The 57,671-nt window shown below is 63.8% G+C and carries 47 protein-coding genes, 1 tRNA gene and 3 pseudogenes (2 of these 51 running past the window's edge); 24 read left to right on the top strand and 27 right to left on the bottom strand.

Going from position 1 to position 57,671, the window contains the following annotated elements:
• Nucleotides 1-753: the 5' portion of an MOSC domain-containing protein gene (locus QIY50_19165; GenBank protein WGV19465.1), read on the bottom strand. 51 nt of this gene lie to the left of the window's left edge; the window shows 753 of its 804 coding nt (coding positions 1-753); the start codon lies at nt 751-753; its stop codon lies off the left edge, out of view.
• Nucleotides 754-809: 56 nt separating this feature from the next.
• Nucleotides 810-1,748 (bottom strand): chemotaxis protein CheV, encoded by a 939-nt coding sequence (locus tag QIY50_19160; GenBank protein WGV19464.1) that lies wholly within the window; start codon nt 1,746-1,748, stop codon nt 810-812.
• A gap of 351 nt (nt 1,749-2,099) precedes the next feature.
• On the opposite strand from QIY50_19160, the gene QIY50_19155 reads away from it, so the two are divergent.
• From QIY50_19155 to QIY50_19145, 3 genes are all read left to right on the top strand, one after another.
• Nucleotides 2,100-2,609: a histidine kinase gene (locus QIY50_19155; GenBank protein WGV19463.1), complete on the top strand. Its 510-nt coding sequence runs from the start codon at nt 2,100-2,102 to the stop codon at nt 2,607-2,609.
• Nucleotides 2,610-2,955: 346 nt separating this feature from the next.
• Entirely contained in the window at nt 2,956-3,852 is an 897-nt protein-coding gene (locus QIY50_19150; GenBank protein WGV19462.1) for a sensor histidine kinase, read from the top strand.
• Complete coding sequence (locus QIY50_19145) at nt 3,842-4,501, top strand: response regulator transcription factor (GenBank protein ID WGV19461.1); 660 nt, start codon at nt 3,842-3,844, stop codon at nt 4,499-4,501. The genes QIY50_19150 and QIY50_19145 overlap by 11 nt, the downstream gene beginning before the upstream one ends.
• Here QIY50_19145 and yegS read toward each other — a convergent pair.
• On the bottom strand, nt 4,485-5,372 hold the full coding sequence (yegS, locus tag QIY50_19140; protein WGV19460.1) for a lipid kinase YegS: 888 nt from the start codon (nt 5,370-5,372) through the stop codon (nt 4,485-4,487). The genes QIY50_19145 and yegS overlap by 17 nt on opposite strands.
• A gap of 389 nt (nt 5,373-5,761) precedes the next feature.
• Between yegS and QIY50_19135 the strand changes: the two genes are divergently transcribed.
• Entirely contained in the window at nt 5,762-6,988 is a 1,227-nt protein-coding gene (locus QIY50_19135) for a glycosyltransferase family 4 protein (protein WGV19459.1), read from the top strand.
• 9 nt (nt 6,989-6,997) lie between these two features.
• Here the strand turns inward: QIY50_19135 and QIY50_19130 are convergent, their stop codons facing one another.
• Nucleotides 6,998-8,185 carry a molybdopterin molybdotransferase MoeA gene (locus tag QIY50_19130; GenBank protein WGV23092.1) on the bottom strand — a complete coding sequence of 396 codons (1,188 nt, stop codon included), beginning with the start codon at nt 8,183-8,185 and terminating at the stop codon, nt 6,998-7,000.
• A gap of 22 nt (nt 8,186-8,207) precedes the next feature.
• Complete coding sequence (moaB, locus tag QIY50_19125) at nt 8,208-8,747, bottom strand: molybdenum cofactor biosynthesis protein B (protein WGV19458.1); 540 nt, start codon at nt 8,745-8,747, stop codon at nt 8,208-8,210.
• 188 nt (nt 8,748-8,935) lie between these two features.
• On the opposite strand from moaB, the gene QIY50_19120 reads away from it, so the two are divergent.
• Both QIY50_19120 and QIY50_19115 read left to right on the top strand, forming a co-directional pair.
• Entirely contained in the window at nt 8,936-9,157 is a 222-nt protein-coding gene (locus QIY50_19120) for a YgdI/YgdR family lipoprotein (GenBank protein WGV19457.1), read from the top strand.
• Between the two features lie 80 nt (nt 9,158-9,237).
• A tRNA-Pro gene (locus tag QIY50_19115) sits at nt 9,238-9,314 on the top strand.
• A gap of 58 nt (nt 9,315-9,372) precedes the next feature.
• Here QIY50_19115 and mqo read toward each other — a convergent pair.
• From mqo to QIY50_19100, 3 genes and pseudogenes are all read right to left on the bottom strand, one after another.
• Entirely contained in the window at nt 9,373-10,947 is a 1,575-nt protein-coding gene (gene mqo, locus QIY50_19110) for a malate dehydrogenase (quinone) (GenBank protein ID WGV19456.1), read from the bottom strand.
• 315 nt (nt 10,948-11,262) lie between these two features.
• Nucleotides 11,263-12,880 (bottom strand): annotated as a pseudogene (locus QIY50_19105) (methyl-accepting chemotaxis protein).
• A gap of 191 nt (nt 12,881-13,071) precedes the next feature.
• A complete protein-coding gene (locus QIY50_19100; GenBank protein WGV19455.1) occupies nt 13,072-14,835 on the bottom strand; it encodes an ABC transporter transmembrane domain-containing protein in 1,764 nt (587 codons plus the stop codon).
• Between the two features lie 213 nt (nt 14,836-15,048).
• Between QIY50_19100 and QIY50_19095 the strand changes: the two genes are divergently transcribed.
• Nucleotides 15,049-15,222, top strand: a complete 174-nt coding sequence (locus QIY50_19095) for a hypothetical protein (protein WGV19454.1) — start codon at nt 15,049-15,051, stop codon at nt 15,220-15,222.
• A 188-nt stretch (nt 15,223-15,410) separates the two neighbouring features.
• On the opposite strand, the gene pdxB is transcribed toward QIY50_19095, so the two are convergent.
• From pdxB to rlmM, 3 genes and pseudogenes are all read right to left on the bottom strand, one after another.
• Nucleotides 15,411-16,553 (bottom strand): 4-phosphoerythronate dehydrogenase PdxB, encoded by a 1,143-nt coding sequence (pdxB, locus tag QIY50_19090; GenBank protein ID WGV19453.1) that lies wholly within the window; start codon nt 16,551-16,553, stop codon nt 15,411-15,413.
• A 60-nt stretch (nt 16,554-16,613) separates the two neighbouring features.
• Nucleotides 16,614-16,856: a sulfurtransferase TusA gene (tusA, locus tag QIY50_19085; GenBank protein ID WGV19452.1), complete on the bottom strand. Its 243-nt coding sequence runs from the start codon at nt 16,854-16,856 to the stop codon at nt 16,614-16,616.
• A gap of 834 nt (nt 16,857-17,690) precedes the next feature.
• A pseudogene (gene rlmM / locus QIY50_19080) lies at nt 17,691-18,756 on the bottom strand (23S rRNA (cytidine(2498)-2'-O)-methyltransferase RlmM).
• A gap of 216 nt (nt 18,757-18,972) precedes the next feature.
• On the opposite strand from rlmM, the gene acnA reads away from it, so the two are divergent.
• The 3 genes and pseudogenes from acnA to QIY50_19065 all read left to right on the top strand — a co-directional run bounded on the left by acnA (nt 18,973) and on the right by QIY50_19065 (nt 24,413).
• Nucleotides 18,973-21,714 (top strand): aconitate hydratase AcnA, encoded by a 2,742-nt coding sequence (gene acnA, locus QIY50_19075; GenBank protein WGV19451.1) that lies wholly within the window; start codon nt 18,973-18,975, stop codon nt 21,712-21,714.
• A gap of 157 nt (nt 21,715-21,871) precedes the next feature.
• A pseudogene (locus tag QIY50_19070) lies at nt 21,872-22,649 on the top strand (CPBP family intramembrane metalloprotease).
• 198 nt (nt 22,650-22,847) lie between these two features.
• Complete coding sequence (locus QIY50_19065) at nt 22,848-24,413, top strand: PAS domain-containing methyl-accepting chemotaxis protein (GenBank protein ID WGV19450.1); 1,566 nt, start codon at nt 22,848-22,850, stop codon at nt 24,411-24,413.
• A 193-nt stretch (nt 24,414-24,606) separates the two neighbouring features.
• On the opposite strand, the gene QIY50_19060 is transcribed toward QIY50_19065, so the two are convergent.
• The 5 genes from QIY50_19060 to QIY50_19040 all read right to left on the bottom strand — a co-directional run bounded on the left by QIY50_19060 (nt 24,607) and on the right by QIY50_19040 (nt 27,955).
• Nucleotides 24,607-25,491 carry a pseudouridine synthase gene (locus tag QIY50_19060; GenBank protein WGV19449.1) on the bottom strand — a complete coding sequence of 295 codons (885 nt, stop codon included), beginning with the start codon at nt 25,489-25,491 and terminating at the stop codon, nt 24,607-24,609.
• Between the two features lie 51 nt (nt 25,492-25,542).
• On the bottom strand, nt 25,543-25,851 hold the full coding sequence (locus QIY50_19055) for a transcriptional regulator (GenBank protein WGV19448.1): 309 nt from the start codon (nt 25,849-25,851) through the stop codon (nt 25,543-25,545).
• 65 nt (nt 25,852-25,916) lie between these two features.
• Complete coding sequence (locus QIY50_19050) at nt 25,917-26,348, bottom strand: D-Ala-D-Ala carboxypeptidase family metallohydrolase (GenBank protein WGV19447.1); 432 nt, start codon at nt 26,346-26,348, stop codon at nt 25,917-25,919.
• A gap of 87 nt (nt 26,349-26,435) precedes the next feature.
• Nucleotides 26,436-26,675, bottom strand: a complete 240-nt coding sequence (locus QIY50_19045; GenBank protein WGV19446.1) for a glutaredoxin family protein — start codon at nt 26,673-26,675, stop codon at nt 26,436-26,438.
• Between the two features lie 71 nt (nt 26,676-26,746).
• Nucleotides 26,747-27,955 carry an ammonium transporter gene (locus QIY50_19040; protein WGV19445.1) on the bottom strand — a complete coding sequence of 403 codons (1,209 nt, stop codon included), beginning with the start codon at nt 27,953-27,955 and terminating at the stop codon, nt 26,747-26,749.
• A gap of 313 nt (nt 27,956-28,268) precedes the next feature.
• Here QIY50_19040 and QIY50_19035 point away from each other — a divergent pair, with 313 nt between their 5' ends.
• The 8 genes from QIY50_19035 (at nt 28,269) to dacB (ending at nt 37,465) form a co-directional block, all read left to right on the top strand.
• The gene (locus tag QIY50_19035; GenBank protein WGV19444.1) at nt 28,269-28,583 is read left to right on the top strand and encodes a YqjD family protein; all 315 of its coding nucleotides are present in this window, start codon (nt 28,269-28,271) and stop codon (nt 28,581-28,583) included.
• A 9-nt stretch (nt 28,584-28,592) separates the two neighbouring features.
• Entirely contained in the window at nt 28,593-28,967 is a 375-nt protein-coding gene (locus QIY50_19030) for a phage holin family protein (protein ID WGV19443.1), read from the top strand.
• The gene (locus QIY50_19025) at nt 28,964-29,293 is read left to right on the top strand and encodes a hypothetical protein (GenBank protein ID WGV19442.1); all 330 of its coding nucleotides are present in this window, start codon (nt 28,964-28,966) and stop codon (nt 29,291-29,293) included. Before QIY50_19030 ends, QIY50_19025 begins: the two co-directional genes overlap by 4 nt.
• A gap of 270 nt (nt 29,294-29,563) precedes the next feature.
• Complete coding sequence (locus QIY50_19020) at nt 29,564-30,895, top strand: deoxyguanosinetriphosphate triphosphohydrolase (protein ID WGV19441.1); 1,332 nt, start codon at nt 29,564-29,566, stop codon at nt 30,893-30,895.
• Between the two features lie 283 nt (nt 30,896-31,178).
• Nucleotides 31,179-31,796 (top strand): response regulator transcription factor, encoded by a 618-nt coding sequence (locus tag QIY50_19015; protein WGV19440.1) that lies wholly within the window; start codon nt 31,179-31,181, stop codon nt 31,794-31,796.
• 8 nt (nt 31,797-31,804) lie between these two features.
• Entirely contained in the window at nt 31,805-35,437 is a 3,633-nt protein-coding gene (locus tag QIY50_19010; protein ID WGV19439.1) for a transporter substrate-binding domain-containing protein, read from the top strand.
• 41 nt (nt 35,438-35,478) lie between these two features.
• A complete protein-coding gene (locus QIY50_19005; GenBank protein ID WGV19438.1) occupies nt 35,479-35,823 on the top strand; it encodes a YggL family protein in 345 nt (114 codons plus the stop codon).
• A 184-nt stretch (nt 35,824-36,007) separates the two neighbouring features.
• Nucleotides 36,008-37,465, top strand: a complete 1,458-nt coding sequence (gene dacB, locus QIY50_19000; GenBank protein WGV19437.1) for a D-alanyl-D-alanine carboxypeptidase/D-alanyl-D-alanine-endopeptidase — start codon at nt 36,008-36,010, stop codon at nt 37,463-37,465.
• 136 nt (nt 37,466-37,601) lie between these two features.
• On the opposite strand, the gene QIY50_18995 is transcribed toward dacB, so the two are convergent.
• Nucleotides 37,602-39,986, bottom strand: a complete 2,385-nt coding sequence (locus QIY50_18995) for a diguanylate cyclase (GenBank protein WGV19436.1) — start codon at nt 39,984-39,986, stop codon at nt 37,602-37,604.
• A 94-nt stretch (nt 39,987-40,080) separates the two neighbouring features.
• Nucleotides 40,081-42,273 carry a bifunctional 23S rRNA (guanine(2069)-N(7))-methyltransferase RlmK/23S rRNA (guanine(2445)-N(2))-methyltransferase RlmL gene (gene rlmKL / locus QIY50_18990; GenBank protein ID WGV19435.1) on the bottom strand — a complete coding sequence of 731 codons (2,193 nt, stop codon included), beginning with the start codon at nt 42,271-42,273 and terminating at the stop codon, nt 40,081-40,083.
• 560 nt (nt 42,274-42,833) lie between these two features.
• On the opposite strand from rlmKL, the gene QIY50_18985 reads away from it, so the two are divergent.
• Entirely contained in the window at nt 42,834-43,049 is a 216-nt protein-coding gene (locus QIY50_18985) for a ribosome modulation factor (protein ID WGV19434.1), read from the top strand.
• 212 nt (nt 43,050-43,261) lie between these two features.
• On the opposite strand, the gene QIY50_18980 is transcribed toward QIY50_18985, so the two are convergent.
• A complete protein-coding gene (locus tag QIY50_18980) occupies nt 43,262-44,284 on the bottom strand; it encodes a quinone-dependent dihydroorotate dehydrogenase (protein ID WGV19433.1) in 1,023 nt (340 codons plus the stop codon).
• A gap of 279 nt (nt 44,285-44,563) precedes the next feature.
• On the opposite strand from QIY50_18980, the gene QIY50_18975 reads away from it, so the two are divergent.
• The 5 genes from QIY50_18975 to cobA all read left to right on the top strand — a co-directional run bounded on the left by QIY50_18975 (nt 44,564) and on the right by cobA (nt 50,242).
• The gene (locus QIY50_18975) at nt 44,564-45,778 is read left to right on the top strand and encodes a CmpA/NrtA family ABC transporter substrate-binding protein (GenBank protein WGV19432.1); all 1,215 of its coding nucleotides are present in this window, start codon (nt 44,564-44,566) and stop codon (nt 45,776-45,778) included.
• 12 nt (nt 45,779-45,790) lie between these two features.
• Nucleotides 45,791-46,366: an ANTAR domain-containing protein gene (locus QIY50_18970; protein WGV19431.1), complete on the top strand. Its 576-nt coding sequence runs from the start codon at nt 45,791-45,793 to the stop codon at nt 46,364-46,366.
• Nucleotides 46,367-46,582: 216 nt separating this feature from the next.
• Complete coding sequence (locus QIY50_18965) at nt 46,583-47,794, top strand: nitrate/nitrite transporter (protein WGV19430.1); 1,212 nt, start codon at nt 46,583-46,585, stop codon at nt 47,792-47,794.
• A 9-nt stretch (nt 47,795-47,803) separates the two neighbouring features.
• A complete protein-coding gene (locus QIY50_18960) occupies nt 47,804-49,474 on the top strand; it encodes a bifunctional protein-serine/threonine kinase/phosphatase (GenBank protein WGV19429.1) in 1,671 nt (556 codons plus the stop codon).
• Between the two features lie 27 nt (nt 49,475-49,501).
• Nucleotides 49,502-50,242 (top strand): uroporphyrinogen-III C-methyltransferase, encoded by a 741-nt coding sequence (gene cobA / locus QIY50_18955; protein WGV19428.1) that lies wholly within the window; start codon nt 49,502-49,504, stop codon nt 50,240-50,242.
• Nucleotides 50,243-50,362: 120 nt separating this feature from the next.
• Here the strand turns inward: cobA and QIY50_18950 are convergent, their stop codons facing one another.
• From QIY50_18950 to ppsA, 8 genes are all read right to left on the bottom strand, one after another.
• A complete protein-coding gene (locus tag QIY50_18950) occupies nt 50,363-51,400 on the bottom strand; it encodes an OmpA family protein (GenBank protein WGV19427.1) in 1,038 nt (345 codons plus the stop codon).
• Between the two features lie 111 nt (nt 51,401-51,511).
• Nucleotides 51,512-52,078 (bottom strand): RNA polymerase sigma factor SigX, encoded by a 567-nt coding sequence (gene sigX / locus QIY50_18945; GenBank protein WGV19426.1) that lies wholly within the window; start codon nt 52,076-52,078, stop codon nt 51,512-51,514.
• A 112-nt stretch (nt 52,079-52,190) separates the two neighbouring features.
• Nucleotides 52,191-53,015 carry a mechanosensitive ion channel gene (locus QIY50_18940; GenBank protein ID WGV19425.1) on the bottom strand — a complete coding sequence of 275 codons (825 nt, stop codon included), beginning with the start codon at nt 53,013-53,015 and terminating at the stop codon, nt 52,191-52,193.
• A 2-nt stretch (nt 53,016-53,017) separates the two neighbouring features.
• Nucleotides 53,018-53,290, bottom strand: a complete 273-nt coding sequence (locus QIY50_18935; GenBank protein ID WGV19424.1) for a CrfX protein — start codon at nt 53,288-53,290, stop codon at nt 53,018-53,020.
• A gap of 204 nt (nt 53,291-53,494) precedes the next feature.
• Nucleotides 53,495-54,490 (bottom strand): zinc transporter ZntB, encoded by a 996-nt coding sequence (locus tag QIY50_18930; GenBank protein ID WGV19423.1) that lies wholly within the window; start codon nt 54,488-54,490, stop codon nt 53,495-53,497.
• 27 nt (nt 54,491-54,517) lie between these two features.
• Entirely contained in the window at nt 54,518-55,009 is a 492-nt protein-coding gene (gene rraA / locus QIY50_18925) for a ribonuclease E activity regulator RraA (protein ID WGV19422.1), read from the bottom strand.
• A 221-nt stretch (nt 55,010-55,230) separates the two neighbouring features.
• Complete coding sequence (locus QIY50_18920) at nt 55,231-56,223, bottom strand: alpha/beta fold hydrolase (protein ID WGV19421.1); 993 nt, start codon at nt 56,221-56,223, stop codon at nt 55,231-55,233.
• Between the two features lie 102 nt (nt 56,224-56,325).
• Nucleotides 56,326-57,671 carry the 3' portion of a phosphoenolpyruvate synthase gene (ppsA, locus tag QIY50_18915; GenBank protein WGV19420.1) on the bottom strand. The gene runs 1,030 nt beyond the window's last position, so 1,346 of the gene's 2,376 nt are visible here — the last part of the coding sequence; the start codon falls outside the window, past its right edge; its stop codon occupies nt 56,326-56,328.

The raw sequence follows: 57,671 nt of genomic DNA, 5'->3' as shown, positions 1-57,671 counted from the left end.
CACCGCCAGGTTCTGCCCGAAAAGCACATCCCCCTCTCTTTCGCGGAAGGTCCTCAGTGTGGCCATCGGCTCACGGTCCTCGCTGCGCTCGCCGGTAGCCGGGTCGATGGTCGTAAAGATGCAGCGCACACTGGGCTTGAGCACGCGAAACTCCAGGCTGCCGATACGAATCCGCTTCCAGCCATCTTCGGCAAACGGTTCCGCGCCCTGCACCACCAGGTTGGGCCGAAAACGCAGCATCTCCATGGGCCGACCAACACGCCGGTTGAGCTCGTCCAGCGAACCCTGGCCGATCAGCAGCAAGGGGAAACCGTCGGGGAACGCCGCACGGTCACTGTTCAGGCCATAGCCATTGGGCAGATAACGCGCGCGCTGCTCCGGGCAATGCACCAGCCGCACGGCCTTGCCCAGCAACTCGCTCAGCCAGGCCGCCGCCGCATCCCCCGCATCCGGCACACGCAGGGTATCGCGCCAGATGGTCACGCCACGCAGGGCGTCATCGGCAGGTGGCACAGGAACCTGCAAGGGTGCCTGCCCTGGCGCTTCCAGCAGCAACTGGCCGCTATCATCAGCGCTTGCCTTGATCTGGCCTAGCTGAGGCCAGGCGCGCTGGGTCAGGAAGCGTCCGTTGTCTTCCTCCACCACCATCCAGCGCCGGTCGCCCTGCAACCCCAGCAACCCCACCGCTGAAGCCTGCAGGCGTTGCCCCTGCCCCGACTTCACCGGGTACCGATACAGCTCACTGAGAAACATCCCTGCCGCCTCGCGTCATGCCAAAACGCCAAGCTTATACCCGACAGGAGCCGGGATCACGCAGTGGCGGCGTCCAGCAACAGGCGTTGCTTGACCACATCGACCAGGCGATCGGGCTGGAACTTGGACAGGAAGTTGTCGCAGCCCACCTTCTTTACCATCGACTCGTTGAAACTGCCCGACAGCGAAGTGTGCAGCACCACGTAAAGCTGGCGCAAACGGGCATCGTCACGGATCTCGGTAGTCAACCGGTAGCCGTCCATTTCCGGCATCTCGGCGTCGGTGAATACCATCAGCAATTTCTCGCATACGTTCTCACCTGCGTCGGCCCAGCCCTTGAGCATGCGCAACGCCTTCAAGCCATCACTGGCCACGTGCAGCTTCACGCCCAGCTGGGACAGCGTATCGCGCAATTGCGCCAGGGCCACGCTGGAATCGTCCACCAGCAGCACTTCGCGACCGCGGGCCCGGGCCAGCACCGGGTCAGCGAGCTTGTCGCCGGAAACCCGGGCGTTGTACGGCACGATTTCGGCCAACACCTTCTCCACGTCGATCACCTCCACCAGCTTGTCATCGACCTTGGTGATGGCGGTCAGGTAATGCTGGCGACCGGCGCTGGACGGCGGCGGCATGATCGCCTCCCAGTTCATGTTGACGATGCGATCGACACCGCCCACCAGGAACGCCTGCACCGAGCGGTTGTATTCGGTGACGATGATGGTGCTGTCCGGTCCCGGCTGCAGCGGTCGCATGCCGATCGCCTGGGACAGGTCGATCACCGGCAGGGTCTGGCCGCGCAGGTTGACCACCCCGCAGACAAAAGCGTGGCGCTGGGGCATCAGGGTCAGCTTGGGCAGCTGCAGCACTTCCTGCACCTTGAACACGTTCCAGATCGCGAACAGCTGGCGGCCGGCCAGGCGGAACATCAGGATTTCCAGGCGGTTCTCGCCCACCAGTTGCGTGCGTTGGTCTACCGTGTCGAGAATGCCAGCCATTGGAAAACCCCCAGCCTTGAGTCGAAAAAAGTGAAATCATCCACCCTGTATCGGCGGATTCACGCACACCTTGACCCTTGCGGGAAAATGCCGTGAAGGCAATTGATATCACTTTAACATCATGATCTACTGCGATCAGCGCCGCAGGAGCCAGATGGCCGGCAAAAGTTCCCCACCTGAGCCCTTTATCAGGGAAACCCTTAGCCACAATCGGGTGCAACCTGATGTTCGCGATATCCTTTAGCCATTAATGTGACGCCATTCTCATTGCATGAATGGAGTCAGGCTTTTGCTAGCTATCGTTTTGGCGTGCCCGCCCCCTGCGCCTGCCCCACGCGCGGGAGCTGCATGATGGACAGCGCCTTATCGTTCGATGACGCCCTGCAGGGTTTCCTGCTGGATGCCCAGGTGTTGCTGACCCAGGCCCAGGAATGCCTGCAGCATCTGGAGCTGATCGACAACGACCCGGATGCCTGCCGCTGCCTGGACAATGCCCTCGACAGCCTCGCCCGGCAGGCTACGCACCTGGGCCTGCGCGAAGTTGCCCATTACACCACTGCCCTGCAACAGCTGCTGGCACCGGCCTGCCACAGCGGTTGCCTGCAGCGCGAAGCCCTGCCCGCAGTAGGGGCCTGCCTGACTCTGCTGGCCTGGCAGCTGGAACTGGTCGATCCGTGTACCGGGCGGCTCAACCTGGACATCGGCGAGCAGCTGGTGCTACTGGGTGAACTGGCCAAAGTCGTGCAGCAACCCCTTGCGCAAGCCTGCACGCACTGCGACGAGCAAGGCAGCGTGTGCATCCACCCGCATGACGAGACGGCAGACAGCACGCCCCCTGGCCGTTCATCCCCCAGGTATTGACCCGGCGCACAGTGTATCCGGCCGCGTTCGTTCAAGACCGCCATGGGCGCCTCTGGAATTTCTCGAATTTTTTCCAACTTGCCGGGCGGCAAATGCGTGTTGCACGATCAGACAGGATGGCACTTGGCTACCCGCAAGCGCCCGCCCCACTGGCGTTTCAAAGCGTTACCCAGCCGCGACCGATGCAGTGCAAGGTGGTAATATGCACCGCTCAAACGCTTGCAACCTGCAGCACGGTCGCAAGTTTTGGTGATCGGAAAACAATCAATCGAAAGTACTGCTCCAAAGCCTCTGACAAGGATTGTGCAAGGCCTCCACCAGCAATACTTCAGTGGCTTCCCTACCTATGTTCCCACGCTTGAAGACTCCTTTGCGTTGCTGCTCCCGCGCTGCCCTGCTGCGCTGGGCGACGGTCGGGCTGTGCGTGGCCTCGCTGGGCGCCAACCTGCTGCTGTACCTGGCCGACCAGGCGATCCCGGCCAGCCTGCTGGTGCTGCAGCTGGCTGCCACGCTGAGTGCCGCCGTGCACTTGGGCCTGGGCGCCAGGTCGATCAGCTTGCGCCCCGCTGAACTGGCCGAGCGCATGCTCAAGGTCCAGGAAAACGAGCGCCAGCATCTGAGCCGGGAACTGCACGACGATATCGGCCAGTTGCTCACCGCCGCCAAGCTGCAGCTGCAGTGGCTGCAACGGCGCATGCCCGATGAGCTGCAAGGCCACTGCGACGCCTTGCGCAGCACGCTGGATGACACCCTGGGCAACGTGCGCGATGTCTCCGCCCTGCTCAACCCGCGGCAGTTGGCCAGCCTTGGCCTTGAAGCCAGCCTGCGCGCGCACCTGATGCGCACGCTGGGCAACAGCGGCGTGCACTGGAGCCTGGCCTGCAATCAGCGCCTGGGCGGCATCGACGAGGCGGTGGCCATGGCGGTGTTCCGCATTACCCAGGAAGCCGTGACCAACATGCTGCGCCACGCCCAGGCACACAACCTGGTCGTCCGTCTGCAGCGCACCCCCGAGGGGTTGGCGTTGTCGATTCACGACGATGGTCGTGGCTTCGTGCCCGCCAGGCAACCGGCCGAAGCAGGCCAGCGCGGCTTGGCCGGGATGCAGGAGCGGGTAACCGCTTTGCAGGGCAGCCTGGACATTACCAGCCAGCTCGGCCTGGGCACGCGCATCGAGGCGGTGTTTCCATGGCCTCCGCGCACCCAGCAACGCGCCAGGAGTACTGCCACCCATGACCTGTAGACTGCTGCTGGTAGACGACCACTCGCTGATCCGCGCAGGGGTGCGCGCACTGGTCTGCGACATCCCTGGTTATGAGGTAATCGGTGAGGCCGACGACGGCAGCCAGTTGCTCGAACAGGTGCGCAAGCTGGCACCGGACATCGTCTTGCTGGATATTTCCATGCGCTCGACCAGCGGCCTGGATGCCCTCACCCAGCTGCGCGCCAGCGGCAGTGCCTGCAAAGTGCTGATCCTGTCGATGCATACCGACCCGGACCTGATCATGCGCGCCCTGGAAAGCGGCGCCCACGGCTACCTGCTCAAGGACACCAGCGCCACCGAACTGGAGCAGGCCCTGGCCGCGGTACGCAACGGCGAGCGTTACCTCAGCCCAGCCATCGCCCACACGGTCATCAACCAGGCGCTGCAGCGCGCCAGGCAGGGCAAGCAGCCCGCTGGCGAGCGGCATAACCTCACGGCGCGACAACTGGAAATCCTGCGCCTGATCGTGCGCGGCAAGTCCACCCGGGAGATCGCCACCGGCCTGGGCCTGTCGATCAAGACCGTGGAAACCCACCGCTCGCAGATCATGAAACGCCTGCAGATCCATGACGTGGCCGGCCTGGTGCTGTTCGCGGTGCGCGAAAAAATCATCAGTCTGGACGACTGAGCAGCGGCGAGCCGTCCGGCAGGTGCAGGCGCAGTGCAGCGGGCCTGGCCTGGAAGCGCAACTTGTCGGCCTGCACAGGCTCGCCATCGAGGTTGATGTCCAGCCCTTGCGAGCACTTGATCTCGACCCAGGGCAACCTGGCCCTGACGAACAGCCCGTTACCGGCCAACAGTTCACGCAGCGTCCCCACCATTTCCTGTGGTGCCGGCAGGATGGCAATGTCGAGCAAGCCGTCGTCCACCAGGGCCTCGGGGCACAACTCTTGCCCACCGCCGGCCTGGCGGCCATTGCCGATCCCCAACGCCAGCAGGTCACCCTGCCAGTGGAAACCCGGCCCTTGCAGCTCCACCGAGGCCGCCTGCAGTTCGCTGAAGCGCGACAACCCGGTGAACAGGTAGGCGGCCGCGCCCAGCACTTTCTTCAGGTCTTCGGAGGTGTTGGCCGTGACCTGGCTGCCAAAACCGCCCGTGGCCATGTTCAGGAACAACTGGTCGCCGGCCTGGCCCAGGTCTGTTGGCCGTGCGGGCAGGTTCAGCAAGGACAGTGCCGTGGCAGGCTCCAGGGGTATGCCGGCAGCCTTGGCAAAATCATTGGCCGTGCCCAGCGGCAACAACGCCAGGCTGGCCTGTGTACCCGCCAGGCCCATGGCTTCGGCAACATCGCGCAGCGTTCCGTCCCCGCCCCCTGCAACAATATGGCCGTAACCGGCAGCCAGCGCCTCGTTGACCAGCCGCGGGGCGTCACCGGCCTCCCAGGTGACCCGCACATCCAGCACCCAGCCGCTGTCGCGCAGGCCGTGCACGGCGCTGCGCACGTCTTCGTTCATGGCCTGCTTGCCGTGCAGGATCAGCATTGCCTTGCGCTCTTGCATGTGCGCGCCTCCTTGTAGTGATCAACCCAGATCTCGACCCTTTGCAATTGCGGATCGTTGCATGCGCCCGAGAAAATAGCAGGCCAACGCGATCGATTGTAGGAGCGGCCTTGTGTCGCGACAGGGCCGCAGAGCGGCCCCGGCGATGTGCGCGGCGAAGCTGAAAACGTGGGGCCGCTTCGCGCCCCTATCGCGACACAAGGCCGCTCCTAGAATTGATCGCGCTTAACCGACAAGCGTTGGCCTGTCTTTTTCCCACGCCTGGCAATGCACGGCTATGCTCAGCAGATACACTTTCTTGCCATGGACGCGCCCCCGGTAGTGGTTTCACCACTGCTGGCCACGGGCGCGTCTTGCTATCCGCAGCCTTTTAGCGAGGATTCCGGGTCATGCGCATTCTCTGGACACTGCCGTACCTGCCCTGGCCGACCACCAGTGGCAGCAAGACCCGGCAATACCACCTGATACGCGCACTGGCACAGCGGGGCCACCGCATTACCCTGCTGGTGCAATCGAAGATCCCCCTCGGCGATGCTGCACGCGAGGCCCTGGAACCTTTGCTCGAACGCCTCATCGTGCTACCCCGCCGGCCCCTGCACAGCCCGCTGAACCTGCTGGCCTCGCCGATCATCGACTACCCCATGCGGGCCATCATCAATGGCCTGGCCCCTTGCCTGCGGCACCGCTTCGAGCAATTGCTGGACGAGCCCTGGGACGTGATCCAGATCGAGCACAGCTACAGCTTCCAGCCCTTCGAAAAGGCCCTGCAGGCACGCGGGCTGCCCTACATGCTCAGCGAACACACCTTGGAGTCGGTGATGGGTGGCGCCAGCCATGATCGCCTGCCGCTGTGGCTGCGCCCGCTCAACGCCTTCGACCGCTGGCGCTATCGACGCTGGGAACAGCGGGTATTGCGCCAGCCCAGCGAACTGGTGGCGGTCAGCGCCCACGATGCCGAGCTGATCGCACAGATCAGCGGGCGCCCGGTTAACGTGGTGGTCAATGGTGTGGACTGTGACTTCTACCAGCACGTGCAACCCGCCCTGCATAGCCAGCGCCTGCTGTTCGTTGGCAATTTCGAGTATGGCGCCAACCTGGAGGCCATCGAATGGGCGCTGGAGGACATCATGCCCCAGGTGTGGCAGAGCAACCCGGCAGTACGCCTGGCGATTGCCGGGCATGCCATGCCGGCCAGCTGGAAACTGCACTGGAGCGACCCCCGTATCGAATGGTTCGGCTACCGCCCCGACCTGCGTGAACTGCAGCGGTGTTCGGCACTGTTCTTCGCACCGCTGCGCTATGCCGGTGGCTCCAAGGTGAAAATCCTCGAAGCGATGGCCGCCGGATTGCCGGTGATCACCACCGGCAAAGGCGTTTCTGGCCTGGCCGCGAACAATGGTGAACACTACCTGGGCAGTGAGGATGGCGACCAGTTGGCGCTGCTGATCACCCAGTTGCTCAACCAGCCCTGGCGCATGAGCCAGTTGAGCGATGCCGGGCGCCAGCTCGCCCGCCAGTACCACGACTGGAGCGTGGCTGCCCAGCAACTGGAAAACGTCCACAGGCGCCTGGCCCAGGCGGCTCCGGCCGAAGCTGCGCCGCTGGCCAGTGCCTGAATGGGCCGCTCAGCCAAGTAGCTCACTGAAGGGAATGAACGGCACGCTGTCACCCTGTTTCGGCGTACTGCCTTCGCGTACTTCCACCAGCCCATCGGCCCAGGCCGCGCTGCGCAGCACGCCAGAACTCTGATTCTTGTAGATGCGCACCTGACCCTGTTCGATGCGGGCGCGCAGGTACTCGCGGCGCGTGCCGGGCTTGGGCCAGTCAAAGCCGGCCGGCATGTCGAACCGCAGGGGCGTGACATCGGCCACGCCCTGACGCCGCAACAGGTAGGGCCGGGTCAGCAGGGCGAAGGTGACCAGGGTCGAGGCCGGGTTGCCCGGCAGGCCGATGACCGGCACACCCTGGAAGTGGCCGAACGTCAGCGGCTTGCCTGGCTTGATCGCCAGCTTCCACAAGGCCAGTTCACCGGCTTCGCGCAGGGCAGCGCCGAGATAGTCGGCTTCGCCCACCGAGACACCGCCGGTGGACAAAATCAGGTCGACGTCGCCCAGTTCGGCCAGGCATGTACGGGTGCGTTCCAGGTCATCCGGCAAAATGCCCGCATCGACGACCTCGCAACCCAGGCGCTGCAACCAGCTGACCAGCAGCCGGCGGTTGCTGTTGTAGATCTGCCCCGGCCCCAGCGGCAGGCCAGGCTCGACCAGTTCGTCACCGGTGGACAGCACCGCCACCCGTACCTTGCGCACGACATCCAGGCGGCCGTGGCCCAAGGTCGCCGCCAGGCCCAGCTCGATCGGCCCCAGCCGGGTGCCGGCGCTCATCACCTGTTCGCCCTTGCGGGTTTCCTGGCCTTGGGGGCGAATGTTCTGCCCGGTTTTCAACGGCTCGAGAAAGCGTACCCGGCCGTCTTCTGCCACTTCGGTGTTTTCCTGCATCTCGATGCAGTCGGCACCTTCGGGCAGCGGTGCCCCGGTGAAGATGCGTGCGCAAGTGCCCGCTTGCAGCGGCTGCGGCGCATGGCCGGCGAAAATCCGCTGGCTGACCGGCAGTGGTTCGCCCCGCCAGTCAGCCAGGCGCAGGGCGTAACCGTCCATGGCGCTGTTCGGCCAAGGCGGCAGGTCGAGCGAGGCCACCAGGTCAACGGCCAGCACACGGCCCTCGGCTTCTGCCAGTGGCAGGTTCTCCGTGCCGCCGATCGGGGCCGCTTCGGCCAATGCCAGCAGTTGTTCCAGGGCCTGCTCCACCGGCATCAGCGGCCGGGCCTGGCTGACCTCAGCCACGGCTGTCACAGGCCGCTGCCTGTTTCAAATGCGCGACGAAGTTGCAAGGGCGATGGCGGGCATCCAGCTGTTCGGCGAGGATACCGTCCCAACCGGTGCGCACCGCGTTGGTCGAGCCCGGCAGGCAGCACACCAAGGTACCGTTGGCCAGCCCGGCCAGGGCCCGCGATTGCACAGTGGAGGTGCCAATGTCGGCCACGGAAATCTGCCGAAACAGCTCACCAAAACCTTCTACCTGCTTGTCCAGCAGGCAGGCCACGGCCTCGGGCGTGCTGTCGCGGCCGGTGAAGCCGGTGCCGCCGGTGATCAGCACCACCTGAACGCTGTCATCGGCAATCCAGGTGGCGACCTGGGCGCGAATCTTGTACAGGTCGTCCTTCAGCAGCACGCGTTCGGCCAAGCGATGGCCGGCGGCGCTCAGCCGGTCGACGAACAGCTGGCCGGAGGTGTCGGTGTCGAAGGTGCGGGTGTCGCTGACCGTGAGCACGGCAATATTCAACGGCACGAAGGGGGTATCTGCCTTGGCTTTCATGAGGGTCCGTCACAACAGGATGGGATGGCCGCAGTTATAACACAGCACACGCCCGTCAAAGCGCGACACCCTAGGCCCTTGCCCTTGATCAATGCCCCGGCTTTGCCGCTATGCTGCACTGTAGACGGAACTTGCCTGGACGCCCTGCGTCTTAATGTCATCTAGCACCATCGCACTGGAGAAACACGATGATTCAACGGACCCTACCCGCCTTCCTGCTCGCCTTGGGCCTGGGCGCCCTCGCTGGCTGCGCATCGCCAACCGTCATTACTCTGAACGACGGCCGCGAAATCCAGGCCACCGACACACCGAAGTTCGATGAAGACTCGGGCTTCTACGAATTCGAGCAACTGGATGGCAAGCGCACGCGCCTGAACAAGGACCAGATCCGCACCGTCAAGGAGCTGTGATTGCAGCCTGTTTTTTGCAAAGGCCCTTTCAACAACAAGGGCTTGCGTGCAAAAAAAGGATGCAGTAGGATTTCTTCCATCGGAGTGTAGCGCAGCCAGGTAGCGCGTCTCGTTCGGGACGAGAAGGCCGCAGGTTCGAATCCTGTCTCTCCGACCAGGTCCTCAACAAAAAGCCCGCCATTGTGCGGGCTTTTTGTTGTGCATTGAAAAGTGTGTCAGTGCGACACCTCAGCCTCCACCGGCACATACAGCAACTGCAGGCGCTCGCTGCTCCAGGCCCGGGTCTGGTTGGTCAGCGCCAGGTTGTTGTTCAGCTTCTGCCCATAGCTCGGCACGATTTGCTTGAGCCTGGCCTGCCAGGCGGGCGACTGGATACGGTCCTTGAAGGTCTTTTCGAGCACGGTCAGCATGATCGGCGCCGCAGTCGAAGCGCCCGGCGAAGCCCCCAGCAACGCGGCGATGCTGCCGTCCTGGGCCGCCACCACTTCGGTACCGAACTGCAGCACACCGCCCAGTACCGGATCCCTCTTGATCACCTGCACCCGCTGGCCGGCCTGCAGCAGCTTCCAGTCTTCGTTCTTGGCGTTGGGGAAGTACTCGCGCAGCGCGTTCATGCGGTCATCGAAACTGAGCATCAACTGCCCCATCAGGTAAGTACTGAGGTCGATATTGTCGATACCGGCATTGACCATCGGCAGCACGTTGTGGCTGTTCAGCGAGGCGAACATGTCCAGCAGCGAGCCATGTTTGAGGTACTTGGTGGAGAAGGTGGCGAACGGGCCGAACAGCAGCACCTGCTGGCCATCGATCATTCGTGTATCCAGGTGCGGTACCGACATCGGCGGCGCGCCGACCGAGGCCTTGCCGTACAGCTTGGCCTGGTGGCGGGCGACCAGGTCGGGGTTGTCGGTCATCAGGAACTGGCCACCGACCGGGAAGCCGGCATAGCCTTCGGCTTCGGGAATGCCCGACTTCTGCAGCAGCTTCAGCGCACCACCACCGGCACCAATGAACACGAAGCGGGCGTTGATGGCCTTTTCCTTGCCACCGTTGGCCAGGTCGGCCACTCGCACCTGCCAGGTGCCGTCGTCGTTGCGCACGATGTCGCGCACTTCATGGCGCAGGTTCAGCGACACGTTGGGGTTGCGGGTCATTGCGGCGAACAGCTGGCGAGTGATTTCGCCAAAGTTCACGTCGGTGCCGATGGCCATGCGCGTGGCAGCGACCTTCTGCCCCGGGTCACGCCCTTCCATCACCAGCGGTGCCCACTTACGAATCTGCTCATGGTCTTCGGAGATTTCCATGCCGCGGAACAGCGAGCTGTGCTGCAGAGCATCGACGCGCTTGTGCAGGAAGGCAACGTTGTCGTCACCCCAGACAAAGCTCATGTGCGGCACGTTGTTGATGAACGACTTCGGGTTGCTCAGCACACCCTGCTCGACCTGGTAGGCCCAGAACTGCTTGGACACCTCGAACTGCTCGTTGACCCCCACAGCCTTGCTGATGTCGATGCTGCCGTCCTTGCCGACGCTGGTGTAGTTGAGCTCGCAGAACGCCGAGTGACCGGTACCGGCGTTGTTCCAGGCATTGGAGCTTTCTTCGGCGACCTGGCCCAGGCGTTCGTAGACGTCGACCTTCCAGGAGGGCTCAAGCTCGGTGAGGTAGGTGCCCAGGCTGGCACTCATGATGCCACCACCGATCAGCAGCACGTCGACGGTCTTTTCCGGTTCCGCGGGTTTGGAGCAGCCGATGACGCCCAGGCAGAGGAACGTCAGCAGGAATTTCTTCATTGATGTTATCCAGTTGTTGTGTACACGCGCGCCGCCTTGAGCAGGGAACGTGCCAACTGGGTCTGGAGCAGTGAATACAGGGGGTGAGCGACGGGGAGCATGGCGACAATCCGCCAGAGGGGCCGGATGCACTGCAATGAAATGGCGGATTTCCCCGCCTTGCGCTGCCCTTGCAGGAGCGGCCTTGTGTCGCGATGAGGGCTGCAAAGCAGCCCCCTGCGATATCCACACTGTTGCCGAGATATTGGGGCCGCTGTGCGGCCCATCGCGACACAAGGCCGCTCCTACAGGGACCGCATCAGGCATGAAAGGGCGTCAGGCGGTGAGGCGGGAAGTGACTTCCCCTAGCTGCCCCGACAACCCATGCAGGCGCTGCCCCGCCTGCTCGGTATGCTGCACGGCCTGCTGGTTGGCGGTGGCGATACGGGTGATTTCGATCAGGTTGCGCGAAATGTCTTCGGCCACGCTGGTCTGCTCTTCGGCCGCCGTGGCGATCTGCCGGTTCATGTCGCGGATCGCCTCCACCGCCAGGGTGATGCGCTGCAGCATCTGCCCGGCCTGCTGCACCTGCTCGGCGCCCTCCTCGCTGCGCTGCTGGCCGCTTTCGATGGCCTTGACCGCTTCCACCGCCCCCAACTGCACCGCGTCGATGATCTGGTGGATCTCGGCAATCGACGCCGCCGTGCGCTGGGCCAGGCTGCGCACCTCATCGGCAACCACCGCAAAACCACGCCCGGCCTCGCCGGCACGGGCCGCTTCGATGGCCGCGTTGAGCGCCAGCAGGTTGGTCTGCTCGGCAATGCCGCGGATCACTTCAAGGACTTTGCCAATACGTGTGCTGTCATGCTCCAGGTCGCGAATCACCGCCGCCGTACCCGCAATTTCGCGGTTGACCACGCCAATGATATCGATGGTCTGCTGCATCACCTGCTCGCCCGCTTGGGCACTGTGGTCGGCGTCGTCCGCCGCACGGGCGGCCTCGGCGGCGTGGCGCGCGACTTCCTGGGCGGTGGCGGACATCTCATGCATGGCCGTCGCCACCTGGTCAGTGCGCTGGAACTGGTCGTGGGTGCCACGGGCCATGTCGCCGGCGATACTGCGCAACTGGCCACTGGCGCCTTCCAGTTCCTGGGCGTTGTCCTGCAGCCGGCCGACGGTGTCGGCGAGAAAGTCACGCAGGGTATTGGCGGCCCGCGCCAGGCGACCCAGTTCGTCCTCGCGACGGCTGTCTACCCGGGCAGCAAAGCGGCCCTGGCTAAGTTGCGCGACATACTCGATCAACTGCCGGATCGGCTCGATCAGGCTGCGGTTGACCAGCCACAGGCTGAGCAGCCCCACCAACAGCGCTGAGGCCAACATCACCAGCAAGCCCAGCCATACCGTGCGCTCGGCACCGGCACTAAGGCTGGCGGCTTGCTGATGGGCATCGGCACGCAGTTGCTCGACCAGTTCGCTCATCTGTTCGCTGGCAGCGCGGTCCACGCCCTTGACCGCCTGGTCGCCGGCAACCGGGTCGCCGCCCGCCGCCAGAAATGCCTGGCGCCCTTGCGCGTAGGCCTGGCCCAGCTGCCGATGGCTGTCACGCAATTGCTGCAACTGCGCCTTGAGCCTGGCGTCGCTGCTGTCGATCAATTGCCCGAGCAGTTGCTGCACCTGCTGCTCGCGCGCCTGGAACTGCTGCCAGTACTTGTCCAGGTCCAGCCGGCTGGCGCCCGCGCAACAGCACGTTCTTCCATTCCTGCACCTGGATCTTGAACTGCAGGTTGGCTTCGTCGATCAATTGCGAGGCCCGCAGCGGCCCGTCGACCAGCTCGGCGTAGCCGCGCACGCTGGACGAGAGGAACTGGAAGCACACCAGGGCGATCAGCAACATCGCCACCAGACTGCCGCCAAGCAGGGAGAGAATTTGCACTCTGAGGGATTTACGCAGCATCTTGGATCTCGGAAAACAGGGGGAAGACCGGGGGCCGCGCAGGTTGGCAACAGGGTGCAACGCAGCCCGGTTACTGGCAGGCCAAAAAAAGGCTGCCATCAAGCAATGGCAGCCAGGTCGAGCACTTACGCAACAGTTGAGCCAGATACTCTCAGGCAAATACTACAGAAATGTTACAAGGCCGCTACTTACTACCCTGTGGTGAACTGCAAGGCCGCCAGCCGCGCATAAAGCGGGCTTTCTTCGATCAACTGGCGATGCGTCCCCACTGCCACCAGCCGGCCCTTGTCGATGACCGCGATACGGTCGGCATGTTGTACAGTCGCCAGGCGATGAGCGATCACCAGGGTGGTGCGCCCGGCCATCAGGCTGGGCAACGCCTGCTGGATCAGGTGTTCGCTTTGCGCGTCGAGAGCGCTGGTGGCTTCGTCCAGCAACAGGATCGGTGCATCGACCAGCAACGCACGGGCGATGGCCAGGCGTTGTCGCTGCCCGCCAGACAGACCGATGCCACCCTCGCCCAACGGTGTCTGGTAGCCCTGCGGCAGTTGCCGGATGAATGCGTCGGCATGAGCACCACGGGCCGCTGCCTCGACCTCGGCCAGGGTCGCCTCGGGCCGGCCGTAGCGGATGTTGGCCTCGACCGTACCGCGAAACAGCGAAGGGTTTTGTGCCACCAGGGCGAACTGCTGGCGCAGTTGATCGGGTTCGAGTTCGGCAATCGCCCGGCCATCGAGCAGGATGCGCCCTTGCTGGGGGTCATAGAAGCGCAGCAACAAATCGAACAAGGTCGACTTGCCCGCGCCCGAGGGCCCTACCAGCGCCACGGTCTGCCCCGGTTCGATGGCCAGGCTCAGGCCATCCACAGCCGCCACCGAGGGGCGTGACGGGTAAGCGAACACCAACTGCTGCAGTTCGATACGCCCACTGGCCCGCTGCTGCGGCAGCACCTGCGCCACGGCGGGCGGCAGGATTGCACTGCGCGCCGCCAACAGTTCGGCAATGCGTTCGGCCGCGCCCGCCGCCCGCTGCAACTCGCCGATCACCTCGCTGAGGGTGCCGAAGGCACTGCCGACGATCAGGCTGTAGAACACGAAGGCCGCCAGTTCGCCTGCGGAAATGCGCCCGGCGATCACATCCATGCCGCCAACCCATAACATCACCCCCACCGCCCCCAGCACCAGCACGATCACCAGGGTGATAAGCCACGCACGCTGGGCTATCCGCTGCCGGGCCACGGCAAACGCCGCTTCGACCGTGACGGCGAACAGCTCGCGGTCGTGCGCCTGGTGGTTGTAGGCCTGTACAGTCTTGATCTGCCCGAGGGTCTCGGCCACATAGCTGCCCACATCGGCCACCCGGTCCTGGCTCTGCCGCGACAGGCTGCGTACCCGGCGGCCGAACAGCAGGATCGGCGCGAGCACCAGCGGCAGCGCTACTACCACGATGCTGGTGAGCTTGGGGTTGGTGATGAACAGCAACACCACGCCACCAATCACCATCAACGCGTTGCGCAGGAACATCGACAGCGATGAACCGATTACCGATTGCAGCAAGGTGGTGTCAGCGGTCAGGCGCGACTGGATCTCGGAGCTGCGGTTGTCTTCGAAAAACCCGGGATGCAAGCCGATCAGGTGGTCGAACACGGCCCGACGGATATCGGCCACGCAGCGCTCGCCAATCCACGACACCAGGTAGAAGCGGCTGAAGGTCCCCACCGCCAGGGCCAACACCAGCAGCAGGAACAGCCCGATGGTCTGGTTGAGCTGATGCGCAGAGCGGGTCATGAAGCCCTGGTCCACCAGCAGGCGGATGCCCTGGCCCATCGACAGGGTGATGCCGGCGGTGACTACCAAGGCAAGCAAGGCCAGCAGCACCTGGCGACGGTACGGGCGGACGAAGTGCCAACCCAGGCGCAAGGCGCGGCGTTGACGCGAGGAAACCGATTCGGGCATGGCACGGACCACTATGGTGGGGAATCCGCAGCCTACCACTCATCCAGGTTCGGGGAAGCCTTGCAAGGTTGCTATAGCGTATCGGTCTAAGCACGCTATGGAGCTTCACGGCCGTTTCTGCTGGACTGTGCCTGCCGTGACCCTGCAGGCACTGTCACAGGCCAGTCACGGCACAGGGTTATCCTGCGCTTGAACCTGATGAGGAGACAATACATGAGCTTGCAGCATGGCAGCGACAACCAGAAGCCCCGGACCACCCCACAACCTCAGGTGTGCGGCTCGATCATCGACGCCCAGGGGCGCGAAGTACCGATCACCGAGCAGATGATCCAGCAGGCCTGCAAGGCCCTGGAAGAGAGCCGGGTCGAGCGCGTACGCAAAGGTTGATCGGCGAATTCTTGCAACCCGGCGCTTGCGCCGGGTTTTTATTTGCCTTGGGCAATCCTGACAGACCAGCTCAACCTTCTTCGCGGGCTTGCCCGCTCCCACAGGTCCCCCATTGACCTCAGGGTCTATGGGGGCCCTGTGGGAGCAGGCAAGCCCGCGAAGAGGCCGGTACAGCTTTCAAAAGGCTGTCAGACCAACACCCCACCCAAGGCACTGACCAACTGCGCCAACTGCGGTGACTCCCCGCGCAAGCGCACCGCCAGCCCCTCGATCTCGCGCCGCGGCGGGTACTGCTTGCGCAACTGGTCGAACGCTGCACGCTGTTGCTGCGGGTCGTCGCTGAGGCTACGACGGAAATCGGCATCGTCGCGGCGTGGGTCGTACACCGCGCGGCACAGGGTGGCCAAGGCCCAGGCCGGGTCGGTGCCGGCATCCAGCTCGATCTGCGCCAGCGGCGGTCGCGGCAGCAGGTCGGCCAGTTGCACCTGTTCATCCACACCGAGAAAGCGGCACAGCGCCTGGTAGATCTGCGCCGTACCACGCTGGCGGCCATCGAGGCTGTAGCCGGCAATGTGCGGCGAAGCCAGCGTGCACAGGTCAGCCAGTTGCAAGTCGACCTGTGGCTCGCCCTCCCACACATCCAGCACCGCATGCACGTCTTCGCGTTTCAGCAGCAGTTCGCGCAGGGCGGCGTTGTCCACCACCGGGCCACGGCTGGCGTTGACCAGCCACGCACCCGGGCGCAGCTGCGCCAGCTGCGCCTGGCCCAGCAGGTGCCAGGTCGGGTGCTCGCCGCCACGCTGCAAGGGGGTGTGCAGGCTGATCACATCGCACTGTTGCAGGATGGTCTCGAGGCTGACGTAATCGCCGCCCTCGGCGGCCTGGCGCAGCGGGTCGCATACCAGTACCTTCCACCCCAGGCCGTGCAGCACCCGCACCAGGCGGCCACCGACCTCACCCGCGCCCACCACGCCATACACGCGCTCGGGCAGTGCCACGCCATCCAGCTCGGCCAGGGTCAGCAGGCTGCCCAGCACGTAATCGACCACACCACGGGCATTGCAGCCCGGCGCGCTGCTCCAGCGGATACCGGCCTCGGCAAAGTAGTCCAGGTCGAGGTGGTCGGTGCCGATGGTGCAGGTGCCGACAAATCGTACGCGGCTGCCTTCGAGCAACTGGCGATCGACCTTGGTCACCGAGCGTACCAGCAGGATGTCGGCGTCCTTGACGCTGGCGGCGTCGAGGCTTCGGCCCGGGTAACGGCGAATTTCGCCGAACCCCTGGAAGAAGGCATCGAGCAGCGGGATGTTCTCGTCGGCAACTATCAGCATGGCGCTCTCCTGTCTGGGGAACGCAGTGTAGGCGTAACGCCGGGCGTGTTCCAGAGCGGTTCAGTCGGCTTTCTTGCGGATCCAGTACAGGAAGGTACCGGCGTCCTCTTGCTGCTGCAGCAGTTCGTGGCCGAGGAAGTTGCAGAACTTGGGGATATCGCGGCGGGTAGAGGGGTCGGTGGCGATGACCTTGAGCAGGCCGCCAGCGGCCAGGTCACGCACGTGCTGGTGCAGCATCATCACCGGTTCCGGGCAGTTCAGGCCGGTGGCGTCGAGGATGGCGTCGGGGGTGAAATCGGTCATGGGGGGCTCCGCAAATGATCGCTATTGTCGCGCATCGCGCGACGTGCTCCAAGCACCGCCTGCGAACACACCGAGCCTTGCTCTTGCTCTTGCTCTTGCTCTTGCTCTTGCTCTTGATCTTGATCTTGATCTTGATCTTGGTCTTGATCTTGATCTTGATCTTGATCTTCGCGACTTCAGGAGGCCGAGCAGAGGTCTTGCGGAGGGAGGTGACGGGCATGGATGCCCGTCAAGCGCTGAGGCCCCATGGATGGGGCCTGCAGCGCGTACTCCCGGGAGCAAGACCGGCGCGAGGGAACCCCGGAGCGTAGCGTAGGGGCCGGATGATGGGAGCGCAGCGTTTTTTGGTTACTTTTTGCCGCGTTTGGCAAAAAGTGACTCGCCGTAAGGGCGAAAAGGTGAGTATGCGTCGCCATCGTAAATGGACTATGCGCGATATCAAGACCAGTACTTTTCCGCTCTTCGCTCTTCGCTCTTCGCTCTTCGCTCTTCGCTCTTCGCTCTTCGCTCTTCGCTTTCAAGCGTGGGCATCAACAACAAGGTCAACATTCATTTTCAAAGGTGGCGCTGACTCACCTTTCCGCCCTTACGGCGGGTCCCTTTTTGTCGTGGCAAAAAGGAACCAATGGGCCTGCTCCCGGGAGTACGCGCTGCAGGCCCCATCCATGGGGCCTCAGCGCTTGACGGGCATCCATGCCCGTCACCTCCCTCCGCAGTCCCTTCGCTCGGCCTCCTGAAGTCGCAATCGGCGGCGCCTGAACTATCGCGCGCTTAGAAGCAAAAGCCGAAGCAAGAGCAAGAGCAAGAGCAAGAGCAAGCCGATTCGCGCTGTGCTCAGCGCGGCTTCAAGTCCATCCGACGCAGATGGCAGGTCACTTCCTCACGGTCGTGATACAGCTGCTTGCAAGCAATCGACACCTTGATCTTACGCGCCTTGAAGGTCGCCTCCATTCGGTCGAGCAGCCGGCGTACTTCGGCATAGCGCTGTTTCATCGGCAGTTTCAGGTTGACCACCGCCTCACGGCACAACCCCTCGCCCAGCCAGGTCTCGATCAGCGAAGTGGTACGCGCCGGTTTCTCGACGATGTCACACACCATCCAGTCCACAGGCTGTTTCGGTTGCCAGGTGAAACCATCGGCCATCAGGTGCTGGACCAACCCGGTGTCCATCAGGCTTTCGGCCATCGGCCCGTTGTCGATGGCAGTCACCAGCATACCCCGGCGCACCAGCTGGTAGGTCCAGCCACCCGGCGAAGCCCCCAGGTCGACGCCAGTCATGTCATCACCCCAGGCGCTGCTCCCACTGTTCGCGCGGGATGAACTGGTGCCAGGCCTCTTCCAGCTTGAGGGTCGAGCGGCTGGGTGCCTCGCGGGGGAATTTCAGGCGCGGGATGCCCATGGGCCACAGCGCACTGTTGTTGGCCGGGGCAACGCCGGCAAATACCCGACGGCCGCTGATGAAGGTGAGCAGCAAGCGTGGGCGGCTGGCGTCGTCAACCAGGCGGCCGGCCTTTTCCAAAGCCTTGCGCAGCGGCACCTCGAACTTGCGGCAGAACGTGGACAGTTCCTTGCCTTCGTTGCTGTCCAGCACTTCCAGCCACAGGCTGCCGAACAGCGGGAAGTCGGCCAGGTGCGCCAGCAGCACACTGATTCGGTCGCTTTCCGGCAGTTCGACATAACCGCCACGGGCCCACTGCCGCGGGAAAATCAGCTGGTTGAAACGCAGTTCCCCCATCAAGCGCTCGGCACCGCCCTCCTCGCTACAGACAAACTCGGCACTGGCACTTTGCGGCTTGCCTTTGGCATAGCCGGCAACACCCAGGCGGGCGGCATGTTCGCTGATTTCGGCGCACACCTCACCCTCGAAACCGGGCCGGCAATGCATGAACAGGGTATTCATCTCTCACTCCACTACGGCTGGCGCGCCACAGGCGCCGGCAGGGCGGCGATGATAAAGGAAGATCGGAACCTGCGACACGTCCCGCCGGTCCAGAAAAGGGTCAGGTGGCGCAAAGCGGTCTAACCTGACCTTTCAGCCAGGTCCGTGCCGTGCGGATCGATACAGAGCGGTGCCCCGGGCAAAGCTTGCCAGGCACCGGCGCAGAAGGAGTTGGCAATGCCCTCGCTCGATAGCCTGAACACCCTCAGATCACTCAAGGTCGGCGACCAGACCTACCACTACTTCAGCCTCACCGAGGCCGCCCGCCATCTGGGCGACCTGCAGCGCCTGCCCATGTCGCTGAAGGTGCTGCTGGAAAACCTGCTGCGCTGGGAGGACGGCAAGACTGTCACCGGCGACGACCTGCGTGCCCTCGCCCATTGGCTGGGCGAGCGGCGCTCCGACCGCGAGATCCAGTACCGCCCGGCGCGGGTACTGATGCAGGACTTCACCGGCGTGCCGGCCGTGGTCGACCTGGCCGCCATGCGCGCAGCCATGGCCAAGGCCGGCGGCGACCCGCAGCGGATCAACCCGCTGTCCCCGGTGGACCTGGTGATAGACCATTCGGTGATGGTCGACCGCTATGGCACGCCGCAGGCTTTCAGCGAAAACGTCGACATCGAAATGCAGCGTAACGGCGAGCGCTATGCCTTCCTGCGCTGGGGCCAGAACGCCTTCGACAACTTCCGCGTGGTACCGCCGGGCACCGGCATCTGCCACCAGGTCAACCTGGAATACCTCGGCCGCACCGTCTGGACGCGTGAGGCCGATGGTCGCACCTACGCCTTCCCCGACACCTTGGTCGGTACCGACTCGCACACCACCATGATCAACGGCCTGGGCGTACTCGGCTGGGGTGTCGGTGGCATCGAAGCGGAGGCGGCCATGCTCGGCCAGCCGGTGTCCATGCTGATTCCCGAAGTGATCGGTTTCAAGCTGACCGGCAAGCTGCGTGAAGGCATCACCGCCACCGACCTGGTGCTGACGGTGACGCAGATGCTGCGCAAGAAGGGCGTGGTGGGCAAGTTCGTCGAGTTCTATGGTGATGGCCTGGCCGAGCTGCCTTTGGCCGACCGTGCGACCATCGCCAACATGGCCCCGGAATACGGCGCCACCTGCGGATTTTTCCCGGTCGACCAGGTGACCCTGGACTACCTGCGCCTGTCAGGCCGCCCCGAAGCGACCGTGCAACTGGTCGAGCAGTACTGCAAAGCCCAGGGCCTGTGGCGCTTACCGGGCCAGGAACCACTGTTCAGCGACAGCCTGGCGCTGGACATGCAAGAGGTCGAGGCCAGCCTGGCCGGGCCCAAGCGACCGCAGGACCGCGTGGCCCTGGGCCAGGTCAGCCAGGCCTTTGACCACTTCATCGAACTGCAGCCCAAACCGCTGGCCAAGGAGGTCGGCCGCCTGGAAAGCGAAGGTGGCGGCGGCGTAGCGGTGGGCAACGCCGACCAGGCCGGGGAGACCGACTACAGCCATCAAGGCCAGACCCACACCCTGCGCGATGGCGCCGTGGTGATTGCCGCGATCACCTCGTGCACCAACACCTCCAACCCCAGCGTGATGATGGCCGCCGGGCTGGTGGCGAAAAAGGCCCTGGAAAAAGGTCTGCAACGCAAACCCTGGGTCAAGAGTTCGCTGGCACCGGGCTCCAAGGTGGTCACCGACTACTTCAAGGCCGCCGGGCTCACCACCTATCTGGACCAATTGGGGTTCGATCTGGTCGGCTATGGCTGCACAACCTGCATCGGCAACTCGGGCCCGCTGGATGAAGCGATCGAGAAAGCCATTACCAGCGCCGACCTTACCGTGGCCTCGGTGCTGTCGGGCAACCGCAACTTCGAAGGCCGCGTGCACCCGCTGGTCAAGACCAACTGGCTGGCCTCGCCGCCGTTGGTGGTGGCCTATGCCCTGGCCGGCAGCGTACGCCTGGACCTGACCCGCGACCCGCTGGGTACCGGCAAGGATGGCCAGCCGGTCTACCTGCGCGACATCTGGCCCAGCCAGCAGGAAATTGCCGCTGCCGTCGCCAAGGTCGACACGGCGATGTTCCACAAGGAATACGCCGAAGTGTTCGCCGGCGATGCACAGTGGCAGGCCATCGAGGTACCGCAGGCGGCCACCTATGTGTGGCAGGCCGACTCCACCTATATCCAGCATCCACCCTTCTTCGACGACATCGGCGGACCACCCCCGCAAATCACCGACATCCAGGGTGCGCGGATCCTGGCGCTGTTGGGTGACTCGGTGACCACCGACCACATTTCCCCGGCCGGCAACATCAAGGCCGACAGCCCGGCCGGGCGCTACCTGCGTGAGCAGGGCGTGGAGCCCCGCGACTTCAACTCCTACGGATCGCGGCGTGGCAACCATGAAGTGATGATGCGCGGCACCTTCGCCAACATCCGCATCCGCAACGAAATGCTGGCGGGCGAAGAAGGCGGCAATACCCTGCACGTGCCCAGTGGCGAAAAGCTGTCGATCTATGACGCGGCCATGCGCTACCAGCAGCAAGGCACTTCACTGGTGGTGATTGCAGGCCAGGAATACGGCACCGGTTCGAGCCGTGACTGGGCGGCCAAGGGCACCAACCTGCTGGGGGTCAAGGCGGTGCTGGCAGAAAGCTTCGAGCGCATTCACCGCTCCAACCTGGTGGGCATGGGCGTGCTGCCGCTGCAGTTCAAGGCCGGGCACAACCGCAAGCAACTGGGGCTGACCGGCAAGGAACGGATCGATGTGCTGGGCTTGAACGGTGCACAGATCCGCCCGGGCATGAGCCTGCCCTTGCGCATCACCCGCGAAGATGGGCAGCAGGAGCAGATCGAAGTGTTGTGCCGGATCGATACCCTGAATGAAGTGGAATATTTCAAGGCAGGGGGGATATTGCATTATGTGTTGCGCCAACTGATTGCGGGCTGAGCCGGGTATGCTTGGGGCTGCTGTGCAGCCCATCACCGGCAAGCCAGCTCCCACAGGGATAACACAAGCCTGAGGTCTGTACTTTACCTGTGGGAGCTGGCTTGCCGGCGATGGGCCGCGCAGCGGACCCAACATCGTTCAATCAGAAGGACCACTTGTGCCTCGCTTCCACCTGATCGCACTTTTCCTCCTGGCGCTCGGCTACACCCTCGCCCTGAGCCACGGCCACCTCGGCATCACCACCCTGCCCACCTTTCTCGCCCTGCTTGCCAGCGCCCTGCTTGCTCGCCGCCCCCAGCGCTGGCAACAAGCCCTCGGCCACACGCTGTTCATCCTTTTGGCCATCGCCCTGGCATTGCACCGGCTGCCCGGCTTCAACGCCGCCAAGGTCATCGACGGCATCGTCCTCAGCCCCGGCGCCCTGCCCTTGCACGATGTACCTGAACCTGGATAAACCGCTGATCGGCGCCTGGCTGCTGCTGGCCTGCCCTTGGCTGATCCTGTGGCGCAGCCAGGGCCTGGCGACGAGCCTGCTGTACGCCCTGCCCCTCACCCTGCTTGCCTGCCTGGGCGGTGCCTGGGCACTGGGCATGCTGGCCTTGGCCCCGAAATGGCCCGACCAGGCCTGGCTCTGGCTGCTGAACAACCTGCTGCTGGTAAGCCTGACCGAAGAACTGTTGTTCCGCGGTTACATCCAGGCCGGCCTGCAACAGCTGTTGCGCCACCAAGGGTTGGCATTGTTCGCCGCCGCCCTGCTGTTCGGCCTGGCCCACCTGGGGGCCGGCTGGCAATGGGTGTACCTGGCCACCCTTGCCGGTATCGGCTACGGCCTGGCGTACCGCTGGGGCGGCGTGGCGGCAGCGGTACTCTGCCATTTCGCCCTGAACCTGGTGCACTTCACCCTGTTCAGCTATCCGATGCTGGCTCTTGGCTAGCCAATCGGTCATCATTCGACTTATCCGTCATGAAACAGCAGTAAAAACTCAATAATGACGCTAACTTGCTTGAACGTGCTCGCTGGTTACCCCAGACAAGATGGTGGCTTATTGCCACAGATCAAGCACATTAATTATTCATTCAATAAAACCAGCGGCTTGCCGATACCAGTCGAAAGCCCTGCGGACTATCAACCCATGCGTAACAACCAGCCGATTACCCAGAGAGAACGGACTTTCCCTGCCCAGCAGCGGTTGATCTCCACCACCAATGCCAAAGGTGTGATCACTTACTGCAACGATGCCTTCATCGAGATCAGTGGTTTCACCCGCGAGGAGCTGACCGGCGCGCCGCACAACCTGGTGCGCCACCCCGACGTGCCGCCAGCGGTGTTTGCCCACATGTGGCAAACGCTCAAGCAGGGCCAGCCGTGGATGGGCATCGTCAAGAACCGCTGCAAGTCCGGCGACCACTACTGGGTCAACGCCTATGTCACGCCGATCTTCGACAACAATCAGGTAGTCGGTTTCGAATCGGTGCGGGTCAAGCCTACCGCCGAGCAGGTCCGCCGCGCCGAGGCACTGTACCAGCGCATCAACCAGGGCAAGCCGCCGGTACCCCGTCGGGACAAGTGGCTGCCGGTATTGCAGGACTGGCTGCCGTTCATCCTGATCAGCCAGGTAGGCTTCCTGATCGGCAACTGGCTGGGCCATTCCTGGGGCTTCGCCCTGGCCGCCGGGCTTTCCGTACCGCTGGGCCTGCTGGGCCTGGGCTGGCAGCAGCGCGGTCTCAAGCGCCTGCTGCGCCTGGCCGAACAGACCACCTCCGACCCGCTGATCGCGCAAATGTACACCGACAGCCGTGGCGTGCAGGCGCGCCTGGAAATGGCCATGCTCAGCCAGGACGCGCGCATGAAAACCTGCCTGACCCGCCTGCAGGACAGCGCCGAACACCTGAGCGAACAGGCGCGTCAGTCCGACGCCCTGGCGCACAAGAGCTCTTCGGGCCTGGAACGTCAGCGAGTAGAGACCGAGCAGGTCGCCGCTGCGGTCAACCAGATGGCCGCCACCACCCAGGAAGTGGCCAACCATGTGCAGCGCACCGCCGATGCCACCCAGGAAGCCAACCGCCTGACCAGCCAGGGCCGGCAGATTGCCGGTGAAACCCGCGACGCCATCGAACGCCTGTCGGCGGCGGTGGGCGAGACCGGTCAGACAGTGACGCAACTGGCCAAGGACAGCGACGAGATTGGTGGCGTGGTCGATGTGATCAAGGGCATCGCCGACCAGACCAACCTGTTGGCGCTTAACGCGGCCATCGAAGCGGCACGTGCCGGTGAAATGGGCCGCGGCTTTGCCGTGGTGGCCGACGAAGTGCGCCAGCTGGCCCAGCGCACTGCCGAATCCACCGGGCAGATCCACGGGCTGATCGCCAAGCTGCAACAAACCGCCAGCAATGCCGTGCTGACCATGGAAGCCGGCCATCGACAGGCGCAGGAAGGCGTCGACCGTGTGATGCAGGCCGACGAGGCGCTGGTGGGCATCAGCGAAGCGGTGGCCAACATTACCGACATGGCCACCCAGATTGCCGCGGCAACCGAGGAGCAGACTGCAGTGGCTGACGAAATCAGCCGTAACATCAGTACCATTGCCGAACTGGCCGACCAGACTGCCGAACAGGCACAGCACTCGGCACTGCTCAGCGAAGAGCTGACCAGCACGGCGGGTACCCAGTACTCGCTGGTGGAGCGGTTCAACCGTTAAAATCCAGCTTGCCACCTAAAGGGATAGCGCATGCTCAAGGCACACGCTATCCCTGTGGGAGCGGGCGTGCCCGCGAACACCGGCGAAGCCGGTGCCATGCCCCGAGTCGCCGGCTTCGCGGGCACGCCCGCCCCCACAAGGATTGCGCAGGTTTGTCAGGGGTTGAGCAAGGCAGCGCAGGCTTGAGCTTGCATTACCAATCCAGCTGCAAGCCGCTCTCGAAATAGCGCTCTTCCCCGCTCAGCGGGTCTGCAAAGCGCAGGCTCTGCGCCAGCAACTTCAGCGGCCGCTGGTAGTCATCCTCTTCATTGACCAACTGCGGATAGAACGGGTCGTTGCAGATCCCCGCCCCTAACGCCGCCATGTGCACGCGCAACTGGTGGGTCTTGCCAGTCACCGGCGACAGCCCGTAACGCCACAGCTCGCCGTGCTTTTCCAGCACTTCGGCCAAGGTTTCGCTGTTGGCCTCGCCCTCTACCTCATGCATACGAAAAAACGGCTCGCCATGCACCAGGCGGCTTTTGTGCACCAGCGGAAATGCATGCTGCGGCATGGCCGCGGCAATGGCCTGGTAGCGCTTGTCTATGCGTCGCTCGGGGAACAGCCGCTGGTAGGCACTGCGGCTCTGCGGGTTGGCGGAAAACAGCACAAGCCCGGCGGTATGCCGGTCGATACGGTGCAACGGCACTAGGTGCGGGTTGCCCAGGCGGCGGATCAGGCGGCGAAGCAAGGTCTGCTCGACGTATTCACCGGTCGGCGTCACTGGCAGGAAATGCGGTTTGTCGGCCACCACCAGGTGCTCATCCACATGCAGCACCACCTCCTGCACCGGGATCGGCCGCTCGTTCGGCACTTCGCGGAAATAGTGCAAACGCATGCCGCGCTTGTAGGGCAGTTCGGCCGACACCGCCCGCCCCTCGGCATCCAGCACCCGGCCACGGGCAAAGCGGTCGAGCCATTGGGCCCGATCAATGGCCTTGAAATGGTCACACAGGCAGTCGAGCACCGTCGCCCAGTTACCGGGAGGCAGGCACACCGTGCTGGCTTGCTGGCGGGCGGGGTCGAAAGGCGTGGTCATGGCAGGGCTCGAAACGTTCACGGCCGCGCATTATCCCCCAAGCCCGCGCCCTCAACCAGCCTGGGCCATCGCCTCGCTGCGCTCCTTGAGCCAGCGCAGAACCTGCACGGGCTCCCAGCGGCCCGGGTCGTAGAGCGCATACAGCAACCCCTGGTAACCCACCACATCCAGCCCGCGATGGTAGCCGGCACGCTGGAACAAGGCCTCGATCTCGGCGAAACAGGTATTGAAGTGGACCTTGCCAAACGGCGTGCGCTCGTCGGTCACCAGGCCTTCGAGGCGCAGTTCCAGGACCGCGTCGGCCACCCGCTCGACGGGCATGCGGTTGACGCTGTACTTGAGTTGCTCGACATTGAGCATGGCTTCACCCTGATACTGTATTTATATACAGCATACGAACATCCCCTTGCTGCCGTCAATGCGCTTCACTGGAGCCCCGGCAGGTAGCCGCTGCCTTTGCGAATGCTCAACACCTGTCGCCGCGGAGTGCCGCGCGTTACCGACAGGTGCACCCACCTGTCGAATTCCAGGATGAGTTGATCGAAGGGCACGGCACTTTCGCTGATCCGCCGCACGGTTTCCCGCGGGCTGACTTCGATCACCGTGAAGTCTGCAGCCAACCCCTGGATATGCTGGCTGTTCGAGGCACCGCCAATCACCCGGTTGACCTGCTCACTGCGGTAACCGCTGCTGACGATGATTGGCGCATCGAACAGTGCGCGCACCTGTTCCAGCGCACAACACAGCAGTTGCAGGTTGGCCCTGGCTTCAGGCGGTGGTGTGTTATCGAGTCCGTCCCTGGCAGCGAACTGCGAAACGATCATTTCATCAAGCGTGAAATGCGGGCTGATCAACATGGCGAGGCTCCTGATGAGTGAATGTGGCAGCGGATCATCCGCTCGCATTCATCACCCTGGAGCAGGGTTGCAGCTCCTCTGGAGCCATTACTGCGCGAGAAACGCCGCAACCTGATCGGCATCGAACGGCCAGTGCAGTTCGGCGCCATTGTCGCAGCGGCGCAGCACGGGAATGATCAGGCCATAGCGTTCGAACAGGGCGTCGTGCTCGGCAACGTCGACCAGTTCCACCAGCAGGCCATGATCGACGAAGGGCATCAGCACGGCCTCGGCCACTTCGCACAGGTGGCAGCCGAGGGTGCCGAACAGTTGGCATTCAGGCAGCATGGGGCAAGTCCGGTTTGGCAGGGGGAAAGCCTATTCTAGGTCCGTCCTGCCCAGCGTGCACCTGACCTGGCTCAATCCTGGCTGGTGGCGCCGATCCGGTGCAGTGACAGGTCCGCCCCCTGGAACTCCTGCTCATGGCTCAAGCGCAGGCCATGCAACGCGCGGATCGTGCCGTAGACGGCGAAACCACCGGCCAACGCCACCAGCACGCCCAGCAGGCTGCCGAGCAACTGGCTGAGCAGGCTGACACCCCCCATGCCGCCCAGGGCCGCCTGGCCAAACACGCCGCAAGCAATGCCACCCCATACACCGCACAGGCCATGCAACGGCCAGACACCCAGCACATCGTCGATCTTCCAGCGGTTCTGTGCCGCGGTGAACGTCCAGACAAACAGCGCACCGGCCACCAGGCCGGTTGCCAGCGCACCGATCGGGTGCATCAGGTCAGAGCCGGCACACACTGCCACCAGCCCGGCCAGCGGCCCGTTATGCAGGAAGCCCGGGTCGTTACGCCCGGCCAGCAACGCCGACAGGGTGCCACCGACCATGGCCATCAGCGAATTGATCGCCACCAGGCCACTGACGCCCTGCAGGGTCTGGGCACTCATGACGTTGAAGCCGAACCAGCCGATGATCAGGATCCACGACCCCAGTGCCAGGAAGGGAATGCTCGACGGCGCAAACGCCACCAGCCGGCCATCGCGGTAGCGCCCACGGCGCGCACCTAGCAGCAGCACTGCCGCCAGCGCCAGCCAGCCACCCATGGCATGCACCACCACCGAACCGGCAAAGTCATGGAACGGCGCGCCGAAGCGTGCCTGCAACCAGGCCTGTACGCCAAGGTTGCCGTTCCAGACCACACCCTCGAAGAACGGGTAGATGAACGCCACGATCAACGCCGTGGCACACAGTTGCGGCACGAAGCGCGCCCGCTCGGCGATGCCCCCGGAGATGATCGCAGGGATGGCCGCGGCGAAAGTCAGCAGGAAGAAGCACTTGACCAGCGCATAGCCATGGTCTGCCGCCAGCGCCGCCGCGGGCTGGAAGAAGCTGACCCCATAGGCGATCCAGTAGCCGATGAAGAAGTACACTAACGCCGAGATGGCGAAGTCGCTGAGGATCTTCGACAAGGCGTTGACCTGGTTCTTGTAGCGCACCGTGCCCACTTCGAGAAATGCGAAGCCGGCATGCATGGCCAGCACCAGAATGGCGCCCATGAGAATGAACAGGGTGTTGGAACCGTGGACCAGGGAGTCCATCGCGCTGTGCATGTTTTCCATGAAATAGGCAGACCTGCTGAAAAAGGCACCAGGACAGTTCAAGAACCTGCATCCCTGCACCGAATCGGTGCCAGCCCCCTGCCCTGTTTCGGTGAGCCGGGCGGAGCCTGCGTGGTTTTTTCTTGGGTTTGTCGTGGATTGGGTTAAGGTTTATCGGTATCCGCTGCGCTGGCGCCCTGAATCGGCGCAAAACCCGACCAGGGCGCCCCGCAACGTGGCAAAGCCTTAGCAAGGCCCATACCAGCGCCGGCACTTGAACCTTCCGCGCGTGCTATTAATCGAACTACCAACACTCATCGACAGGGAGACACCCATGGCCAGCAAATCGGCAAAGACTGCACAAGAGATATTGATGGCTGACTTCCAGGCACTGGTCCGCGACACCGAGAAACTGCTGGCCGACACCGCCAACCTGGCCGGTGACCAGGCGGACGAGTTGCGTGAACAGATCCACGACCGCCTGACCCAGGCCCGTGAAACCCTGCAACTGACCCAGGACTCGGTGCGTGAACGCGGCCAGGCAGCACTGGGCAGCGCCGAGCAGTACGTACAGGAAAAACCGTGGCAGGCAATCGGCATTGCCGCTGGTGTCGGCCTGTTGATCGGCCTGCTGGCCAACCGGCGCTAAGGGGTTCCCATGGAGAACGACGCCAACGGCGCCAGCGCCTCGGGCAAGCGCCTGGGCGCGGCTGCGCTGGGGCTGCTGCACAGCCATATCGAACTGTTCGGCATCGAGTTGCAGGAGCAGAAGGGCCGCACCTTGAGCCTGCTGCTGTTCGCCGGCCTGGCCCTGGTATTCGCACTGCTGCTGCTCACCGCGCTGTCCGGGTTACTGCTGGTGCTGCTGTGGGACAGCTACCGCCTGGCCGGCATCATCGGCCTGTGCGTGTTCTACGGCATCGCCGCGCTGTACTGCGGCTTGCGCCTGAAAGCAGCGGTGTTCGACGAATCGTCGCCCTTTGGCGCCACCCTCGAAGAACTCGCCAAGGACCGGGAGCGCCTGTTGCCATGAGCCTGCCAGAACTGCCAAACAGCCGTAACCCGCGCGAACTGCGCAAGGCGCTGCTGCGCCTGCGCATGGAAATGCACCGCCAGGAAATCCGCCACGAGTCCGCGCAGTTGCTGGAGCCACTGCGCCGCGTACGCGGAATGGGCAGCTCGCTGCACGACGGCCTGGGCATCAAGCATGCGCCGCTGTGGGGAATTGGCGCCGTGGTGGCGCTGGGTTTCCTCACCGGCAAAGGCGTGCGCAGCGGCAACCTGGCGCGGCTGTTGCGCCTGGGCACCAGCCTGCTGCCGCTAGTTCGTCTGTACCTGCAAGGCAGCCGCCGCCCCTGAGCGTTTTCTGTCGACGGCGCCAGCCCTTTGGGCTGCGCTGTCGCGCAGAGACCTCAATCCGCAAGTGCGATGCAGCTTCTGTGGGAGCGGGCGTGCCCGCGAAGAATCCAACACGGTGGCTGGCACCGGCTGCGCCGGTGTTCGCGGGCACGCCCGCTCCCACAAGGAACGCACAAACCTTCGGGCTTGTGTTGTCCCTGTGGGCTTACCCCTTGCGCTGTCCTTCCGGACACCGGAAGCTATATCCCTCGATCCACAGGAGACCGCGCCTTGGACTGGCATACCCTGCTCACCCGCGAACGCCTGGGCAAAGCCCTGTACAGCGCCGATGAACTCGGGCGCAGCCCCTTCCACAAGGACCACGACCGCATCATCTTCTCCGGTGCCTTCCGCCGCCTCGGGCGCAAGACCCAGGTGCACCCGGTTTCCAGCAACGACCATATCCACACCCGCCTGACACACTCCTTGGAAGTCAGCTGCGTCGGCCGCTCGCTGGGCATGCGCGTCGGCGAAACACTGCGCGACAGCCTGCCGGACTGGTGCGCCCCCAGCGACCTGGGGATGATCGTGCAGTCGGCCTGCCTGGCCCACGACATCGGCAACCCACCGTTTGGCCACTCTGGCGAAGATGCCATCCGCCACTGGTTCCAGCAGGCCGCCGGGCGTGGCTGGCTGGACGCCATGAGCGACGACGAGCGCGCCGACTTCCTCAATTTCGAAGGCAACGCCCAGGGCTTTCGTGTACTCACCCAGCTGGAGTACCACCAGTTTGACGGCGGAACCCGCCTGACCTATGCCACCCTCGGCACCTACCTGAAGTACCCGTGGAGCGCACGCCACGCCGACGCCCTGGGCTACAAGAAGCACAAGTTCGGCAGTTACCAGAGCGAGCTGCCGCTGCTCGAGCAGATCGCACGCAAGCTAGGCCTGCCACAACTTGAACACCAGCGCTGGGCACGCCACCCGCTGGTTTACCTGATGGAGGCCGCCGACGATATCTGCTACGCGCTGATCGACCTGGAAGACGGTCTGGAAATGGAGCTGCTGCAATACGCCGAAGTCGAAGCACTGCTGCTTGACCTGGTCGGCGATGACCTGCCGGAAACCTATCGCCAGCTCGGCCCTGGCGAATCCCGCCGGCGCAAGCTGGCAATCCTGCGCGGCAAAGCCATCGAGCACCTGACCAACGCCGCTGCCCGCGCCTTCGTCGAGCAGCAGCAGGCATTGCTGGCCGGGCAGTTGGCAGGCGACCTGGTCGAACATATGCATGGCCCGGCCAAACGCTGCGTGCTGCAGGCCAAGGACATGGCACGCAACAAGATCTTCCAGGACAAACGCAAGACCCTTCACGAGATCGGCGCCTACACCACCCTGGAGATTCTGCTGAACACCTTCTGTGGTGCTGCGCTCGAACAGCACGGAGGGCGCACGCCGTCGTTCAAGAGCCGCCGGGTACTGGACCTGATCGGCAACAACGCCCCTGACCCGCATGGCTCGCTACACAACGCCTTCCTGCGCATGATCGACTTCATCGCCGGGATGACCGACAGCTATGCCAGCGAAATGGCCCGGGAAATGACCGGGCGCTCCAGCCCGACCTGAGCCCTGCCGGTGCAGCCTGGGCATAGCCCGGAGCTGCACCGTGCATTGTGGGAAACTTCCTACACATACGGTTGGCAAGTTAAACACCACGAATAAAAATAAATGAATAGTTACCAATCCCGTTTTGACATTGTGTTAACTGCGCCTGTTTCGTAGCCCGATTTGTTTTATCTTGTAAGCCATTTCCCATATAGGGCTAACAGCCCTTCCTCACGCACCCGATGACTTCCAACTGCGATAAGGTGCCGCTTGTCACCCTCAGTCGCCCGCAGGGAAGTTGAACATGCACTCCATATTTATCGTCGACGATCATCCCGTCATCCGCCTGGCCGTCCGTATGTTGCTGGAAAACCAGAATTACAAGGTTGTCGGCGAGTCGGACAACGGCGTGGACGCCATGCAGATGATTCGCGAAGCCGCCCCAGACCTGGTCATCCTCGACATCAGCATCCCCAAGCTAGACGGGCTGGAGGTACTTGCCCGCTTTCAGGCCATGGCCCTTCCCCTGAAGGTACTGGTACTGACCGCACAGTCTCCCGCCTTGTTTGCCGTACGCTGCATGCACTCGGGTGCAGCCGGGTACGTGTGCAAGCAGGAAGACCTGAGCGAGCTGCTCAGTGCCATCAAGGCCGTGCTGGCCGGTTACAACTATTTCCCCAGCCAGGCAATTAAACATGACCAGGCGGTGGATGCAGACTTGCAACTTTTCCGCCAGGTGAATGACCGCGAACTGATGGTGCTGCAACTCTTCGCCCAAGGCCGCAGCAACAAGGAAATTGCCAAGGGCATGTTCCTCAGCAGCAAGACAGTCAGTACCTACAAAAAGCGCCTCATGCACAAACTTCAGGTCAATACACTGGTCGACCTGATCGAAATGGCCAAACGCAACGCGCTGGTCTGAGGGGCGTCATGGCGCGCCCTATCATTTGCCTGCTGCTCACCCTGCTCCTGCTCGCCGGGGTGGCGCAGGCTACCCATCATGAGGCCTCGTCCTATGCCTTGCTGGCACGGTCATCGGCCAGGCCTGCACCGCCTGCGCTCACGGACGAACAACGGCAATGGCTGGAAAGCCGCCAGGAACTGGTGCTGGGTACCTCGGCACCGGACTACCCGCCGTTCGACATCACCAGTGGCGGCCGCGACTACCAGGGCCTTACCGCCGAGTACGCGAGCCTGATCGGCAATGCCCTGCAGTTGCCCGTGCGGGTGCTGCGCTTTTCCAGCCGGCAGGCGGCGGTGGAGGCGCTGCGGCACGGCGATATCGACCTGCTCGGCAGCGCCAACGGCTACGAAGCAGCCAACGATGGCCTGGCGTTGTCGCACCCCTATGCCATCGACCAACCGGTGCTGGTAACGCGGGAGGACGAAAGCCGGGCCCTGGACATGGGCCTGGAGGGCATGCGCCTGGGCATGCTCTACCACTACCTGCCCCGACAAGAAGTGAGCAGGGCCTACCCCAAGGCCGAACTGCTGGCCTTCGGCTCCTCCAGCCAAGCCCTGAATGCCGTGGCGTTCGGCCAGGCCGACGTATTCATCGGCGATACCATTTCCACCCACTACCAGCTCAATCGCAGCCATCTGCCGCGCCTGCGCATGGCCAGTTTTGGCAAGCACGAAGCCATCGGCTTCGGATTTGCCCTGCGCCAGCAGGACAAGCCGCTGATGGAATTGGTGAACGCGACCCTGGACAGCCAGACCCCGGCCATACGCGCCAGTATCTTCAAGCGCTGGAGCGCCGGTAGCGACTCGCTGCTGACTGACCGCAGGCTGCAACTGACCGAGGCCGAAGAACAATGGCTGCAGGACCACCCGGTGATGCGCGTGGCAATCGACGACACCGCTGCACCGGTCTCCTATTTCGATGGCTCGGGGCATTTTCGCGGTATCACCGCCGACCTGCTCGAGCTCATTCGCCTGCGCACCGGCCTGCGTTTCGAAGTACAGCGCGCCAGCGGCCTGGCCGACATGATTGCCCGCCTCAAGGATGGTCGCGCCGATGTCATCGCTGCACTGGCCACCACCGGGGTGAGCGAAGACGACCTGCGAATCAGCCGGCCCTACCTGGAAAGCGCCTATGTGCTGGTCAGCCTCAAGGGCAAAAAGCCTTTCACCTCGCTGGAGCAACTGCAGGGGCATCGCATCGCCATCACCCGTTACAGTGCCATGGACGCCATGCTGTCGCGGCACTACCCGCAAATCGGCTGGGTCGAGACCGAAAGCGCGTTCTATTCCATGGCGTTGCTCAACAGCGGGGCCGTCGATGCGGTGATCACCCCCTTGATCGACGCCAACCATGCCCTGGCCGGTAACCCCGAACTGGTCATCCGCGCCACCGTCGGCAGCGAACCCGCCCATTTCGCCATGGCCACCAGTGCCTCGTCCCAGGCGCTGGTGTCCATCCTCGACAAGGCACTACTGAGCATCTCGCCGGAAGAACTGGGGGTCATCAACAACCGCTGGCGCGGTTTCAGCCTGCACGAGGATGGCAACGACCAGGGTTACCGCAGGCTGGCGATACAGCTGGTACTGGGAACCGCGGTACTGTTGCTGCTGGCCTTGCTGTGGAACGCTCGCCTGCGCCTGCAGATTCGCCAACGGCAACGCGCCGAACGGGCACTGAATGACCAGTTGGCATTCATGCGCGCCCTGCTCAACGGCACGCCCCACCCCATGTACGTGCGTGACCGCGAAGGCTGCCTGCAAAGTTGCAACTACAGCTATCTGGAAGCCGTGCAGGCCCGCTCCGACGAGGTTATCGGCAAACGCCTGGAGGAAAGCCTGTTCGCCGATCACGAGCAGACCCGGCAGATCCAGGCCGATTACCTGAAGGTAATGGCCGAGGGGTCGCCGCTGATCATGGATCGGCCGCTACGTATCAAGGGCAGGGAGATGACCATCTACCACTGGATTTTGCCGTATCGCGACTCCCTGGGAGAGGTGCAGGGCATCATCGGCGGCTGGATCGACATCAGTGATCGCCGCCATCTGGTCATGGAGCTGCGCCAGGCCAAGCAGCAGGCGGACGATGCCAACCGCGCCAAAAGCACGTTCCTGGCGACCATCAGCCACGAAATCCGCACCCCGATGAATGCGGTCATCGGCATGCTCGAGCTGGCAGTCAAGCGTGCCGACCAGGGCCGGGTAGACCGCAACGCACTGGAGCTGGCCCACCATTCGGCCAAGGACCTGCTGGGCCTGATTGGCGATATCCTTGACATCGTGCGCATCGAGTCCGGGCACTTGACCCTCGCCCCGGAGGCCGTCGACCTGGCGTCCCTGGTCGAATCGGTGGGGCGCATCTTCGAGGGCCAGGCGCGGCAGAAAGGCCTGGCCCTGGAGGTGATGATCGCGCCGAGCGCACGCTGCCATGCCCTGCTCGACCCCCTGCGTTTCAAGCAGGTCCTGTCCAACCTGGTGAGCAACGCCATCAAGTTCACCGAACATGGCCAGGTGCGCATCTGCGTCAACCTGATGGAGGACGGCATCGGTACCCCCGCCGTGCTGGAGCTGGAAGTGCGCGACAGTGGCATTGGCATCCACGCCGACGACCTGCAACGCCTGTTCAACCCGTTCATCCAGGCCAACCCCCATAGCCAGGGCGCCCGCGCGGGTACCGGGCTGGGCCTGGCAATCTGCCGCAACCTGTGCGAGATGATGGGCGGCAGCCTGACCATCAAGAGCCTGGAGGATGTCGGCACCCAGGTGCGCCTGAAGATGCCGCTACAGCGGGTTGATGCCGCTGCGCAGCCGGTCCCGCTGATCGAGAACCTCGACGTGCCCGACCCACGGCTGAACGTGCTGGTGATCGACGACCACCCGGCCAACCTGCAACTGATGGCACAGCAGCTTGGCTACCTGGGCCTGGAACACACCAGTGCCCGCGACGGTCGCGAAGGCCTGGCTACCTGGCGGGCGGGCGATTTCGATGTATTGGTGCTCGACTGCAACATGCCGCACATGAACGGCTACCAGGTGGCCACTGCCGTACGCACTGAAGAACGTCACGGCAATCGGACGCGCTGTACCATACTCGGCTACACCGCCAACGCGCAGCCGGAAGTACGGCGCAAGTGCCTGAGCGCCGGCATGGACGACTGCCTGCTCAAGCCCATCAGCCTGGGCACTCTCAGCCAGCGTCTGGCCGGCATCCACCCTCGCCGTCAGCAAAAACGGCGGCGCAAGCTTTACCACCTGGACGGCCTTGCCGCAGTGGTCGGGCATGACCCGAACGACCGCCAGCGTTTCCTGCAGGCCTTGCAAAAGAGCCTGCAGGTTGACATGGCAGCCTTGATGGCACTGGATCCGCAGCACGACAACGGCGCCATTGCCGAACAGGCGCACAAAGTGCTCAGCGCCGCGCGGATGCTGGAGGCCCCCGAGCTGATGACGGCCTGCGAAGCCCTGGAGGCCAGCGGCTTGCCCACCGCCCAGTTACGCCTGCGGCGCCAGGCACTGGCGCGGCACATGTGCCGGATAGAACGCGCCTTGACCAAGGAACTGGCCACAGGTACCTGCACACAGGCAGGCAGCCAGGCGTGTTAACTGGTAGACTGCGCGGCGTTATTACCTAAGAGGATTGTTTCATGGCCACAAACCGCTCCCGTCGTCTGCGCAAGAAGCTGTGTGTCGACGAGTTTCAGGAATTGGGCTTCGAGCTGAACCTGGAATTCAAGGAAGATCTGGATGACCAGGCAATCGATGCTTTCCTCGACGCGTTCCTGGCAGAAGCCATGGACGCCAATGGCCTGGACTATGTAGGCGGTGACGATTTCGGCCTGGTGTGCTCGGTCAAACGCGGCTCGGTCAGCGAAGAACAGCGTGCAGCCGTTGAGGCCTGGCTCAAGGGCCGCAGCGAACTGACCAAGATCGAAGTCAGCCCGCTGCTGGACGCCTGGTACCCGGAAAAGCCGATCAACAAGGCCGAGTAATTCCGGCCTGGCTCGATCGCTGAAAAGGCCACCCCTACGGGTGGCCTTTTTTATGGGGTGCTTTTCGGTCGAACGTGGCGCATCGTCGCTACGCTTGGGGCATAATGCGTATTCTTTCATTCTGGGGCCATCATTCCTTACAGCCCCAATGCCCTTTTCCCTCGCCGTAGGGTATTTATCGATCATGATCAAAACGCTTCGTCCCCTCGTTCTTGCCGGCCTGCTGTTGCCACTCGCCCTGCCCAGCCAGGCCGCCGCAGTCAACACCACACTGCCTGCCAAAGTGCAGCAGGCCCTCAAGGCCAACAAGCTGCAGGATTCTGCCCTGTCGCTGGTGATGCTGCCGCTGGACGGCCCCGGCACACCGACCGTGTTCAATGCCGATGTCTCGGTGAACCCGGCTTCGACCATGAAACTGGTCACCACCTACGCCGCCCTCGAACTGCTCGGCCCGACCTTTCAGTGGAAAACCGAGTTCTACACCGACGGCACCCTGAGCAACGGTGTACTCAACGGTAACCTGTACCTCAAAGGTGGCGGCGACCCGAAGCTGAACATGGAAAAGCTGTGGCTGCTGATGCGTGACCTGCGCGCCAATGGCGTGCGCACCATCACCGGCGACCTGGTGCTCGACCGCAGCCATTTCGTGCAGCCCAACCTGCCGCAGTTCAACGACGACGGCGGCGATGAGAACAAGCCGTTCCTGGTCAAGCCCGACTCGCTGCTGGTCAACCTCAAGGCCCTGCGTTTCGTGGCCCGCAACGATGGCGGCAAGGTCACCATCGCGGTCGAACCGCCGATTGCCAGCATCCGCATCGACAACCAGGTCAAGGCGGTAGCCTCCAAGCAGTGTTCGGGTGATGTGCGCTACAACCCGGTGCAGCAGGCCGATGGCATCAGCGTAACGGTCAGCGGCCAGCTGGGTGACGGTTGCAACTCGCAGACCTACCTGTCGCTGCTCGACCACCCCACCTACGCTGCCGGCGCCGTGCGCGCGATCTGGAACGAACTGGGTGGCAGCATCCAGGGTGGCGACCGCTTCGAGAACGTGCCCAAGGGCGCTCGCCTGCTGGCCCGTGCCTTCTCGCCAGACCTGGTGGAAGTGATCCGCGACATCAACAAGTACAGCAACAACACCATGGCCCAGCAGCTGTTCCTGAGCCTTGGCGCGCAGTTCCGCACCGATGCCGATGGTGACGACGCTCGCGCTGCCCAGCGCGTGGTGCGCCAGTGGCTGGCGAAGAAGGGCATTACCGCGCCGCACCTGGTGATGGAAAACGGCTCCGGCCTGTCCCGCGCCGAACGGGTCAGCACCCGGGAAATGGCTGCAATGCTGCAGGCCGCCTGGAAGAGCCCCTATGCAGCCGAGTTCATGAGCTCGATGCCGCTGGTGGGCATGGACGGCACCATGCGCAAGCGCCTGAAGCGCACCGCCATGACTGGTGAAGGGCACATCAAGACCGGTACGCTGAACACCGTGCGGGCAATTGCCGGCTTCAGCCGTGACAGCAACGGCCATACCTGGGCGGTGGCGGCAATCCTCAACGACCCGAAACCATGGGGCGCCTCGCAGGTGCTCGACCAGGTGCTGCTGGACCTGTACCGCCAGCCGAAGCTGGCCGGCAGCACAGCGGCCAACTGACAGGTAGCCAGTACCGGCCTTTTCGCGGGCTTGCCCGCTCCCACAGGTACTGCACCGTTATTGAACCTGGTGCAGTACCTGTGGGAGCGGGCAAGCCCGCGAAAGGGCCGGCACTGACAACTGACAGCTGTCAGGCCTACTCCCCCTCCACCCGATCCCGCCCGGCCTGCTTGGCCGCGTACACCCCTGCATCAGCCCGCAACAGCAAGGCATCGGCCCCTTCCCCCGGTCGCCAACCCGCCACACCAAAACTCGCGGTCACCTTGCCCACGCCTTCCACCGGCACATCGCGCACTCCTTGCCACAGCTCCAGCGCCAGCAGCCGCGCCTGCCTGGCATCGCTGCCCGGGCACAGCACCATGAATTCCTCGCCACCCAACCGGCAGAACACATCGGTACGCCGCAAGCGCTGGCCAATGCGCAGGCACAGGCTGCGTAACACATAATCGCCGGCGGCATGGCCGAAGCGGTCGTTGATGCATTTGAAGTGATCGATATCGAGCATGATCACCGCCAGCGCCAGGCCATCGCGCTGGGCCCGTTCCAGCTCGAACCTGAGCCGCTCCTGGAAAAAGCGGCGGTTATGGATACCGGTCAGCGAGTCGGTCACCGACAACGCACGCAACTCTTCTTCCACGCCCTTGAGGTCGGAGATGTCGGTCAGGTAGCCGTGCCACAAGGTGCAGCCCTGCTCGCCCACTTCCGGTGTCGCCTCGCCACGCACCCAACGCAGCCCGGCACGCGGCAGGCAAACCCGGTATTCCTCGCGCCAGGGCGACAGGTGTTCGGCCGAGTAACGCACCGAACGGCGCACGCGCTCCAGGTCATCCGGGTGGATGCGCTCGAACACCGCCGTGGCGTCCTCGCGCAGCTGTTGCAGGTCGACTTCGTAGATGTCGTACAGGCCTTTGCTGGCGTACGGAAAGCAAGAATGGCCGTTGCCATCCAGGCGGTACTGGTAGATGCCGCCCGGCACCTCGGCACTGAGCTTTTCCAGCAGGCTGTCGCGCGCCGCCAGCGCCTCATGCACCCGACGCCGTTCAGTGACATCAATGCAGATCGCCAGGTAACCCATCCACAATCCCTGTTCATCGAGCATGGCGGTAACCAGCATATTGGCCACCAGTTGGCTGCCATCAGCGCGTAACAAGGTCCACTCTCCCGGCTCGACGCCATGCGCCTGCACCGTTTCGGCGAACATGGCCTGGTCGCCTGCAATCGGCCGGCCGTAACGCAGGCTCAAGGCATGGGCACGCTGGTTCAACTCCTCGGGCAGTACCAGGTCCTCCAGGCGCAGCTGGCCGATCGCCTCGCTGGCCGGGTAACCGAACATGCGCTCGGCACCGGTGTTGAAGGTGCCAATCACACCCTTGAGGTTGGTGGCGATGATCGCCACCTGGGTTGCGGCATCCAGTACGCTACGTAGCTGGTTGTGGGTGCCACGCAGGGACTGCTCGCTGGCCCGCAGCTCGGCGGTGCGCTGCTCGACCAGGGCCAAGGCACGCTGGCGCTGGCTGAGCAGGCTGTAAAGCAAAACGCTGAGCAGCAGGCTCAACAGGCCGCCCAGCAGGCTCACCGCCAGCACCACGGAAGAACGGTTGGCCTGCAAGAAAGCCAGGCTCGGCCGGATACTCAGCTGGAAGTGGTGGTCAGCCAGGTGCAACAGCTGGTTGCTGACCAGCGCCAGGGGAGCTGCCGGGTTCTGCGAATCGAACATCACTTCGGGGCCATGCAGCCCGGTGGGGTCTACGATGCGCACGACCAGGTTGTCGTCTGCCGCCACCGGGCGCCCGTCACTGACCAGCTCACGCATGCTCAGCAAGGCCATTACATAGCCCACTGCCGCGCCGCGGGGGTTGGCATCGGCAAACACCGGCGCCACCATCAGCAGGCCACGCGCATCCGAGCTGGTATCGAACATGGGCAGTGGCTCGGACACCGCCATGCTGCCCGGCCCCAGCGCCCGCGACAATGCAGCCAAGGGAACGTCCTGGCCGGCGAGGTCCAGCCCATAGGGCAGCCCGGGTAATTCACCCGACTGGGTATAGAGGACCGGGAAGTAATGGTCGCGCTGGGGAGATGGGCGCCACTGGCCTTGCTCATCCTGGTCGCGGATCACATAGCCCGGGCCGGCATGCGCACTGGCGTGGCGCTCGAACTCGGCGCGTTGCGCGGCTTCGACACGCGGCGCCCAGGCGTAGGCCAGGGTCCGCTGCAGCAATGGCCGGGCGTAACCGTCGAACTCGCGTGGGGTGATTTCGTTGGAAAAGCTGAAAAACCGCCGCAGCCCGTCCAGCCGCTGCTGCTGCTCGTCAATCCGCTCGACGATACGGCTGAAACGTTCGCTGGCCAGCAGCTCGAAGCGCTGGCGCAGCTGCTGCTTGTAGAAGGTTTGCGCGGCAAGTGCCAGAACGGCCGTCAACAGGCCGCCCACCACCAGGGCGACCAGGGCCACCGCCCAGGCGGACACCGCCTCTGTGCACAGGCCAAGCAACCGCGCACGAACGCCACCGTTTGACATACACCCATCTCGTCACGTCAGCGTCCTGCGGATTATCTTGCCCTGCCTTCAGTTATAGCTATTGGCCATTAGCCGCGCAATGTACCTCGTCGCCTCAACGCAGCTGCAACCGCCAGGCACGATGGATACGGTTGTTGCGGGCGAAGTCCGGGTCCAGCGTCTGGGCGGTGATTTCTTCCACCGCGTAACGCGCCATCAGGTGCTCGTCCAGCTGGAACTTACGGAAGTTGTTGGAGAAATACAGCACGCCACCCGGCGCCAGGCGGGCCATGGCCAGGTCCAGCAGCTGCACGTGGTCACGCTGCACGTCGAATACGCCTTCCATGCGCTTGGAGTTGGAGAAGGTCGGCGGGTCGATGAAGATCAGGTCGTAGCTGTCACGGTTACCCTCCAGCCAGGCCATCACATCGCCCTGCTCCAGGCGGTTGCGATCCGAGAAGCCATTGAGCGCCAGGTTGCGCCGCGCCCAGTCCAGGTAGGTTTTCGACAAGTCGACGCTGGTGGTGCTGCGCGCCCCACCCTTGGCCGCATGCACGGTGGCTGTGGCGGTGTAGCAGAACAGGTTGAGGAAGCGCTTGCCGGCGGCTTCGCGCTGGATGCGCATGCGCATCGGGCGATGGTCGAGGAACAGGCCGGTGTCGAGGTAGTCGGTAAGGTTGACCAGCAACTTGACGCCGCCCTCGTTCACTTCCTGGAAGCGGCCTTCGGTTGCCTGGCGCTCATACTGGCGCGTGCCGCTCTGCCGCTCGCGACGCTTGAGCACCACACGCTGCGGCGAGATGCCCAGGGCCTGCGGGATGGCTGCCAGTGCGTCGAGCAGGCGTGCCTGGGCCTTGTCCGGGTCGACCGAACGTGGCGCGGCGTATTCCTGCACGTGCACCCAGTCCTGGTACAGGTCGACCGCCAGGGCATATTCGGGCATGTCGGCATCGTACAGGCGGTAGCAATCGACCTGTTCGCGGCGGGCCCACTTACCCAGTTGCCTGAGGTTTTTCTGCAGGCGGTTGGCAAACATCTGCGCCCCTTCCGACAGGCGCGCCGGTTCGCTGGCCAGCGGTTCCTGCGGGCGGGTTTCCGTGCCTTCAGGCTGCGTTTCGCGGCGCTCGCCGGTAACGAACTGGTCAGGCTGCACCTTGAACAGCAGCAGCTTGCACGGCAAGGCACCGTTCCAGAATGCATACTGCTTGTGGCTGCGAATGCCCATGCGCTTGCCCAGCTGCGGCGCGCCGGTGAACACCGCTGCCTCCCAACCCATGCAGGCCTGGCGCAGGCGCTCGCCGAGGTTCTGGTAGAGGTACAGCAGGCTGGCTTCATCACCCAGGCGCTCGCCATAGGGCGGGTTGCTGATGACCAGGCCTTTCTGGTTCTGGTCCGGGCGCGGCTCGAAGGTGCTGACTTCACCCTGGTAGATCTTCACCCAGTCGCCCAGGCCGGCACGCTCGACGTTGTTACGGCCTGGCTGGATCAGCCGTGGGTCGGCCTCGTAGCCACGGATCCACAGCGGCGGCTTGGCCAGGCCGGCCTGCGCCCGCGCCTGCGCCTCGTCATGCACCTTGCGCCACAACGCCGGTACATGGCCAAGCCAGGCACTGAAGCCCCAGCGTTCACGCTTGAGGTTGGGCGCGATATCGGCGGCGATCATCGCCGCTTCGACCAGGAAGGTACCTACACCGCACATCGGGTCGGCCAGCGCGCCACCTTCGGCGGCAATGCGCGGCCAGCCGGCGCGGATCAGCACCGCCGCCGCCAGGTTTTCCTTCAGCGGCGCGGCACCTTGCTGCAGGCGGTAGCCACGCTGGTGCAGGCTGTGCCCGGAGAGGTCCAGGGAAAGAATGGCTTCGCCACGGTCCAGGCGCAGGTGCACACGCACATCAGGGTCGATCTTTTCCACCGACGGGCGCAGCCCTTCGCGGTTGCGCAGCTTGTCGACAATCGCATCCTTGACCTTCAGTGCACCAAAGTGGGTGTTGTCGATGCCCGAGCCATGGCCGCTGAACTCCACCGCCAGGGTGCCGTCGGCTGCCAGGTGGTCGGCCCAGTCGACTGCGTGCACGCCGTCGTAGAGGTCGTCGGCGTTTTTCATGGAGAAGCGCTTGAGGACCAGCAGCACCCGGTTGGCCAAGCGTGACCACAGGCACAGGCGGTAGGCGGTTTCCATGTCGGCGGCGCCGCGAATGGCCGAGGTGTGCTCACGCACATCATCCAGGCCGAGGCCCCGGGCCTCTTCGGCAAGCAGGCCTTCCAGGCCTTTGGGGCAAGTGAGGTAAAGTTCGAAACGGTCCGACATGAGTAATCCAGCGCCTTGGCTATTTGACTGACGGGGCAACGCATCGCCCCGCGATGTTTGCCCGCACACCTTTCCAGCAGGTGTGCGGGTGGCCTTTCCCGGCACGCGAGCGTGCACTGAAAGGCCGGGCCGCCTGACCGATCCGTGCCTGGCCCAGTGGCAAAGACAGCTTAGATCATCAGGCAGTACTAAAAATTCTGGCGATACCGGGGCCGTTGTTACCCTTCGTCGCATTTCAAATTATTACTGTCATCCGCGAGCAACGCTGGCGAAATGACGTCAATGATCGGCAAACCCTGATCATAGCGGGCTCAACGCTAAACAAGGTTGAGTCGCATTTATTTACTTATCCCCTCACCCTTGGAAAGGTTACGTGCTTATGACAAATCGATCATTCACACGGTGACTCGCATTCGATAGAACTGGTCTCAGGCCGCTTCGCAACGAGGCGGCACTTTCAGCTCGCCACGCCGGCAGCGAGCGCACACCGGCAGAAAGACTCTGCCCGGCCTCGGAGAGGCCGACGGGACATTACAGTCAACAAGTGAGGGCAACACCCTATGAGAAGACTTAAGCGTGATCCGTTGGAAAGAGCATATTCACGTGGCTACCAATACGGGGTCACCGGCAAATCCCGCGAACTTTGCCCCTTCAATCTTCCTTCTGTTCGCCAAGCCTGGATCAACGGCTGGCGTGAAGGTCGCGGTGATAACTGGGACGGAATGACTGGCACCGCTGGCATCCATAGACTCAACGAAAATCACGCCGTTGGCTGAACGAGGACACTGAATTCGATTCACCATGCACGCCCTATCCGGGCGGCGGGCGAAGGCCCAGGGGCCCCTTGACGGGGCCCTTTTTTATGGGTGCGAATCCCTATCCGCGCTGGCTTCTTCGCGGGCTCGCCCGCTCCCACAGGTGTAGCGTCAGCTTCAGCAGTGCGCTGAACCCTGTGGGAGCGGGCATGCCCGCGAATGGGCCCGTCAGGTTACCTCGGCATCGCAGCGATAGCATCCACCGCTTCGCGAATCAGCGCAGGCCCTTTATAAATGAAGCCCGAATAAATCTGCACCAGGCTCGCCCCGGCAGCGATCTTCTCGGCGGCATGGCGGCCTTCGGTAATGCCGCCAGCGGCAATGATCGGCAGCTTGCCGCCCAGTTCGCCCGCCAGCACCTTGACGATATGGGTGCTCTTCTCCAGCACCGGCGCGCCCGACAGGCCACCCGCCTCGCCACCGTATGGCAACCCTTCGACACCTTCACGCCCCAGCGTGGTGTTGGTGGCGATTACCGCATCCATGCCCGACTCCATCAGCGCGGCAGCCACCAGGGCGGTTTCTTCGTCGCTCATGTCCGGGGCGATCTTGATTGCCAATGGCACGCGCTTGCCATGCATGCCGGCCAGTTGCTCGCGGCGCTCGGCCAGGGCATCGAGCAGTTGCTTGAGCGAATCGCCAAATTGCAGGCTGCGCAGGCCCGGAGTATTTGGCGAACTGACGTTGACCGTGATGTAACTGGCGTCGGCGTACACCTTGTCCAGGCAGATCAGGTAGTCATCGACGGCACGCTCCACCGGGGTATCGAAATTCTTGCCGATGTTGATGCCCAGCACGCCGTTGTAACGCGCAGCCCGCACCCGACCAAGCAGGTGATCAACGCCCAGATTGTTGAAGCCCATGCGGTTGATGATGGCCGTAGCCTGCGGCAGGCGGAACAGCCGCGGCTTGGGGTTGCCCGGCTGCGGGCGCGGGGTGACGGTGCCGATTTCTACGAAGCCGAAGCCCAGCTGGGCGAAACCGTCGATGGCCGCGCCGTTCTTGTCCAGGCCGGCCGCCAGGCCCACCGGGTTGGCGAAGTTCAAGCCCATGACCGTAACCGGCAAAGCCGCCGGCTGCTTGCACAGCATGCCGTTGAGGCCAAGACGGCCACCGGCACCAATCAGGTCCAGGGACAGGTCGTGGGAGGTTTCCGGGGAAAGCTTGAACAGCAGCTGGCGGGCCAGGGTATACATGGGCGGGCAAGGCTCGGGGTGAATGAGGGGGCGATTATAGCCAGCGCGGGGCCGGCATGACAGCAAATCGTGGGCCTGCACTGGCCTCATCGCCGGCAAGCCGGCTCCCACAGGTACAACACAAGGGCTGAAACCTGTGCTGTACCTGTGGGAGCCGGCTTGCCGGCGATGAGGCCAGTGCAGGCGGCACAAGGCAGTTGCTCCACAGTGCTGCTGTCAGGTGGCACATCGGTTGCACCGGAAAAGCCCACTGCCTTATCAGTACGGGCGAGGAACCTTGTGAACACTGTACCCCGAGCAACGCCCCTGGCCTGGGTCAACGGCAGCGATGCCCCGGAAAAGCCCAGCCTGAACATCGGCTACATGGCCCTGACCGACTGCGCCTCGGTGGTAGTCGCCGCCACCCAGGGCTTCGCCCAGCAGCATGGCCTTACCCTCAACCTCAAGCGCCAGGGCTCCTGGGCCGGGCTGCGCGACAAGCTGGTCAGCGGCGAACTGGATGCCGCGCATTGCCTGTATGGCCTGGTCTACGCCGTGCACCTGGGCATCGGCGGTGTACCGGCCAGCGCCATGGCCGTGCTCATGGGGCTGAACCAGAACGCCCAGGCCATAAACCTGTCCCCGGTCTTGCAGCGCAAAGGCGTGACCAACCCTGAAGCACTGGCGCAACTGGTGCACCAGCGTGGCGCACGCCTCACCTTCGCCCAGACCTTCCCCACCGGCACCCACGCCATGTGGCTGTATTACTGGCTGGCCAGCCAGGGCATCCACCCGTTGCGCGACGTCGACAGCGTGGTGGTGCCCCCGGCACAAATGGCCGCGCATATCCAGGCCGGGCGCATCGACGGTTTCTGCGTGGGCGAACCTTGGGCTGCCGACGCTGTGGCCACCGGCCAGGGCTTCACCTTGGCCACCAGCCAATCGATCTGGCCGGACCACCCGGAAAAGGTCCTGGCTTGCGCCCGCGCCTTTGCCGAACAATACCCCAACAGTGCCCGCGCGCTGGTCAAGGCGGTCCTCGCCGCCAGCCGCTTCATCGAGCAAAGCCCGGAAAACCGCCGCAGCACTGCGCAACTGCTCAGCGGTAGCGCCTACCTGAACACCCCGCTGGCGAGTATCGAACCGCGCCTGCTCGGCAGCTATCACGATGGCTTGGGCAACCACTGGCAAGACCCGCACGCCTTGCGCCTGCACGACCACGGACGGGCCAACCTGCCGTACCTGTCCGACGGCATGTGGTTCATGACCCAGTTCCGCCGCTGGGGCCTGCTGCGCGAAGACCCCGACTACCTCGGCGTGGCCCGCCAGGTCCAGCAGCTGGCGTTGTATGGCGAGGCGGCACAAAGCCTCGGCGTGGCCTGCCCCGAGCAGCCGATGCGCAGCAGCCTGTTGATCGACGGCAGCCGTTGGGATGGCAGCGACCCCTACGGATATGCCCGCAGTTTCCGCCTGCATGCGCTGGGCGACCTGCCTGATACCCGTGTCGGCGCGTGAGGGGGACCGTTCATGTTGCGCATACTGCTGATCGACGACACCCAGAGCAAACTCGGCCGCCTCAAGGCGGCCTTGAGCGAGGCCGGCTTCGAGGTCATAGAAGCCCCTGGCCTGACCATCGACCTGCCCGCGTGCGTGGAAACGGTGCGCCCGGACGTGGTGCTGATCGATACCGATTCACCGGACCGCGATGTGATGGAACAGGTGGTGCTGGTCAGCCGTGACCAACCGCGGCCGATCGTGCTGTTCACCGACGAGCACGACCCCGGAGTGATGCGCCAGGCGATCCAGGCGGGGGTCAGTGCCTACATCGTCGAAGGCATCCATGCCGCGCGGCTGCAGCCGATCCTGGATGTGGCCATGGCCCGCTTCGAAAGTGACCAGGCGCTGAAGGCGCAGCTGCTTGCGCGTGACCAGCAACTGGCCGAGCGCAAGCGCATCGAACAGGCCAAGGGTTTGCTGATGAAGATGAAGGACTGCAACGAAGAACAGGCCTACACCCTGATGCGCCGCCAGGCCATGAGCCGGCAGCAGAAGCTGATCCAGGTGGCCGAGCAGATCATTGCCATGCATGAGATGTTGGGCTAGCGGCCTGCTTCACGCAGCCCATCGCGACACAAGGCCGCTCCTGCAAAGGAACTGCATCACAGAGAGTTGGCCCGGCTCTTGCTGAGGTTAGTGCACCGGTAGCCAACGGCGGTTGCCCCACTTAAATCCCGACAAAGACGTCGCTCTCCCCTCCACCCACGTGGAGCGGGTGGCGGCGTCTTTTTCGTTCCGTTGCATTGCCGAGTGAGGTGTTCGATGAGTACCAGCTTCTGGAAATCCGGGCATGTGCCCACGCTGTTCGCCGCGTTCCTGTACTTCGACCTCAGCTTCATGGTCTGGTACCTGCTTGGCCCACTGGCGGTGCAGATTGCCGCCGATCTGCAGCTGAGTGCACAACAACGGGGCCTGATGGTGGCCACACCGATCCTGGCCGGGGCGGTCCTGCGCTTTGCCATGGGCGTGCTGGTGGACCGCCTGTCGCCCAAAACCGCCGGGCTGATCGGCCAGGTAGTGGTCATTGTCGCCCTCGCCGCTGCCTGGCACCTGGGCGTACACAGCTATGAACAAGCGCTGCTGCTAGGCGTTTTCCTCGGCTTTGCCGGCGCTTCGTTCGCCGTGTCACTGCCACTGGCCTCGCAGTGGTACCCACCTCAGCATCAAGGCAAAGCCATGGGCATTGCCGGTGCCGGCAACTCCGGCACAGTGTTCGCCGCCCTGCTGGCCCCGGCGCTGGCTGCGGGCTTTGGCTGGCACAATGTGTTCGGCTTTGCGCTGATCCCGCTGTCGCTGGCCCTTGTGGTGTTCGCCCTGCTGGCACGCAATGCCCCGCAGCGGCCCAAGCCAAAAGCCATGGCCGACTACCTCAAGGCCCTGGGCGACCGTGACAGCTGGTGGTTCATGTTCTTCTACAGCGTCACCTTCGGCGGCTTCATCGGCCTGGCCAGCGCCCTGCCCGGCTATTTCAGCGACCAGTATGGCCTGAGCCCGGTCACCGCCGGCTACTACACCGCTGCCTGCGTATTCGCCGGCAGCCTGATGCGCCCACTCGGCGGCGCCCTGGCCGACCGCTTCGGCGGTATCCGCACGCTGCTGGGCATGTACAGCGTGGCGGCCATCTGCATCGCCGCGGTCGGCTTCAACCTGCCCGGTGCCGCCGCCGCACTGGCCCTGTTCGTCAGCGCCATGCTCGGCCTGGGAGCCGGCAATGGCGCAGTGTTCCAGCTGGTGCCGCAACGCTTCCGCCAGGAGATCGGCGTGATGACCGGGCTGATCGGCATGGCCGGCGGCATCGGCGGCTTCCTGTTGGCCGCCGGGCTTGGCACCATCAAGCAGCACACCGGTGACTACCAGCTGGGGCTGTGGCTGTTCGCCAGCCTGGGCTTGCTGGCCTGGTTCGGCCTGCACGGCGTGAAACAGCGCTGGCGCACCACCTGGGGCTCGGCTGCGGTTACTGCGGCGCGCGTCTGAGGCATAGCCATGAGCCTGCAACTGAACTTTGCCCAGGCCAGCGCCACCGGGCCACGCGAGGAAAACCAGGACGCCCTGCGCCTGGTTACCCCGGCGCCGGAGCTGGCCGCCAGCAAGGGCTACCTGTTCGCCCTCGCCGACGGCGTCAGCCAATGTGCCGATGGCGGCCTGGCAGCCCGTGCCAGCCTGCAGGCGCTGGCCCTGGACTATTACGCCACCCCTGCGACCTGGAGCGTGGCCCAGGCACTCGACCGCCTGCTGCTGGCGCAGAACCGCTGGTTGCGCGCCCAAGGCAGTGGCCAACCACTATTGACCACCCTCAGCGCGCTGGTGCTGCGTGGCCGGCGCTTCACCCTGGCACATGTAGGCGATTGCCGCGTGTACCGCTGGCACGCTGGGCACTTGCAATGCCTGAGCGAAGACCATGTATGGGACCAGCCGGGCATGCAGCATGTACTCAAGCGTGCACTGGGCCTGGACCAGCACCTGCTGGTGGATTATCTGGAAGGCGAGCTGCAACCGGGCGAGTGCTTTCTGCTGCTGAGCGATGGCGTATGGGCCAGCCTGGGCGACCAGCACATCCAGGCGGTGCTGCGCGAGCAACCCGACCTGCAACTGGCAGTCGACACCCTGGTCGCCAGCGCGCACCTCAACGGCAGCCAGGACAATGCCAGTGCCTTGCTGGTGCAGGTCGAACATCTGGGCACGGCCAACCTGGGCGACACCCTGGCACAGCTGCAGCATTGGCCGGTGCCCGGCCCGCTGCGTGAGGGCCAGGTCATCGATGGCTGGCAAACCGAAAAGCTGCTGTCGCACAGCCGCCAGTCGTTGCTGTACCGGGTACGCGATGGCCAGGGCCAGGCCTGGCTGCTGAAGACCCTGCCCGCCGCACGCGAGCGGGAGCCTGGCGCGGCGCAAGGGCTGTTGCTGGAGGAATGGTTCCTGCGCCGGGTCGCGGGTCGGCACTTTCCCGAGTTGCACGCCGCCAGCCAGCGCCAGCACCTGTACTATGTGATGCGCGAATACCCCGGCCAGAGCCTGGCGGCGCTTCTGGCCGAACATGGCCCGCTGCCCATGCCGCAGTGGCTGGAGCTGGCCAGGCAATTGCTGCAGGCAGTCGGCGTACTGCACCGGCGCAACCTGCTGCACCGCGACATCAAGCCAGACAACCTGCACCTGGGCAGCGATGGCCAGCTGCGCCTGCTGGACTTCGGCCTGGCCTACTGCCCGGGCCTGTCCGAAGACCCGCTGCACGAGTTGCCGGGCACACCGACATACATTGCCCCGGAAGCGTTCGACGGCCAGCCGCCCAGCCCACGCCAGGACCTGTATGCCGTGGGCGTGACGCTCTATCACCTGCTTACCGGTCACTACCCGTACGGCGAGGTGGAGGCCTTCCAGCGCCCGCGCTTTGGCCAGCCGGTCAACGCCGCGCGCTACCGCCCCGACCTGCCGGAATGGCTGCAGCATAACCTGCAGCAGGCGCTGGCCGCCGACCCGGCGCAGCGCTTCGAAACCGCGGAACATTGGCTGCTGCTGCTCGAACGGGGCGACCGCCAGGAACTGCCCAGCCGGCCACGGCCGTTGCTGGAGCGCGAGCCGTTGAAGGTCTGGCGCACCCTGGCCCTGCTGTCCTTGCTGTTCAACCTGATACTGCTGCTCACCCTGCTCAAGGGCTGAACGCGCCTTGCCGATGAGGAAAACCTGATGAATGCAAAAGTCTGGCTGGTTGGTGCCGGCCCTGGTGACCCCGAACTGCTCACCCTCAAGGCTGTGCGCGCCTTGCAGCAAGCCGCCGTGGTGATGATCGACGACCTGGTCAACCCGGCGCTGCTGGCGCATTGCCCACAGGCCCGGGTGATTGCCGTGGGCAAGCGCGGCGGCTGCCGCTCCACGCCGCAGGCGTTCATCCAGCGCCTGATGCTGCGCCATGCGCGGCAAGGGCGCTGCGTGGTACGGCTCAAGGGCGGCGACCCGTGCATCTTCGGCCGTGGCGGTGAGGAGGCGCTGTGGTTGCAGGGGCATGGTATCGAGGTGGAAGTGGTCAACGGCATCACCGCCGGCCTGGCTGGCGCCACGCAATGCGGGATTTCCCTGACCTCACGGGGTGTGAGCCGGGGCGTGACGCTGGTCACCGCTCATACCCAGGACGACAGCGAGCTGAACTGGGCGGCCTTGGCCCAGGGCGGCACGACGCTGGTGGTGTACATGGGCGTGGCCAGGCTGGAGCAGGTGCGCCAAGGGTTGCTTGAAGGGGGCATGGCAGCGGCGACGCCGGTGGCGATGATCGAAAATGCCTCGTTGCCGCAGCAGCGGGAGTGCAGGAGCGATGTGCGGGGTATGGTCGAGGATGCGCGCGGGTTTGGCTTGCGTAGCCCGGCGATAGTGGTGATTGGGGAGGTGGTTGGAGAGCAGGTGGCTCGGGACCTTGTGGCAATTGCTGGATGATAGGGTGCCTCATCTGGCCCCTTCGCGGGTTTACCCGCGAAGAGGCCGTCACAAGTGACACAAATCCCAGGCAAAGAAAAACCCGGCCGAGGCCGGGTTTTTCATGAAGCTTCAAACCAATTACTTGGCCTGGGCTTCTACCTGAGCTTCAACGCGACGGTTGATAGCGCGGCCTTCTTCGGTGGCGTTGTCGGCAACCGGACGGGTTTCGCCGTAGCCAACCGAGTCAACACGGCTGGATTCAACGCCGTACTGCTGGGTCAGGACCTGCTTGACAGCGTTGGCACGACGCTCGGACAGCTTCTGGTTGTAAGCGTCTGGGCCGACGGAGTCAGTGTGACCTTCCACGGTGGTGGTGGTCTGTGGGTACTGCTTCATGAAGTCAGCCAGGTTCTTGATGTCGCCGTAGCTGTTTGGCTTGACGACCGACTTGTCGAAGTCGAACTTGACGTCCAGCTCAACGCGAACGACTTCGGCAACAGCCGGGCAGCCATCAGCGTCAACGGTAACGTTGGCCGGGGTGTCAGGGCACTTGTCGACGTTGTCGCAAACGCCGTCGTTGTCGGAGTCGGAGCACACTTCGGCAACTGGAGCCGGAGCGACTTCAGCTTGCTTCGGGCTACCGCCGAAGTTCAGACCAACACCAACGGTCGGACCCCACTCGGTGTTGCCGTTGTCGATGTTGTACATGGCTTCTACGCCGGCACGGGCGAAGAACATGTCGGTGATGTACCACTTGGCGCCAGCGCCAACGTTGGCGAAGGTGGAGTGGTCGCGGCCGCTACGAGTGGCCTGGCCCAGGCTCTCGTGAGCGAAACCGGCGGAAACGTATGGACGCAGAGCGTCGCCCACGGTACCGAAGTGGTAGGTAGCGTCGAGCTTGGCCTTGGAACCTTTGATGTCTTTGTTGAAGACTTCACCACGCGCGTTGTGGGTCTCGTTGTAGCCGAGGTCCAGGGAAACGTCGTCGGTCAGGAAGTAGCCCAGGCGAACACCAGGATTGGTGCCGTCGTTCTTGAAGTTACGTTCGCTGTCGTAGTACTGCTTGGTAACGTTGCCTTCGATTTCCACAGCGCCTTGGCCTTGAGCCAGAACGCCGAAGGAAGTAGCAGCGACGAGCGAGCCAATGGCCAAGCCCAAGGTGTTTTTCAATTTCATCCGTTAAATCCCCATCTGGTGATAGTTAAGCAGTCCCACCACAAACAAGGGGGACAACTCGACGGCAAGTCTAGCAGAACTCGCCGGTTCGTTAGAGATATTTGCAGGCCACTAAGTTTCATCAAGGCCGGCAAATTTCTCCCGAAGCTTGTCTAGCGCGCGCTTGTAGCGCATTTTCGTTGCGCTCAGGCCCATGTGCATGATGTCGGCAATTTCCTGAAATTCCAGCTCTGCGACAAATCGCAGCACCAGGATTTCCCGGTCAATCGGGTTCACATGCACCAGCCACTTGTCCAGCCCGCCTTTTTCTTCTGGCTTGGGAGCCTTGTCTTCGGACGCCTCTTCCACAGGGTCCAGACTCAAGGCATCCATCAACCGGCGTTTACGGCGCTCCTTGCGGTACTGGGTAATGCATTCGTTGTAGGTGATGCTGTAGAGCCAGGTCTTGAACTTGGACTTACCCTCGAAGTTCTTCAGCCCGTACAGCACTTTCAGCATGACTTCCTGACAGACATCGTCCGCGTCACGGTCGTTCCCCAGGTAACGTGCACAGACGTTGAACAGGGTCCGCTGGTAGCGCCGCATGAGCTCTTCATAGGCGCGGGTAACGTGGAATAGCTCCTCATGCGAACGCGCCACCAACTCTTCGTCGGTGAGCTCGCGGGGGTCATAACGCATGGGCGGCGAATGAACTTTATTCAAAACGGATCTGGCCGACAGTCAGGTCAATGTCGCCGCGCGACCCCGTGGGTCGATTTTCGCGGCGGCATACATTAACAGCTTTGTGCGGTTAGCGGCTATTGACGCGCTGTTCAAGCAGCTCGCGGTTGGACAGCGACACCAGTTCGCCATCATCGGTCAGCAGCGTCGTCTTGACCGTACCGATTTCCTCGATATGTCCTTCGACCTCTCCAATCCGCACCTGCTGGCCCACCTGGTACAGCTCGCGCACGTAGATGCCGGCCAGGATCTGCCCGGCGATTTCGCGGCTACCCAAGCCCATTGCCAGCGCAACGGCCAGACCAACGGTAATCAGCCCGATCACGATCACATGGTTGAGCAGGTCGGTTTTCACCTCCAGCTGGCTGATGGCCACCGAGATGCTGATGATGATCACCAAGCCTTGGGTAATACGCCCCAGGCCCGCCGAGTATTCCAACCCGATGCCTTCGGCAGCGCCGCGCACCAGGCCGTTGGCCACCTGGGCCAGCAGCACGCCGGCCAGCAGCACCAGGGCTGCACCGAACACCTTGGGCAGGTACAGGGCGAGCATGTCGAGGGTTGCCGACACGCGCTCCAGGCCCAGCGATTCAGCGGCCGAGACCAGGAAGATGAGCAGCACGAACCAGTAGACGATCTTGCCGACCAGGGTCGAGATCGGCACCTGGATGCCGACCCGGCCGAGCATCTTGGTCAGCCCGGTGCCGCCCATCAGGCGGTCCAGGCCGAACTTGGCCAGCAGTTTGGACAGCAGCGTGTCGAGCAGCTTGGCCACCACGAAACCGAGCAGCACCACGACCAGCGCGCCGAACAGGTTGGGGATGAAGTTCGCTACCTTGGTCCAAAGGGCAGTCATGGCAGTGACCAGGCTCTGGGTCCAGAGATCGAGTTCCATATTCAATCGGCCTTATCTGCTTTGCTGCCGTTGGCAGCGTTGCGGGAAGAATGTCGACGCACCGGCGCAACATGCGCCGCGCCATTGTTCACGGCGATCAGCAGCGCCTGGCTCCAGCGGCCAAGCAGGCTGAACAGATCACCTGCGCCAACCTGGCGGTTGGCGGTTTTCAGCACGCGACCCAGGCAGGCGGCGTCGTCCCGGTCATCCCGGTCATTGCCGGAGGGTGACGCCTTGAGCAGGTCGCGCAGGGATTCTTCAAACGGATCGTGCATGGGCACCTCGCGCAGTGTCAGTCAGAGACGAGACGGCCGGGCGATGGGTCACACATCGCACTGGGACGAATGTTTCAAAATGAATGCGCGATGGATTCTTCGCGGGCACGCCCGCTCCCACAGGGACCGTGCCAGTTTCAGCAGCGGCGCTGTACCTGTGGGAGCGGGCAAGCCCGCGAAGAGGCCAGGACAGGCGCAACAAATCTAGACCCACCGCAACCGCCGGAACAGCCACCACTGCCCCACCGCCAGCCCCAGCACGACGATGCAGGCAAACAGGAAGCCATAGGGGTTTTCCGCCCCCGGGATACCGCCGACATTGATACCCAGCAGCCCGGTGATGAAGCTCATGGGCAGGAAGATGCAGGTAATGATGCCGAAGCGGTACATGGTGCGGTTCATCCGCTCGCTGCGCCGGCGATCCTGGCTTTCCAGCACCAGTGCCGCCCGCTCGCGGGTCAGGTCGAGCTCTTCGAGGTAGCGGATCAGGCTGTTGTTCAGCTCGTTCCAGTAATCGGCGTCGGCATCGACAAACCAGCTCCATTTGCTGCGCGAAAGCTGGGCGTAGATCTCCCGCTGCGGGGCGAGGAAACGCCGCAGACCAGCGGCACGCCGACGGATCTGCTGCAGGCAGCCGTTTTCCGGAGTGTACCGTTCGTCGGATTCAACCTTTTCTTCTTCCAGATCGACCAGTTCGGACAGGTCGCTGACCAGGCCCTGGACCTTTTCGGTCAGCAGTTCACCCATCAGCAGCAACAGCTCGGAAGCCGATTTCGGGCCCCTGCCCTCCTCCAGCTGCTGGAGAATCTCGTCACTGGCGCGCAACGGCCGCAGGCGCAGCGAAATAACCCGCTGCGCCTCGGCGAAGATGCGTACCGAGACCATGTCTTCGGGCTCTGCACCCGGGTTGAGGTTGACGCCACGCAGGAACAGCAACAGCTGTTCATCGGCCATCGGCAGCAGGCGCGGCCGGGTGTTTTCCTCTAGCAGCAGCTCGCAGGCAAACGCGCTCAAGCCGCTGTCATTCAACAGCCAGGTGCGGGTTTGCGGATGACTGCGGTCCCAGTGCAGCCACAGGCTCTGCTCGGGCTGCAGCTGCAGATCGTTCAGCTCGGTACGGGCAACCGAGCGCGCGCCGCCTTTGCCATCGAGCACCAGGGCATGTACCAGCCCCCACTGCGCGTTGTCTTCCTCGAACATCAAAGCTCCATCAGCGCAGGCGGCGCATCATGCAGGCATTTTCAGCGGGCTTGGCGAAACCAGCACGCCATTGTTGTCGGCGTACACGTACTCGCCCGGGCGGAAGGTCACCCCGGCGAAGGTCACTGCCACGTTGAGCTCGCCGACGCCGCGCCTGTCGGTCTTCATCGGGTGGCTGGCCAGGGCCTGTACGCCAAGATCGGTCTGGATCAGCACGTCGACGTCACGCACGCAGCCGTAGATCACCAGGCCTTCCCAGCCGTTTCTGGCAGCCTTTTCGGCTAGCATGTCGCCGAGCAGTGCGCGGCGCAGCGAGCCACCGCCATCGACGACCAGGACCTTGCCCTTGCCATCGAGCTCGACCTGCTCCTTGACCCGCGAGTTGTCTTCGAAGCACTTGATGGTAACGATCTGGCCACCAAACGAATCACGGCCACCAAAATTGCTGAACATCGGTTCCAGCACCTGCACCAGGTCCGGGTATGCATCACACAGGTCGGGCGTTACGTAATGCTGCATGGGAAGCTCCTGTCAGTCACAACGAAAGCGGGTATCGGTCAAGGCTACACCGTAGAGCCCATTGCAGTCATCCGGGACCGAGTGGTCAGTTGTGTTTTGCCTGTTCCGGCCCTTTCGCGGGCACGCCCCCGCTCCCACAGGGATCACACAGGGGCTGAATGCTGTGAGGTCCCTGTGGGAGCGGGCGTGCCCGCGAAAGGGGCAGTACAGGCGGCGCAAACTCAGCTGATGGGCACAGGCTCCGCCACCACCGTGGATTCATGCACCGGCACCAGCGGATCCCGCAGCCAGCGCTCCACCAACGGCCACACCTGCACCTGCGCGGCCTTGCTCACCAGCATGTCGACATGCCCGAAAGCCTCGAAGCCTTCCTCGCGCCCCAACCGCAGAAACTGCTTGCGCTCACCGCCCAACTGCTCGAACAGCTTGCGGCAAGCCCACACAGGGTCCTGGAAGTCCCCCGCTCCGGCCACCGCCAACAGTGGCACATCCACCTCGGCCAGCCCCGCCCACCAGTCGTTCTGCTTGTCGCCAAAACGCCCGAACAGGCCATGCCAGCGCATGCTCTCCAGCGCCAGGCCGATCGGCTCGTCCTCCGGCCCACGCTTGAAACGCGGCCCGGAAATCTGCCCCCAGCGCTTGAGCAGCAGCTTCGCCCCCCAGGCCAGCGGCGGTACCTTCAACGGCCAGTACACCCGGCTGATCTGAGTACCGAACAGCGCCACGCTGGCGACCTGCCCGGCAGCCAGAAAACCACCGCCAAGCGCTGCCGCCAGGGTCGTCCCCCCCAGGGAATGGCCCACCCAATGCGGCGTCTGGCCCGATTGCTCGCGCACGAACGCGGCAATCAGCGGCAGGTCATCGCGGGCATAGGCGGCAACGCTGTTGTGCTTCCAGTCATGGTTGCGCGGCGACAGGCCGTGACCTCGCATTTCCGGGATCCACACATCGAAGCCGGCGCGGGCGAGATAGGCCCCCAGGCCAACCCCTTTGGGCGAATACCAGAATCGGCGGTTGGAGAAGCTGCCGTGCAGGAGAATGACCGGCACGCCCTGGGCCTGGTCCTGATCAGCCAGCCCCAGGCGGGTGACAGCCAGCTCGACGCTGGGGTCAGGGCTGTTGCCGGCCTTGATCCGGTACACGTCTTCGCTGAGGTCGCCGCGGCGTTCGGCACTGAGCAGGGCCACGGGAAATAGAGTGCTGCTGCTTTGCATAAGGTTGCTTGGTGCACAAAAAAGGGCGGGATCCATTGCTGGAGCTCGCCCTGGAAAAAACCAGGCGGGGGTGCGCCAGACGCACCCCCGCGTTTTACTGCATCAGACCGCGCCCTGGCCTTCAGCCAGGTAGAACCAGGTTTCGAGTACCGAGTCCGGGTTCAGCGACACGCTGTCGATACCCTGCTCCATCAGCCACTTGGCCAGGTCCGGGTGGTCCGACGGGCCCTGGCCGCAGATGCCGATGTACTTGCCGGCCTTGTTGCACGCGGCAATGGCGTTGGCCAGCAGCTTCTTCACCGCCGGGTTACGCTCGTCGAACAGGTGGGCGATGATCCCCGAGTCACGGTCCAGGCCCAGGGTCAGCTGGGTCAGGTCGTTGGAGCCGATCGAGAAGCCGTCGAAGTACTCCAGGAACTCTTCGGCGAGGATGGCGTTGGACGGCAGTTCGCACATCATGATCACGCGCAGGCCGTTGTCGCCACGGGCCAGGCCGTTTTCAGCGAGCAGGTCGACGACCTGGCTGGCTTCGCCCAAGGTGCGCACGAACGGCACCATGATTTCGACGTTGGTCAGGCCCATCTCGTTGCGCACGCGCTTCAGCGCACGGCACTCGAGCTCGAAGCAGTCACGGAACGATTCGCTGATGTAACGCGAAGCGCCACGGAAGCCCAGCATCGGGTTTTCTTCTTCCGGCTCGTACAGCTTGCCGCCGATCAGGTTGGCGTACTCGTTGGACTTGAAGTCCGACAGGCGCACGATGACCTTTTTCGGGTAGAAGGCTGCCGCCAGGGTGCTGATGCCTTCGACCAGCTTCTCGACATAGAAACCGACCGGGTCGTTGTAGCCGGCGATGCGCTTGTCGACGCTGTCTTTCAGGTCGGCTGGCAGGCCGGCGTAGTTCAGCAGTGCCTTGGGGTGCACACCGATCATGCGGTTGATGATGAACTCCAGGCGCGCCAGGCCGACACCGGCGTTGGGCAGCTGGGCGAAATCGAAGGCACGGTCCGGGTTGCCGACGTTCATCATGATCTTGAACGGCAGGTCGGGCATGGCGTCGACCGAGTTCTGCTTGACGTCGAAGCCCAGCTCGCCCTCGAAGATGAAGCCGGTATCGCCTTCGGCACAGGATACGGTCACGCCCTGGCCGTCTTTCAGTACCTGGGTGGCGTTGCCGCAGCCGACCACGGCCGGAATGCCCAGCTCACGGGCGATGATCGCCGCGTGGCAGGTACGCCCGCCACGGTTGGTGACGATGGCGCTGGCGCGCTTCATCACCGGTTCCCAGTCCGGGTCGGTCATGTCGGAGACCAGCACGTCGCCCGGCTGGACCTTGTCCATTTCCGATACGTCGTTGATCACGCGGACCTTGCCGGCGCCGATGCGCTGGCCAATGGCACGGCCTTCGACCAGTACGGTGCCCTTCTCTTTCAGCAGGTAGCGTTCCA

Origin of the sequence: Pseudomonas putida, assembly GCA_029953615.1 — a bacterium.
In the GTDB taxonomy this organism is placed as follows: Bacteria; Pseudomonadota; Gammaproteobacteria; order Pseudomonadales; family Pseudomonadaceae; genus Aquipseudomonas.
Note: the sequence above shows the minus strand (reverse complement) of the source record. Positions and strands in the feature narration are given on the sequence as shown.

Coding starts and splice junctions, on each gene's coding strand:
- QIY50_19065 (WGV19450.1), top strand. CDS start 22,848: ATGCGTAACAACCAGCCGATTACCCAGAGAGAACGGACTTTCCCTGCC.
- QIY50_18920 (WGV19421.1), bottom strand. CDS start 56,223: ATGCAAAGCAGCAGCACTCTATTTCCCGTGGCCCTGCTCAGTGCCGAA.
- QIY50_18940 (WGV19425.1), bottom strand. CDS start 53,015: ATGGAACTCGATCTCTGGACCCAGAGCCTGGTCACTGCCATGACTGCC.
- QIY50_18960 (WGV19429.1), top strand. CDS start 47,804: ATGAGCCTGCAACTGAACTTTGCCCAGGCCAGCGCCACCGGGCCACGC.
- QIY50_19155 (WGV19463.1), top strand. CDS start 2,100: ATGGACAGCGCCTTATCGTTCGATGACGCCCTGCAGGGTTTCCTGCTG.
- QIY50_19150 (WGV19462.1), top strand. CDS start 2,956: ATGTTCCCACGCTTGAAGACTCCTTTGCGTTGCTGCTCCCGCGCTGCC.
- QIY50_18965 (WGV19430.1), top strand. CDS start 46,583: ATGAGTACCAGCTTCTGGAAATCCGGGCATGTGCCCACGCTGTTCGCC.
- QIY50_19055 (WGV19448.1), bottom strand. CDS start 25,851: ATGCTCAATGTCGAGCAACTCAAGTACAGCGTCAACCGCATGCCCGTC.
- pdxB (WGV19453.1), bottom strand. CDS start 16,553: ATGCTGATAGTTGCCGACGAGAACATCCCGCTGCTCGATGCCTTCTTC.
- QIY50_19100 (WGV19455.1), bottom strand. CDS start 14,835: ATGCCCGAATCGGTTTCCTCGCGTCAACGCCGCGCCTTGCGCCTGGGT.
- dacB (WGV19437.1), top strand. CDS start 36,008: ATGATCAAAACGCTTCGTCCCCTCGTTCTTGCCGGCCTGCTGTTGCCA.
- moaB (WGV19458.1), bottom strand. CDS start 8,747: ATGAAAGCCAAGGCAGATACCCCCTTCGTGCCGTTGAATATTGCCGTG.
- QIY50_19040 (WGV19445.1), bottom strand. CDS start 27,955: ATGGAAAACATGCACAGCGCGATGGACTCCCTGGTCCACGGTTCCAAC.
- mqo (WGV19456.1), bottom strand. CDS start 10,947: ATGAAGAAATTCCTGCTGACGTTCCTCTGCCTGGGCGTCATCGGCTGC.
- QIY50_19095 (WGV19454.1), top strand. CDS start 15,049: ATGAGCTTGCAGCATGGCAGCGACAACCAGAAGCCCCGGACCACCCCA.
- QIY50_18995 (WGV19436.1), bottom strand. CDS start 39,986: ATGTCAAACGGTGGCGTTCGTGCGCGGTTGCTTGGCCTGTGCACAGAG.
- QIY50_19025 (WGV19442.1), top strand. CDS start 28,964: ATGAGCCTGCCAGAACTGCCAAACAGCCGTAACCCGCGCGAACTGCGC.
- QIY50_18930 (WGV19423.1), bottom strand. CDS start 54,490: ATGTTCGAGGAAGACAACGCGCAGTGGGGGCTGGTACATGCCCTGGTG.
- QIY50_19160 (WGV19464.1), bottom strand. CDS start 1,748: ATGGCTGGCATTCTCGACACGGTAGACCAACGCACGCAACTGGTGGGC.
- QIY50_19145 (WGV19461.1), top strand. CDS start 3,842: ATGACCTGTAGACTGCTGCTGGTAGACGACCACTCGCTGATCCGCGCA.
- QIY50_19005 (WGV19438.1), top strand. CDS start 35,479: ATGGCCACAAACCGCTCCCGTCGTCTGCGCAAGAAGCTGTGTGTCGAC.
- QIY50_19015 (WGV19440.1), top strand. CDS start 31,179: ATGCACTCCATATTTATCGTCGACGATCATCCCGTCATCCGCCTGGCC.
- QIY50_19045 (WGV19446.1), bottom strand. CDS start 26,675: ATGCTGCCTGAATGCCAACTGTTCGGCACCCTCGGCTGCCACCTGTGC.
- QIY50_19010 (WGV19439.1), top strand. CDS start 31,805: ATGGCGCGCCCTATCATTTGCCTGCTGCTCACCCTGCTCCTGCTCGCC.
- yegS (WGV19460.1), bottom strand. CDS start 5,372: ATGCAAGAGCGCAAGGCAATGCTGATCCTGCACGGCAAGCAGGCCATG.
- QIY50_19035 (WGV19444.1), top strand. CDS start 28,269: ATGGCCAGCAAATCGGCAAAGACTGCACAAGAGATATTGATGGCTGAC.
- tusA (WGV19452.1), bottom strand. CDS start 16,856: ATGACCGATTTCACCCCCGACGCCATCCTCGACGCCACCGGCCTGAAC.
- QIY50_19120 (WGV19457.1), top strand. CDS start 8,936: ATGATTCAACGGACCCTACCCGCCTTCCTGCTCGCCTTGGGCCTGGGC.
- QIY50_19130 (WGV23092.1), bottom strand. CDS start 8,185: ATGCCGGTGGAGCAGGCCCTGGAACAACTGCTGGCATTGGCCGAAGCG.
- QIY50_18980 (WGV19433.1), bottom strand. CDS start 44,284: ATGTATACCCTGGCCCGCCAGCTGCTGTTCAAGCTTTCCCCGGAAACC.
- acnA (WGV19451.1), top strand. CDS start 18,973: ATGCCCTCGCTCGATAGCCTGAACACCCTCAGATCACTCAAGGTCGGC.
- QIY50_18970 (WGV19431.1), top strand. CDS start 45,791: ATGTTGCGCATACTGCTGATCGACGACACCCAGAGCAAACTCGGCCGC.
- QIY50_18985 (WGV19434.1), top strand. CDS start 42,834: ATGAGAAGACTTAAGCGTGATCCGTTGGAAAGAGCATATTCACGTGGC.
- sigX (WGV19426.1), bottom strand. CDS start 52,078: ATGCGTTATGACCCCCGCGAGCTCACCGACGAAGAGTTGGTGGCGCGT.
- rlmKL (WGV19435.1), bottom strand. CDS start 42,273: ATGTCGGACCGTTTCGAACTTTACCTCACTTGCCCCAAAGGCCTGGAA.
- QIY50_18950 (WGV19427.1), bottom strand. CDS start 51,400: ATGAAATTGAAAAACACCTTGGGCTTGGCCATTGGCTCGCTCGTCGCT.
- QIY50_19030 (WGV19443.1), top strand. CDS start 28,593: ATGGAGAACGACGCCAACGGCGCCAGCGCCTCGGGCAAGCGCCTGGGC.
- rraA (WGV19422.1), bottom strand. CDS start 55,009: ATGCAGCATTACGTAACGCCCGACCTGTGTGATGCATACCCGGACCTG.
- QIY50_19060 (WGV19449.1), bottom strand. CDS start 25,491: ATGACCACGCCTTTCGACCCCGCCCGCCAGCAAGCCAGCACGGTGTGC.
- QIY50_19135 (WGV19459.1), top strand. CDS start 5,762: ATGCGCATTCTCTGGACACTGCCGTACCTGCCCTGGCCGACCACCAGT.
- cobA (WGV19428.1), top strand. CDS start 49,502: ATGAATGCAAAAGTCTGGCTGGTTGGTGCCGGCCCTGGTGACCCCGAA.
- QIY50_19050 (WGV19447.1), bottom strand. CDS start 26,348: ATGTTGATCAGCCCGCATTTCACGCTTGATGAAATGATCGTTTCGCAG.
- QIY50_18935 (WGV19424.1), bottom strand. CDS start 53,290: ATGCACGATCCGTTTGAAGAATCCCTGCGCGACCTGCTCAAGGCGTCA.